Origin of the sequence: Prauserella sp. PE36 (assembly GCF_003311655.1) — a bacterium.
Taxonomy (GTDB): domain Bacteria; phylum Actinomycetota; class Actinomycetes; order Mycobacteriales; family Pseudonocardiaceae; genus Prauserella_A; species Prauserella_A endophytica.
The window spans coordinates 1-57,671 of record NZ_QEQT01000049.1 but is presented as its reverse complement, the minus strand read 5'-3'; the positions used below and the strand labels follow the sequence as shown (position 1 = coordinate 57,671).

Sequence of the window (57,671 nt, the reverse complement as noted above, 5' to 3'; positions counted from 1 at the left end):
GCCTGCCCACCCTGGAAAGGCCGGCGCGCGCGAGCACCACGGCGTCCAGCTCGCCGGAGGTCACCTTGCCGATCCGGGTGTCGATGTTGCCGCGGATCGGCACGACCTCCAGGCCGAGGCCGAGCGCACGCAGCTGTGCGGTACGGCGCGGCGAGCCGGTGCCGATGACCGAGCCGGGCGGCAGCTCCCCGAGGGTGAGGCCGTCGCGGGCGATCAGCGCGTCCCTCGGGTCCTCGCGCGGCGGCACGGCCGCGAGCGAGATCCCGTGCTCGGGTGCGGTCGGCAGGTCCTTGTACGAGTGAACGGCCACGTCGACCTGCTTGGCCAGCAGCGCCTCCCGCAACGCGGAGGTGAACACGCCCACGCCGATCTCGGCGATCGGGGCGCTCGACCGGTCGCCCGGCGTCGACACCGTGACGATCTCGACGCGCTGGCCCGCGTCCTCGAGCTTCTTCGCGATAGTTCCGGTCTGCGCCACGGCGAGCTTGCTGCTGCGGGTGCCGATCCGGATAACACTGCGCCGCGCAGCGGCTCCGCCAGGGGAGGCGGTCGGGCGGCGGGAGGGACTGTCAGCCACGCTTGTCACCGTCGATCTGATCGTGCTTGGAGCCTGCCGAGGGGCTGGACACGATGCTCGGCGCCTGCGGGTCGAGCTCGAACAGCTCGCGCAGCGCGTTGGCGTAGTCGGTGTCCTGCGTCTCGGCGGCGAGTTGCTTCACGCGCACCGTGGGTGCGTGCAGGAGTTTGTCCACGACCCGGCGGACCGTGCGGCCCAGCTCGTCGCGGACGGCCGCGTCGAGCTCGGGCAGCCGGTTGTCGAGACGCAGCAGTTCGGCGTCCACCACCTCGGCGGCGCGCTTGCGCAGCGCGGTCACGGTGGGCGTGACGGCGGAGCTGCGCTGACCGGCCAGGTAAGCGCGCACCTCGTCGAGCACGATGCCGGCTGCCTTCGCGGTCTGCCGCTCGGTGGTGCCCCCGCCGGACTCACTCATCCGGCGGCGGACGGTCTCGAGGTCGACGACGCTGACACCGGCCACGTCGGCGACGGCGGGCTCGACGTCCCGCGGCAGGCCGAGGTCGCAGATCACCACGGGGGCGTCCGCGCGAGGCACGACGTGCTCGACACCGAGCACGGCACCCTTGGCTCCGGTGCACGCCACCACGACGTCGGCCTGCGCGAGCGCGTCGGCGAGCCCGGCCATCGGCACGGCGCGTGCGGGCACGCCCTGCTCGGCGACCGACGCGGCGAGGCGCTCGGCGTTGGCGAGTGTGCGGTTGGCCACGGCGATGTCGCCGATGCCGGCCTTGCGCAGCTGCGAGGCCGCGAGCGCGCCCATGGAACCGGCTCCGACGATCAGCGCGCGCTGCCCGGCCAGCTCACCGGCGGCGGCGAGCGCCTCGGAGACCACCGAAGCGCCGAGCGCGTCGAGGCCCGTCTCGGTGTGCACGCGCTTGCCGACGCGCAGCGTCGTCTGCACCAGCTCGTGCAGGACGCGGCCGACCGTGCCCGCCTCGCGGGCCGTGGCGTAGGCGGAGCGGACCTGGCCGAGGATCTGGGTCTCGCCGACGACCATCGAGTCGAGCCCGGATGCGACGGAGAACACGTGCTCCACCGCGGCCCCCGCGTAGTGCACGTAGAAGTTGTCGTAGAGCTCCTGCGCCTCCATGCCGGCCTGGCGGGCGAGGACCTCGGAGATGTCGGCGAGGCCGCCGTGGAACGTCTCGACGACGGCGTAGACCTCGATGCGGTTGCAGGTCGACAGCAGCATGACCTCGGACACGTGGTCGGTCTGCTGGAGTTCGTGCAGCACCTTGCCCAGCTCGGCGGCGGGCACGGCGGCGCGCTCGAGCGTGGTGAGGTCAGCGGTCCGGTGGGACAGCCCGATCGCCAGGATGCTCACGACGACACCACCGCCCCGTTGCCGGCTGCGCTGTTGACGGCCGAGTCGGCCACCTTGCCGTTCGGCTCGTTGTCCGCCCTCCGAGCGACGTGGAAGGACAGGATCTGCAGTTCCACAGCCAGGTCGACCTTTCGCACCTCGACATGTTCCGGCACTTGCAGCACCACCGGAGCGAAGTTCAGGATGCACTGCACCCCGCCGGCGACGAGCCGGTCGCACACCGTCTGAGCTGCGGCTGGCGGCGTCGCGATGACCCCGATGGAGATCTGGCGATCGGCGCACACCTGCGGGATGTCGTCGAGGTGTGTCACCGGAATGCCGCCCACCGGCACCCCGATCAGGTCCGGGTCGATGTCGAAGAGCGCCTCGACCGGGAAACCCCTTCCGGGGAAGCCACCGTAGTTGGCCAACGCATGTCCGAGGTTACCGATTCCCACGACGGCGACCTTGTGCTGGCGTGTGAGACCCAGCACGCGCTCGATCTGGCCGACGAGGACGGCGACCTCGTAACCAACGCCACGTGTGCCGTAGGAGCCGAGGTAGGAGAGGTCCTTGCGGAGCTTGGCGGAGTTGACCCCGGCGGCGGTGGAGAGCTCCTCGCTGGAGACGGTGGTAGCGCCCTGCTCGGCCATCGCGGAGAGGATCCGCAGGTAGACGGCGAGGCGGGCGACGGCGGCCTCGGGAATCGACTTGGCGCGGACCTCGGGGTCGGCGCCGTTCTCCGCGACGGCGGGGATCTCGGCGGTGGGGGCGTTGTCGGCGTCGGGAGTCGCTCCACCTCGGGTGCGCTTGTGCGCGGCGGCTCCGTTGCGCCGGCCCCGCTGTGCCACCACGCTGGCTCTCCTGTCGCCGAGTTCGAGAGATCAACCCTTGACCGAGCGCGCGCGACGGTGTTCGATACCCGGCGCAGCGCTTGGTGGCAATACGGTAGTTCATTTGTGAACGCAGGCACAAAGCGGCTGGTTAACCCCCTGAAATCGCCGCGCGAAGCCCTTTTCTGACGCGCTGTCACCATTTTCGGGCGAACGCAGTGAAGGCCACCCTCACTGCGTTCAACGCAGTGAGGGTGGCCTTCACTGCGGGTGGGGCAGGTCACATCCCGGAGCCGCCCGCGGAGGGTTTGGTGCTAACGCGTGGTGAAGGTGACCGTGTGCCAACCGGTCGCGCCGTCGGGCAGCACGGGAGCGCGTCGCTCGGTCTGCGTGTACCCGGACTTGTCGGTGGCACGGCAGGCGAGCTGGTGGCTGCCCGGCTCGGTGACGTCGAGCGCGACCTGCCACATCCGCCACGCGTCGTCGGTGACCACTGTGGACAGTTCGGCCTCCCGCCACGGCCCACGGTCCAGCCGCACCTCGACCTTCTCGATGCCCGTGTGCTGTGCCCACGCGATCCCGGCGACCACGACGCGGCCGGGCGGCAACGTCGCGAAGCCCTTGGGCGAGTCGATGCGCGACTGCGTCTTCACGGGAGCCTCCCGGGCCCAGCCGCGCTCCAGCCAGTAGGCCCGCCGCGCCTCCCACGTGGTCACCTCGAGGTCGGTGACCCACTTGGTGCCCGACACGTACCCGTAGAGCCCGGGAACCACCATGCGAGCGGGGAAACCGTGCTCCACCGGCAGCGGTTCGCCGTTCATGCCGATCGCGAGCAACGCGCCCCTTCCTGGTTCGAGGACAACGTCCAGTGGCGTACCGCACGTCCAGCCGTCGGTGCTCGTGGAGTACAGCTGCTGCGCGCCGCGCTGGACACCGGCCTCACGCAACAGCTCCGCGAGGTCGACACCGATGAAGTTCGCGGTGGAGATCAGCGGCCCACCGACCTCATTGGACACACAACACATCGTGATCGTGCGCTCGACGAGGCGGCGGCCGCGGATGTCGTCGTAGATGAACGTCAGCTCGCGCTCCACCAGCCCGTGGACGCGCAGGCTCCAGTCCTCGGCGCGGACCTGCGGCACGATCAGCGCGGTGTCGATGCGGTAGAAGCTCTCGTTCGGCGTGAGGAACGACGGCGTGCCGAGCTTGGTGAAGTCGGCGTCGGCGGGCACGGGCGGCACGCGCCGAGCCGGTTCGAGCTCGCCGACCGCCGCGCGCGAGCTGTCCGCGCTGCGGCTGGAGCCGAGCAGCTGACCGCCGAGGCCGACCAAACCGGCTCCGGCCGCGACCGCACCGGCGCCGAGCAGGAACCGCCGCCGGTCGGGCGAGCCGATCTCCTCGTCCTCGGCCGCCCGCGCGTGCAGCCAGCGGAACGTCCACAGGCCCGCGAGGAGGCTCGCCGCGGGGGCGGCCAGCGCCAGCTGGCCGAGGTCGGGCCGGGTGAACACCGCGATGCCGCCGAGCACGCCGAAAACCCCGATGACCACCGTCCCGGCCAGCGGGCTCCGCCGCGACAGCAGCCCCGCGCCCGCGGCCACCGCCACGAGCACCACGGCCATGCCGCTGAGCAGCACGAGCTTGTCGGCGGTGCCGAAGGTGCGCACCGCCCAGTCCTTCAGCCAGGTGGGCGTGAGGTCGATCGCCGAGTTGCCGACCGAGAGGTACGGCGAGGCGTTGCGGCCGACGAACGCCGCCACGAGATGCCCCGCGGCCAATGCCGCGGCGAGGCCGAGCAGGCCGCAGAGCACGGCGTGCGACGCCCGCAGGCGACCGTCGGTGCGTCCGGAGACGGCGATTTCGCTCATGTCCCCATGTTCGGCGCCGAACGGCTTCCGGACTGCCTTCCGGCGCTTACGAGTGGCTTACGACCCTGACGAGCGCAGCGCAGCCCGCAACCGCTCCTCCTCGACCTTCCAGTACCCGTGCTCCTCGCCGTCCACGAGGATCACCGGTACGCGGTCGCCGTACTCGGCCCGCCACTCCGGGTCGGTGTCGACGTCGGCCGTGGTCCACTCGACACCGAGCTCGCCGCAGATCCGCGCCACGTCCTCCTCCGCGTGCTCGCACGCGTGGCAGCCGACCCTCGTCATCACGGTCACCCGATGCATGGCTCCATCATCCCCGCAACCGGAACCGGCGCAGCTTGCCGACCGACGAATGAGGCAGCGCCTCCGCGAACTCGACCGTGCGCGGCACCTTGTACGCCGCGAGCGTGGCCGTGCACGCGTCCACCACCTGCTGCTCCGACAGCGCCGCACCCGGCTTCGGCACGACCACGGCCTTCACCGCCTCGCCGCTGCGCTCGTCCAGCACCCCGACCACCGCGACCTCGGCGACCTCTGGCAGGGCGCCGATCACGTCCTCCACCTCGTGCGGGAAAACGTTGAAGCCGTTGACGATGATCAGGTCGTTGGCGCGGTCGACCAGGTGCAGGTCGCCGTCCACGTCGATGTAGCCGACGTCGCCGGTGCGGAACCAGCCCTCGTCGTCCGGTCCGTGCGCGCCGTCGGGCCAGTACCCGCTGAACAGGTTCCGCCCGCGCACCGCGACCAGTCCGGTGCCGCCGGTGTCGTCGGCGAACGCGTCGGCCGGGTCCTCGGGGTCGAGCGGCACCGGGCCCGGGGTGCCGTCGCTGTCCACGAGCCGCAGCTCGACGCCGGGCAGCGGGCGGCCGACCGATCCCGGCTTGGCGTAGCCGGTGACCAGCGTGGACGTCACCACGGGCGCGGCCTCGGTGAGCCCGTAGCCCTCGAACACGGCCAGCCCCGTCGCGCCCCGGATGGCGGCGAGCACCTTCGGGTGCAGCGGCGCGGCACCCGACACGAGCAGTCGGACGGTCGAGAGCGACTCGCCGACCTCGTCGGCCGGCAGCGCGGCGAGCTCGGTGTACATCGCGGGCACACCGACGATCACGGTCACGCGGTGGGCGGCGCACGCGGCGAGCGCCTTCTGCGCGTCGAACCGCTGCGCGAGCACGGTGGTCGCCCCGGCGGCGACGGCGTTGAGCAGGCCCGGACCGAGCCCGTAGATGTGGTGCAACGGGATGGCCACGAACACGCGGTCGCCATGGTCGGCCAAGGGCGGTTGCAGCTGTCCGAGCTGGGCGACGTTGGCGAGCAGCGCGCGATGCGACAGCATCACGCCTCGCGGCGGTCCGGTGGTGCCCGAGGTGTAGAACAGCGCGGCGACGTCCTCGCCCGCCCTGGTGGGCGCTACCGGCTCGCCGGCCGAGGGGTCGATCGCCGGTTCCAGCACCCGCACGTCGGCGTGCTCCCCGGGGGCGGCGCCGACGAGCAACCGGGTCCCGCTGTCGGCGAGCACGGGCCGCCACTCGCCCTCCGGCGCCTGCGGCGACAGGGGCACGGCGATGCCGCCTGCCCTGGCCACCGCGAAGAAGGACACCGCGAACTCCGAGGAGGTCGGCAGGCGTAGCGCGACGCGGTCGCCGGGGCTCAGCCCGGCCTCGAGCAGGCGGCGTGCCTGCGTGTCCACGGCGGCGTCGAGTTCCGCCCAGGTCAGTGTGGTCTCGGCCACGGTGTCGACGAGCGCGGTCGCTCCCGGCCGCTCGCGCGAGTTCGCGGCGACGAGGTCCGCGACGTTGGCGACTTCGGCGACACTGCCTGCCCCAGCAGCCACAACCAGCCCCTTTCGATCACCGGCCAGTGTGCCAGCCGAGAGCGACGTCACAAGGTGGTTTTGACCTCGTCTCCTTTTCGCAATGGAGACACCACTACCTACTTCGCGGTAACAACGCGTATGCTCCGTCAGGCGACGTAGTGGCGATGATCACGCGGAGTCCGGGAACGGGCCCGGAGGAGGTGCAACACGATGAGCATGCCGATCGCTGTTGCGGCAGGTCCCGGGCCTGCGAGGCTCCGTGCGGTGGAGAGCGCCGCCCCCGTCGACGCGAGCGTCGACGAGAACTGGGACCTGGTGCGCGCGGCGCAGAGCGGCGACACCGCTGCCTTCGGCAAGCTCTACGACCGCTACGTCGACTGGGTGTACCGCTACGTCCTGCTGCGGGTCGGCGACCGTCACCTCGCGGAGGACGTCACCAGCGAGACGTTCCTGCGCGCACTGCGCCGGATCACGTCGATCTCGTACCAGGGCCGAGACGTCGGCGCGTGGTTCACGACGATCGCCCGCAACCTGGTGCTCGACCACGTGAAGTCGAGCCGGTTCCGCCTGGAGATCGTCACCGACGAGGTGACCGAATCCGGCACGCAGCCCTTCGGCTCCTCCGCGCAGCACTCGCCGGGCCCCGAGCAGCAGGTGATCAGCAAGACCACCAACGACGAACTGCTGCGCTGCATCGCCGGACTCGGCGACGACCAGCGGGAATGCATCATCCTGCGGTTCATCCAGGGCTTCTCGGTGTCCGAGACCGCGCAGATCATGCAGCGCAACGAAGGCGCCGTGAAGGCGCTGCAGCACCGCGCCGTCCGCAGGCTCGCGAAACTCCTGCCCACCGGCCTGCGCTGATTCCGCGTAACCCCGCACCCCGCCGATCGTTGCCAGTGCGAAGGATTCGGCGGAGCAGGCCGGGAGGCGCGCGACATGTGGAGGCCTCCGTGGCCGCGCCAGGGGCGCGGGGAACACGAGCGCTTCGCTCGCGCGGTCGAGCACGGGCACGGGCACGAGTTCAGCGACGAGCTGGCCGTGGTGGCGGCCCTGCGCAGACTCGGCGCCGACACCGCACTGGACGACGAGGCCCGCACACGCATCGCGGGCCGGATCGAGGCGTCCGGACGGCGGCCAGGGCGCCGGCCGCGCACGGTGCCCGTCGTCGCGGCACTGATGGCGCTGCTCTTCGCCGTGTCCGGGCTCGCCCTGCTGCTCTCCGACGACGCCCTGCCCGGCGAGACGCTCTACGACCTCAAGCGCCTGCGCGAGACGGCCGTGCTGGAGCTGACCTTCGACGACGAGGCCAGGGGGCTCAAACATCTCGAGTACGCCGAGCGCCGCATCGACGAGCTGACCGTGCTCGTCGAGCAAGGACGGTTCGACGAGCAGGCGTACGCGATCGGCATGGCCGACTTCACCGGTGACACACGGGCCGGGGTCGTCCAGCTCACCGCGCTGGCGACCAGCTCGGACGGACGGCAGCTCGCGCCGCTGGGCGGCTGGGCGGCGCGGCAGTCGAGCAGGCTTGCGGCGCTGCACGCCGTGCTCCCTGCGGATATCACCGATGCCGCCGAACCGGCGGAGCTGCTGACCAGGGTCCGCCAGCGCGTCACAGCACTGAGCGACCGGATGGGCTGCTACGAGATCACCTCGGGCAGCTTCGACGAGCTGGGCGCGCTGCCCGCCACGGGGACGTGTGGCCTGCCGGAGAGTCTGCGCGCCGGGGAGTACCGGCGACCGGGCACCGTCCCCGCGCCCGCCTACGAGCCACCCGAGTCACCCGCGATGCAACCGCTGAGGAGCGCCGGAACCTCCACGACCGAGCCCGTGGTCACGCCGTCCCCGACGCCGCCGCCGACGACGCCCACGCCCACGCCGAGCGAGACCGCCGTCCCCGCGCCCATCCCCGCGCCGACGGGGCCGCGGCTGCCCGACTCGACCGTCCCGCCGGCCCCGGTCGTGTCCATTCCGCCGCTACTGCCGGGACTGCCGGGGGTGAGCATCGGATAGCGCTCCGCCGTCAGTTGTATCCTCGCTACTCTGTGCACAGCACCGGAGTGCAACTCGAACGTGGAGGCGGTGTGCGTGGCACTGTGGCGGGCCCGCGGTAAGGGGCACGAACGCGAGCGGCTCGCCGCACTGGCAGGCGAAGCCTCGGCTGACGCTGCCGTGGCCATGGAAGCCGCGCAGTTGGCGACCCTCGAGGTCCCGGCGCCCGAGGGCGGTGAACTCGCTCCCCCACCGGCTCCGCCCGACCTCACCGCGGCGGCGTTCTTCGACGTCGACAACACGATGATGATGGGCGCGTCGATCTTCCACTTCGCGCGAGGACTCGCCGCGCGCAAGTACTTCACCACCTCCGACCTCGCCGGATTCGCCTGGCAGCAGGTGAAGTTCCGCGTCGGAGGGCGCGAGGACAAGCAGGGCATGCAGTCCAGCCGCGAGCAGGCACTGTCCTTTGTGGCGGGACGAACCGTCGACGAGATGGTGGCCGTGGGCGAGGAGATCTACGACGAGCTGATGTCCGACAAGATCTGGTCCGGCACGCGTGCACTCGCCCAGATGCACCTCGACGCGGGCCAGCGCGTGTGGCTCGTGACGGCGACGCCCGTCGAGCTGGCCGCGATCATCGCGCGGCGGCTCGGGCTCACCGGCGCGCTGGGCACCGTCGCGGAGAGCGTGGACGGCGTGTACACCGGGCGGCTCGTGGGGGACCTGCTGCACGGCAGGGCGAAGGCACACGCCGTGCGCGCGCTGGCCGCCCGCGAGGGGTTGAACCTGCGCCGCTGCACGGCGTACTCGGACTCGCAGAACGACGTGCCGATGCTCTCGGTCGTCGGCACCGCCGTGGCGGTCAACCCGGACTCCGGGCTGCGCGAGGTCGCGCGCGGCCGGGGCTGGGAGATCCGCGACTTCCGCACTGGTCGCAAGGCCGCGAAGATCGGAGTGCCGTCGGTGCTCGGAGCCGGCGCGGTCGCCGGAGCCGTCGCCGCGGGAATCGCCTACCGCCGCCGCGTCGCCTGACCGGAGCAGTGCCGACGGCCCCCAAGGCCACCTTTGTTGCGTTGAACGCAGCAAAGGTGGCCTTGGGGGGCGGTAGCGGAAGGCTCAGTCGCGGAAGACGCCGCGGCGTTGGGAGAGGCGGCGGTACAGCATCTGCTGGATGGCCTCACGGACCTGGTCGTTGAGGTTGAAGATCAGCAGCGGGTCTTCGTCCGCCTCGGCCGCCAAGCCGTCAGTGGCGATCGGCTCGCCGAACTCGATGTGCCACTTCGTCGGCAGCGGGATCGCGCCCAGCGGACCGAGCAGCGGGAAGAACGGCGTCACCGGGAAGTAGGGCAGCCCGAGCAGGCGTGCCAGCGGCTTCAGGTCGGCGAGCTTCGGGTAGATCTCCTCGGCACCCACGATCGACACCGGGATGATCGGCACACCCGTGCGCAGCGCCGCCGACACGAACCCGCCGCGACCGAACCGCTGCAGCTTGTACCGCTCCGAGAACGGCTTGCCGACGCCCTTGAAGCCCTCCGGCCACACGCCGACCAGCTCACCCGCGCGCAGCAGCCGCTCCGCGTCGGGTCCGCACGCGAGCGTCTGCCCGGACCTGCGGGCGAGCGTGCCCAGCAGCGGCGTCTTGAACACCAGGTCGGCGCCCAGCATGCGCAGATGCCGCCCACGCTGCTCGTGCACGGCGAACGCGGTCATCACCGAGTCGATCGGCAGTACGCCGGAGTGGTTGGCCACGAGCAGGGCACCGCCCTCGGCGGGCAGGTTCCGCACGCCATGGGTGCTCACCCGGAACCACTTCTCGTACAGCACGCGCACGGGCGGCAGCACGAGCGTGTCGGTGAGCTCGGGGTCGAAGCCGAATTCGTCGACGGTGTAGTCGCCGGTGAACCGGTGACACAGGAACGTCAGGAAGCGCGTCAGCGGGTCGCCCTGGCCAGGCTGCTCCGGGGCCGCGGTGGCGCCGGGGAAGGCCACCACCGGGGCGTCGTGCTCCCTCGGGGAGACCGGCCGCGGCTCGTCGTCTCTGGTTCGGTGCAGCGGGATGACCTGCGCCGAAGAGCCGGTTGTCACTGCTTCACCCTCCAACCGTCGACCGTGGTGGCCAGCTCCGCGAGACGGTCACCGTCGATCACCGGCCGCAGTCCGCGGCCGAGGACGTAGTCGTCGTAGGCCTCTCGCGTGCTCCACCGGGGTGTGTACCCGAATTCGTTCTTGAGTCGCGTGTTGTCGACGACCCGGCCGAAGTTGAGCAGCCGCACCTGGTCGGAGGAGAAGTCGACCACGCGGGCGCCCCGCAGCAGCCTGCTGACCGAGGGCATCACCTGACGCGGCATCGGCAGCTCGACCCTCCCGGCCCGGCGGATCGCCTGCGAGAGCGTCAGGACGCCGTCGGCAGCGACGTTGAAGACGCCGGGCTTGTCCTGCAGCGTCGCGCACTCCAGAACGTTCAGCGCGTCGGTGGAGTGCAACAGCTGGAGGCGAGCGTCGTAGCCGAGCACCGTGGGGACCACCGGCAGCGCGAAGTAGCGCGCGAGCACGGTGTCGACCTCCGGCCCGATGATGTTGACGAAGCGGCCCATGGTCACCGTGATGTCGGGGCGGCGGCGCGAGAGACCGCGTACGTAGCCCTCCATCTCGACGGCGTCCTTGGCGTAGCCGTTCGACGAGGCCGGGATGAGCTCGGAGCCCTCGGTGAACACCGCGGGCGAGCGCGAGCTGGCGCCGTACACGGCGGCGGTGGACTTGACGACGAGCTTGCGCACGAGCGGGGAACGCTGACACGCGGCGAGCAGCCGCATCGTGCCGATGACGTTCACTTCCTTGATCGCCATCCGCCTGCCGGGGCCCGCGGGGTGGCACGTCGTCGAGGCGTGCACAACCGTGTCGACCCTCGCGGAGCTGATGATCTTCGCGATGAGCGGGTTTCGGATGTCGGCTCGGACGAACTCCGCGTTGCCGATGCGGCGGAGGATGTCCGGGTGCGGCGCCGACGTGTCGACGCCGATCACCCGTTCCAGCTCCGGGTTGTTGCCCAACCTGGCCAGGAGCCTTCCGCCCAGCTCGCCGGCGACCCCGGTGACGAGGACGACGTTGGACGGCATCAGACCCCCTGGCCGGAAGGCGACGGTTTCTAGAGAGGCGAGGCGATTCCGGATGGTACTCCGTGGCAGGAGCCGCGGAACCGCCTCTTACATGCTGTTAACCGGGGTTACGCCTACCGGCCACCAGGGCTCACCCGAGTGCGTGAAGCAGTTGTTTCCAGGCGCGCTTACTTGCCCTGCTTGCGACGCTGGACCCGCGTGCGGCGAAGCAGCTTGCGGTGCTTCTTCTTGGACATACGCTTGCGGCGCTTCTTGATCACCGAGCCCACAGGTGCTCCTTAACGTTCGGAACGTTCGGTCGTGAAAATCGCGTGGGGCAAGCACACGAACGGCCTATCAGGTTACCTGGGGCTTCTTTCGCGCTCGTCTCCGGCTACCACTAGAGCCTGTTCGGAAGCGGCGGAGCCGCTTGCGTGGGCCGTCACCCGGCTACGCAGCGAGGAGGCGGCTGAGGTTCCGCCACCCGCACCGCCACGCACGGCTCCTGCGAGAAACCCGTCAGCCGACGTCGAAGTAGGCGTTGTCGAGGTAGTCGTGAACGGCCTTCTCGGGCACCCGGAAGGACTTGCCGACGCGTACGGCCGGCAGCTCACCCGAGTGGACGAGACGGTAGACGGTCATCTTGGAGACCCGCATCAGCGTCGCCACCTCGGCGACCGTCAAGAACTGGACCTGCCGGGGGCCCGGCACGTCGTCTTTCCTGTTCGGCGGCATAGGTCATTCACCGTGTCCTTTACACGTGTCGCGCCGCTCGGCTTCCCCACCGAACGGTATCGACACGCACGTGCTACCACCGAGGGTAGCGGGACGCGTGGGACTATTGCGACGGCTGTCGAGGGCAATACGTACCGTGCTCGCGAGCACACATCGTGATGTACGCACGTCGGACGCGGGTCAGTCCTCCTCGTGCGCCTTGCCGAGTTCAACCGAACGGTCGCGGGCGGCCTCGATCGCGGCGAGCAACGCGGCCCGGACGCCGTGCTTCTCCAGCTCCCGGATCGCGTTGATCGTGGTACCGGCCGGCGAGGTGACCGCCTCGCGCAGGATCACCGGATGCTCGGCGCTCTCCGCGAGCATCTTGGCGGCGCCGACCGCCGACTGGACGATGAGCTGCTCGGCGACCGCGCGCGGGAGCCCGAGCAGTATCCCGGCGTCGATCATGGCCTCGACCAGGAAGAAGAAGTACGCCGGGCCCGAGCCGGACAGCGCGGTGACGGCGTCCTGCTGCGACTCCGGCACCTCCAGCACCTTGCCGACGCTGGAGAGCAGGTCCTCGACCACGCGGATGTGCTCGGGGGTGGCGTGCCGGCCCGGGGAGACGGCGCTCATCGCCTCGTTGACGAGCATCGGGGTGTTCGGCATGACGCGGACGACCGGCGTGCCCTCGGGGAGCCTGCGCTCGTACAGCGCCGTCGGCAGGCCTGCGCACAGCGAGACCACCAGCGAGCCGGGGCCCACCAGCGGGGCCAGGTCGTCCAGCACGGGCTCGATGTCCTGCGGCTTCACGGCGACGATCAGCACGTCCGCGCGTTTGGCCGCCTCGGACACCTCGACCCCGGCGATGCCGTAGCGCTCGGTCAGCTCGGCGGAGCGTTCCGGATGCCGCTCGGTGAACAGCAGGTCCTCCGGCTTGCGGCCCGCGTGCAGCAGGCCAGAGAGCAGCGCCTCACCGATCTTGCCGGCACCCAGTACAGCGATAGTTGCCATGCGTCTGACTCTAGGGCGATGGTGAAAGGGCGAGTTGTCGCGCCTGGCACACGATGCGGCCCTGGGCGTCGATCACGAGCGCGTCGGAGTCGAACCAGCCCTCCTGCACCGATCTGCTCTCCGCCAGCACCCGCAGCCAGCCTGCCGACGGCCGCGTGCGCACGAACGCCGTGAGCTGCGCGGTCGGCGCCCAGCCGAAGCGCCCGAGGTTGAACACCACGGGCGGGTTGATGTCGCCCGCCAGCAGCGCGAAGTACGGGTCGGGCTCGCCGTCGCGCGGCCGGACCCACAGCCGGATCCTCGGCGGATCGCCGGTGCGACCGCTGAGATAGCCGGCCGTGGCCGGGTCGACACGCACGTCGCAGCCCTTCGCGAGGTGGAAGACCCCTTCGGAGGTCTCCCCCGACAGCGTGTGCGCACCGGCCGGCGGCTCCGCCGGCAGCGCAGGCACGTCGCTCCACACCGGCCTGCGCACCGGCAGCCTGCCCGCGGTCACGCGGGCCTCGACGCAGCTGCGGCCACGCTGCTCCAGCACGACCGCGACCACGGTGGCGCGGCGGCCGATCTTGCGGATGTCGGCCCGCAGCAGCACCGGGCCGATCGCGGGCGGCCGGAGGAACTCGGCGCTCACCACCATGGGGTCGATCGGCGGCTCTCCCCGCTCGGCGAGCACGGTGACGGCGGCCTTGGCGAGCAGGGCCACGAGGAACCCGCCGTGCGGGTGGCCGCCGATGGACCATTCGTGCCGCAGGTCCGCCGTGAACGTGCCGTCGCCGAGGGACCTGGTGTCGCAGGCGGACCCGAACGACGTCGGGTCGTAGTCGATGGTGCTCACGAACGGCTGGCCAGCGCTCGCAGGAAGAACGCGGTGTTGGCGGGCCGTTCGGCCAGCCTCCGCATCAGGTATCCGTACCACTGCTCGCCGAACGGCACGTACACGCGCACGGTCTCCCCTTCCGCCGCCAGCCTGCGCTGCTCGTCAGGCCGGACCCCGAACAGCAGCTGGTACTCGTAGGTGCCCTCGCGGCACCCGTACCAGCGCACCCGTTCCCCCAGCACCTCGATGAGCCGGGGGTCGTGAGTGGCGAACATCGGATACCCGCCCCCAGCGAGCAGGATGTTCGCGCAGCGAACGTAACTCAGGTCCACTTCGCCCGCCGTCGCGAAGGCCACAGTCGACGGCGCGGCGTAGGCGCCCTTGCACAACCGCACTCGGGAGCCGTCGACGGCGAGCTCCGCGGCGTCGGCCTCGGTCCGGCGCAGGTACGACTGCAGGACGGCGCCGACAGAGGGCCACGTCCGACGCAGCTCCCGCACCACGCGCAGCGTGGCTTCGACGGTGTCGTGCTCCTCCATGTCGATGGTCACGGTCGTGCCGCCTTCGTGGGCCGCGGCGCAGATGCGCGCGGCGCGGTCGAGGGCTGCGCCCTCGTCGGCACGCAGGCCCAGCGCTGAGAGCTTGACGCTCACCTCGGCGTGGTCGGTCAGTGCCTTGACTCGCAGCGCTTCGAGGAGCCTGAGGTAGGCGGAGACGGCCGACTCCGCCGACGCGGGATCGCCCGCGTTCTCGCCGAGGTGGTCCAGCGTCGCTCGGCGCCCGTCGGCGGCGAGCGCCGTGACGGCGGCCAGGGCGTCGTCGACGGTCTCCCCGGCCACGAACCGCGCGACGACACTCCTGGCGCCGGGTGCGGTGGCCACCAGGCGCCGGATCGTGTCGTTGCCTGCGGCTGCGAGGATCAACGAACGCAACGGCTCCACGGTCAAGACCATACGTGCCGATACGCGGAAACGAGGTCTCGGCAGGGCACGAGTTGATCTTGGGTTTCAGCCGAGGTGGAGCCGGGTGAACAGCAGCGCCTCGCCGAGCATGCGGGCACGCTCGGCCAGGTTGCGCGCACCGCGTGTGTTCACCTCGAGCACGACCTGCCCGTCGAAACCGGTCGCGGCGAGGTGTTCGAGCAGCTCAGCGCAGGGTTGGTTGCCCCGGCCCGGCATGAGGTGCTCGTCCTTCGGCACCCCGGTGCCGTCGGCGAGGTGCACATGGGTCAAGCCCTCGCCCATGCGCTCGGCCAGCTCCAGCGCGTCCATGCCCGCGGCGGCGCTGTGGGACAGGTCGAGGGTGTAGTGCGAGTACCCGACGTCGGTCGGGTCGATCGAGGGGCGGAACGCCGACACCCTCGCGTTGCGGCTGCCCCCGGGTGGGCGGACCTTGAACATGTTCTCCACCGCGATGTCGACGCCGCTGCTCTCCTCCAGCTCGGCGACGAGGTCGGCGAAGGCGTCACCGTAGCGGCGCTGCCAGCGAAACGGGGGGTGCACCACGACGGTGCGGGCCTCCAGCTCCATCGCGGCCTCCACCGAGCGGCGAAGGCGCACCACGGGGTCGGGCGACCACACGCGCTGCGTGATCAACAGCGACGGCGAGTGGATCGACAGCACCGGCACGCCGGTCTCGTCGCGGAGTCTGCGCAGCGCGGGCACGCTCTGGCTCTCCGGGTCGGCCCACACCATCACCTCGACGCCGTCGTAGCCGAGTGCGGCGGCCAGCTCGAACCCGGTGCGGGCGCGCAGCGGCCACACCGACGCCGTCGACAGCCCGACGGGAATCGCTGCGGCCACGCGCTACCTGGAGACGAGCAGCAACGCGGCGGGCGACACGGTGACGACGAGCCCGACGAGCAGTGCCAGCACCGTGGTCTGCAGGTCCTCGGCGCGGCGCACCTTGCGCACGATCCACACCAGCCCGACCGTGACCACCAGCGCGGCGATCAGCGCGGCCGCGGGGAGCTGGCCCCACAGCCAGTTGAAGCCGAGCCACACGGCGGCACCGCCCGCGACGCCGAGGGCGAGCTGACCGGCCAGCGCAAGCCACTGCTTGGCGGGCGACGCGGCCTCCTCGTCCTCATCGAGGTCGCTGCCCGCCAGCTCGTCGCGGTCGTCGAGCTCTTCGTCGTAGGCGTAGTCGTCCTCGTAGTCCGCCGCGTACGGGTCGTGCGGGCGCTGCTCGCCCAGCGGGTCGTCCTCGAGGAGTCCGGCGTGGTAGCGGCCGTCCGGGCCGTCGGCCTCGTCGTCGTCATCGAAGTTCGGCGTGTAGAACCCGGTCGGCGGGCCCTCGTCGTCGTCCTCTTCAGGCCCTGCTGGCGCCGGGGGCACCACGGGCATCACGCCGACCTCGGTGTCCTCGTTCTGCGTGTCCTGCCTGCGGCGGCGCCAGCCCGCCAGCCCCGCTGGGGGCTCGTCCGGGTGCGGGACGTCGGTGTCCGGCGCGCCCCCGACGGCGGGGAACTGCTCCGTGCTCGGCTCGGGGGGCGGCGGCGGGGTGCCGCGCGGCGGCCTGCGCCTGCGCGGTGGCAGCGGGAACCTGCCCGTGCCGGGGCGCGACGGGGCGGGTGGTTCCATTCCGCCCTGGTCCGCCGCGGTCCCTTCGAGGCCGTCGAGCCGTGCGGAGAGCGTGCCCTCCGAGCCCGGGGGCTCCGGCGAAGGTCCACGCCTGCCGGGCGGCGCCTCGGCGGGGGGAACGGGTATGCCGTTGCGAGTTCCGTTGAGGGGTCGCGGCGGCAGCGGCCTGCCCCCCTCCTCGGGTGCCTGCGGAGGAGGAACCGGATAGCCGCCGGTGCCGCCCTGAGGGGGCGGGGGCACCCTCGGTGGTCTGCCGCCCCGCGCCGGGGGTGCCTCGTCGGTCTGCTCCGCCGGGGGTGGCGGGGCCGGCGCGGCGCCGTTGCGCCTGCCGACACCGGGAGGTGGCGGGCCCTCGGCCCGCACTCGGTCGATGATCGCCTGGGGCGCCGTGTCGCTGATGCTCGGCGCGTCGTCATCGTCGGCAGCGCGACGTCGCCGACGGCGCGGTGCGCCGCCGACCTGTCCGCCATGTTGGGCGAGTAGTTCGGCCACCGTCTTCTGGGGCCGCTCGCCCTCGCTGTCTCGAGTCATCCTTTCCACCGTGCCCGTCGCCTGTTGTCTACGTCCAGTGTGAACCCAGGCGTCATGCGTGCCGACCCTGGCCGGTCATCAATGCAGTCTGGTCCGCGCCGTTCGAGTGGTCCAGCCGTCGCAGAATCACACCCTCACGCAGTGCCCAAGGGCATATTTCCAAAGTTTCGAGTGACAGGGCTCGCATCGTGGCCTGCGCCACGAGAGCCCCCGCCACGAGCTGGTGTGCTCTTCCCGCGCTGACGCCCTCCAGCTCGGCGAGGTCGTCGGAGGACATGCGGGAGATGAACGAGATGAGCTGCCGCAGTGCCGTGTCGGTGAGCACCCGCCGCACGCGGGGGCCCGCCGCGGACGGAGCCGCACCGGCGAGCCGCGCGAGCGAACGGAACGTCTTCGACGTTGCCACCACCCGGTCCGGCTCGCCGAGCTTGGAGATCCTCTTCGCGAGGTCGCCGAGCTGGTCCTCCAGCCAGGCCGATGTCGCGACCAGCTCCGAGCGCGTCGGCGGATCCTTGCTGAACCGGGTCCGCGTGAGCCTGCCCGCCCCGAGCGGCAGCGACTCGGCCAGCTCCGGCTCCTCGTCGATGCCCATCGCGACCTCGAGCGAGCCGCCACCGATGTCGAGCACCAGCAGCTGTCCCGCCGACCAGCCGTACCAGCGGCGCACGGCGAGGAAGGTCAGCCGGGCCTCCTGCTCGCCGGTGAGAACCCGCAGCTCGACGCCGGTCTCATCGGCCACCTTCCGCAGGACCTTGCCCGCGTTGCTCGCCTCACGCACCGCCGAGGTCGCGAAGGCCATGACCTCCTCGCACCCCAGCCGCTTCGCCGCCTCCTTCGCGGACTCGACAGCCTCGACCAGGTCGTCGATGCCCTTCTTGCTCAGCTCACCGTTCTTGTTGATCTGCTCCGCGAGCCGCAGCACGGTCTTCTCGGAATGCATCGGCGTGGGGTGGGCACCACGATGGGCGTCCACCACCAGCAGGTGGACGGTGTTCGACCCGACGTCGAGTACCCCTAGGCGCACGAGGTTCTACGGTACCCGGCCTCGGGACCGTGCGGCGCCTCGCTGGTCACGTCTCGAACTTGTAGCCGAGCCCGCGCACGGTGACGAGGTGCCGGGGAGAGCCCGGATCGGGCTCGATCTTGGAACGCAGCCGCTTGACGTGAACGTCGAGCGTCTTGGTGTCACCGACGTAGTCGGCGCCCCACACGCGATCGATGAGCTGCCCTCGCGTGAGCACCCGGCCGACGTTGCGGAGCAGGTACTCGAGCAGGTCGAACTCCTTGAGCGGCAGCGAGACCTCCTCGCCGTCCACGGTCACGACGTGCCGCTCTACATCCATCCGCACCGGGCCGGCCGCGAGCACCAGCGGTGCCAGCTCGCCTTCGGTGCCGCCGGTCTCGCCGCCGCGCCTCAGCACGGCCCGGACCCTGGCGATCAGCTCGCGCGCCGAGTACGGCTTCGTCACGTAGTCGTCGGCGCCCAGCTCGAGGCCGACCACCTTGTCGATCTCGCTGTCGCGCGCGGTCACCATGATCACCGGCACGGCCGAGCGCTGGCGCAGCTGCTTGCACACGTCGGTGCCGCTCATCCCGGGCAGCATGAGGTCGAGCAGCACGATGTCGGCACCGTTGCGGTCGAACTCGTCGAGCGCCTGCTGGCCGTTGGTGGCCACGGCGGCGGTGAAGCCCTCCTTCCTCAGCAGGAAGGCGAGCGGGTCGGCGAACGACTCCTCGTCCTCGACGATCAGCACCCTCGTCACGGCGTGGTTCCTCCCTGTTCGGCGCTTTCCGGTCCGGTCGCCACCAGAGGCCCGGGTTCGCGTTCCTGCCTGGGGGCAGGCGCGGACGCGTTCTCGGCGCTGGCGTGCGCGGGTATGCGCAGCGTGAAGGTGGAGCCGACCCCCTGGCTGCTCCACAGGCGCACCTCGCCGCCGTGGTTGGCGGCGACGTGCTTGACGATCGCGAGACCGAGGCCGGTGCCGCCGGTGGCCCGCGAGCGCGCCTTGTCGGCGCGGTAGAACCGCTCGAAGACGCGCTGCTGCTCCTCCTCGGCGATGCCGATGCCACGGTCGGTGACGGCGATCTCGATGAAGGAGTCGACGAGCCGCCTGCTGATCGAGACGGGGCTGCCCTGCGGCGAGTAGGCGACGGCGTTCTCCAGCAGGTTCGACAGCGCGGTGACCAGCAGAGTGCGGTCACCCTCGACGAGCAGCCCGCTGGGGCCGTCGGTGGTCACGGTGATCTCGGCCGACTCGGCGGCCAGCTTGGTGCGGCCGAGCGCCTCACGCACGACGGCGTCGACCTCCACGACGTTCAGTTCGGGCAGCCGCTCGGCGCCCTGCAGCCGCGACAGCGCGATCAGCTCGGTGACGAGCTTGCCGAGCCGGGTGGACTCGCGCAGGATCTTCTCCCCGAAGCGGCGCACCTCGTCGGTGTCGTCCACGGCGTCGAGCACGGCTTCGGCCAGCAGCGCGATGGCCCCGACCGGGGTCTTGAGCTCGTGACTGACGTTCGCGACGAAGTCGCGCCGGGTGGCCTCCAGCCGCACGGCCTCGGAGTGGTCGACGGCCTCGACCACCGTGAACCCGTCGTCCAGCGGCCGGACCTCGGCAACCACGGCCTCGGGCTGGCGCCCGCGCACCGCGAGCGGCGAGAGGTCGATCTCCAGCGGGTCGCCGGTCTCGATCACCTGCTCGGCGGCTTTGCGGGCGCGGGCGTCGGCCTGGTTGAGCCGGATGAGGCCGAGGGCCTCGGCGCGCTTGTTGTGCAGCACCAGGTCGCCGAAGCGGTTGAGGATCAGGACGCCGTTGTTCGAGGAGCGGACGAACCGTTCGAGCAACTCAGCCGCGGTCGGACCGGTCGGCCTCCGCTCGGAGCCGCCGGAGCGGGTCCGGCCGAGAAGGAAACCGACGACAAGGCCGACCACCAGCGCGGCGGTGGCCAGCGCAAACCATGCAGGCGCCGTCACGGTGGCATCGTAAGCACCCGAGTGGGTAGTCGGCCTAGTGTTGGCTGCCTTCTCGTGACGGCCGTGACACCTGCGGGGCACTTGTTCGCCCCCACGTCAGCCGTGGTTCACCTGGCGGTCGCACTCCGTCGATCTCGGCGCCCAATTCGGATCATTCGATCGAGTTCAACGTCAACAGCTCGTGTTCGGAGAGTCGTAACGCCCCGGCGGCCACGTCCCGCTCCAGGTGCGCCGGGCCGCAGAGTGACCGAGCTGATGGCGGCCCTGAGAGGCGACCCCCGAACGCAGTGAAGGCCACCTTCACTGCGTTGATCAGACACAGCGGCGCGCAGCGCCTCCGTTTGGGTGGCGGGGGGAGACGGGTGGGCGCAGGCATGGTGGCCTTCACTGCGGTTGGGGCGTGGGTCAGCGGCCCTGGTTGGCGACCGCGGCGGCGGCCTCCTTGGCGGCCTCGGGGTCGAGGTAGGCGCCGCCGGGGTTGGTCGGCTTGAGGTCGGCGTCGAGGTCGTAGCGCAGCGGGATGCCGGTGGGGATGTTGAGGCCGGCGATGTCGCTGTCGGAGATGCCGTCGAGGTGCTTCACCAGCGCACGCAGCGAGTTGCCGTGCGCGGCGACCAGCACGTTCTTGCCTGCGCGCAGGTCGGGCACGATCGCGGAGTCCCAGTAGGGCAGCATCCGCGCGACCACATCCTTGAGGCACTCGGTCAGCGGCATCTCACCGCCGAGGCCCGCGTAGCGCGCGTCGCCGTCCTGGCTGTACTCGCTGCCGGGCTCGATCGGCGGGGGCGGGGTGTCGTAGGAGCGGCGCCAGAGCATGAACTGCTCCTCGCCGTACTCGTCGAGGGTCTGCTTCTTGTTCTTGCCCTGCAGCGCGCCGTAGTGCCGCTCGTTGAGCCGCCAGTCGCGCTTCACCTCGATCCAGTGCCGGTCGGCCACGTCGAGCGCGATGTTGGCGGTCGAGATGGCCCTCCGCAGCAGAGACGTGTGGACGATGTCGGGCAGCAGACCCGTCTCCGCGAGCAGCTCACCGCCGCGGCGAGCCTCGCCCTCGCCCAGCTCGGACAGCGGCACGTCGACCCAGCCCGTGAACAGGTTTTCCGCGTTCCACGTGCTCTGCCCGTGTCGCAGCAGCACCAGTGTCCCAAGTTCGGCCATGATGCCAAGCCTGCCAGAATGCCGACCGCGCCAGACGGCCTGGCCAGCGCTCTACCGAGAGTGGCACGGGTGAGGGCGGGCTGTTCACTCGTTCGCTAGGCGGATCGCCAACAAGATTTCGGCTGAGTTAACAGTGTCGCGTTGCGTTAACGATACGTCGAAAATTCACCCGATCGGGGTAACCAGTAGTCTTGTGATTACAGTCCCGAGTCTGACAAGTTGACTACCAACCCGCGCGGCCGGAATCCACGCACTCCCCGGCCGTATGCGGGCACAGACGCAGCTCGTCTCCCCCCTGCCGAGCTGCGCCCGCCGGCCCCGTTGGCATCCCCCTCGCCACCGGGTCCACGCGGCGGGAACGTCAGCGGGGCGGCTCGAGTTCGCGACTCCCCCCTCCCTCGAGCCGCTCCGCGACGGGGAGCCCTGCTCGCCGCTTCGCGGCTTCGCTTCTCGCTTCGCCGTTGTACCCGGGGGGCCGAGCCCCCCGGACCCCCACGGTGCGAGCTCCTCACCTTTGGCGCGCGCTGGGCACGGCTTGCTTGGACCAGCAGCGGTTCGTCGGTGAGGGAGCCTGGTCCGCCCGCTGGGCACGGCTTGCTTGGACCAGCGGCGGTCCCCGGTGAGGGAAACCTGGCGCGCCCTGGGCACGGCTGGACCGGCGGCAGTCCGTCGGTGAGGGAGCAGCGGCTGTCAGTCTGTTAGCGAGCCGGGGTGGTGCGGGGTTTCCGGTTCGATGAGGTGTTTGAAGGCCTGGAGGTTGGCCAGCGACTCTCCTCGGGAGACTCGCCAGTCCCACTCGCGCCGGATCGAGCTTGCGAAGCCCATCTCCAGGAGGGTGTTGAAGTCGCCGTCCGCGGCCTCGAGGACCTGGCCCAGCAGCTTGTCCAGCTCGGTTTCGGTGACCGTGTCCAGGCCGAACCTGCCCACCAGGTAGATGTCGCCAACGGCGTCGATCGTGTAATGGACGCCGTAAAGCTTGGCGTTGCGGCGCAGCAGGAAGCGGTAGACCTCCTCGTGCGCCTCGTCGGGCCGCCTGCACACGAACGCCTCGATGGCGAACGAGTGCTCGCGTGCGACGAGCCAGCAGTTGGTCTGCAGCTTCTTCGTGCCGGGCAGGGTGACGAAGTAGACGCCGTCGCCCCTGCGGTCGTAGGTGAGCTCAGCGTTGTCGAGCGTGGCCTTGATGGTGTCGTCCACGGTCATACGGCCACTCCGAGCGCGGCCTGCTGGAAGGCGCTCGTCGCCTCGGCGTAGGCGTCGAGCAGCGCGTCGGTCGAGCGCTGCCAGGCGAACCGGCTCGCGTGGCTCAGCGCGCCCCTCGACAGCTCCGCGTGCCTGCGTGGGTTCAATGCGACCTCCTGCAGCGCGCCGGCCCAGTCCTGCGCCCGGTGCGAGGGCACCAGCAGCCCGGACACGCCGTGGCTCACGGCCACCGGCAACCCGCCCACCTCGGCGGCCACCACCGGTGTTCCGCACGCCTGCGCCTCCAGCGCGACGAGCCCGAACGACTCGTTGTAGCTCGGCACCGCCACCACGTCGGCGGCCCGGTAGACGTCCACGAGCGCGTCGCCGGCCTGTGGCGGCAGGAAGCGGGTCAGGTCGGCGATGCCGAGGGTGTCCGCCAGCTCCTTGAGCGCCTGCGGCTGCTCCAGCCCCGTGCCCGAAGGGCCTCCCGCGACCAGCACGACGAGCCGGTCGCGCAGGGCGGGGTCGCGGTCCAGCAGTTCGGCGGCGGCACGTAGCAGCACGTCCGGCGCCTTCAGCGGCTGGATGCGGCCTGCGAAGGCCAGCACCACGGCATCGCGGGGCAGGCCGAGCGCGTCGCGGGCCCGCGCTCGCGAGCCCGGCCGGAACCGCTCCAGGTCCACGCCCGGCGAGACGGTGCTCACCGTTCCCGGATCGGCGTCGTAGAGCTCGATGAGCTGGCTGGCCTCGACGTCGGTGTTGACCACGAGCCGGTCGGCCTCGGCCACCACCTGCTCCTCGCCGATCACCCGCGTGCGCGGCTCCGGCGAGTCACCGTCGGCGAGCGCCGCGTTCTTGACCTTCGCCCACGTGTGGGCGGTGTGCACGAGCGGCACGCCCCAGCGGTCCCGCGCGAGCCAGCCGACCTGTCCGGACAGCCAGTAATGCGAGTGGATCAGGTCGTAGTAGCCGGGCTCGTGGAAGGCCTCGGTGCGCAGCACGCCCGACGTGAACGCGCACAGCTGCGCGGGCAGCTCACCGCGTTCGAGCGGCTCGAACGGCCCCGCCGGGATGTGCCGCACGAGCACGCCGGGAGCCAGTTCGGCGATCGGTGGCTGGTCGGAGGAGGTGGCGCGGGTGAAGACCTCGACGCTCACCCCTCTGCGGGCCATCTCCACGGCCGTCTGCGTGATGTAGACGTTCATCCCACCCGCGTCGCCGGTTCCCGGCTGCTCCAACGGCGAGGTGTGCACGGACAGCACCGCGACCCGGCGCGGCAGCGATGCCGTCCGGTACCAGGAGATCGTCACCGAATCACCTTTCTGTCCGGGCGTCGGCGGACGCCCGCTGCTCGGCGAAGGAGAGCAGGCTCGTGTTGAACTCCTCCGCGGCCTCGACGAACGGTAAATGGCCTACACCATGAAAAGAACGCGAATCGGCCCCCGGTATCTTCCCCGCCGCGTACTCACCGGCGCGCGGGTCCACCACGGCGTCGTCGGTGCCGTGCACCACCAGCGTCGGGACGTCGACCGACGACAGCACGTCCGCGCTGTCGACGTCGCGCCGGAACAGCGCGCCGCGCACGGCGGGCGGCACGGCGAGTGCCGTGCCGAGCAGCGCCTGGGCCAGCGGACCCGGCACCTCCCTCGCGGCCATGCCCTCGCTGAAGGCGGTCAGCGCGGGTAGCGCGACGGCGAGGTCGTCGGACAGTGCGGCCGGCAGCGCGGCCCGCATGGCGGGCCCGACGAGGCCGCCGGGGTGGTTCCTGCCGATCTCGGTGATCGCGCCGACGAGCACGATGCCCGACAGGCCGCGAGTGCCGTGGACGCGCAGATAGTCGGTGATCACCAGCCCGCCGTAGGACCAGCCGACCACCACAGCGGGCTCGCCCGCGAAACGCAGCACCGAAGCGAGGTCGCCCGCCCACGTCGCCGGGTCGTCGAAGCCGCCGTGCGGCACGTCTGACGAGCCGTGTCCGCGCAGGTCCATGGCGACGAGCCGGAAGCGTCTGCGCAGCTCGGGGTCGGCGAACTGCAGGTCCCACGCACTGGCCGACTGCGCCCAGCCGTGCACGAACAGGATGGCGGGCGCGCTCTCGTTGCCCTCGACACGCACGCCGATGCGGACGCCACTGGCGCCGACGACCTCGGTTCTCATGCGTACTTGTCTACATGGGTGGCCCCAGCGCTGGTCTGGCAACCCACTGCCGTCGCGAGCGGGGCGCAGCAGGCACCGGGGCTGCCAGGCCAGCCCTCAGAGGGCCGACATGGACTTCCAGGTCTCCCAGTCGAGCAGCCAGTCCATCACGTCCGACGTGGTGGGGAAGTTCGCCTTCGAGCCGGTGACCTCCACCGGGTCGCCGATCAGGGCCGAGTCGAAGTAGGCCTTGGCGTCGGCCTCCAGCAGGTTGATGCAGCCGTGCGAGGTGTTGGCCCTGCCGATGTTGGCGCGGTTCTCCTCGTTCTCGTGGATGTACTCGCCGTGGTTGGAGATCCGGCAGCACCACTTCTTCTCGAGGTCGGTGTAGCCGTAGCGCTCGTTGTCGAAGATCGACGTCGGCTCCCTGGTCATGACGATCACGGTGCCGTTGGGGGTGTTGAGGTTCGGGTCGGCGTCCCTGCCGTTGCTGCACGGGTAGTTGGCGACCTCGTTGCCGTCGCGGTAGACGCGCATGCGGTGCTCGGGGGTGTGGACCTTCACCACCTGGTTGCGGCCGATGGTGAACGTGGTGGTGACGTCGGCCTTGCCGTAGGCGCCGTTGCCGTAGTGCACGCCGTAGAGCTTCGCGCTGACGTTGACCTGAGTGTTGGCAGGCCAGTACTCCCTCGGCCGCCAGTCCACCTGTCGGTCGGACAGCCACGCCCACGCGCCCTCGACGTCGGTGGACGTCTCCACCGTGAGCGCGCGCTGCGCGGCGGCGCGGTCGGTGATGGCCTCGGCGAACTTGACGCTGATCGGCATGGCGACGCCGACCTCGGCGTGGTCGACGGGGTTCAGCGTGGCCCGCACCTCCTTGGCGGGGGTGACGGTGGCGAAGCTGCCGGTGAGCTCGGCGGTCTTGTTGTCGCTGCCCCTGGCCTTGGCCGAGTAGGTGTAGGTCTTGCCGTAGCCGAGCGGCTCCGCGCTCGTCCACGTGGTCTTCTCGGGGTTCAGCTCGCCCTTCACCTCGGCGCCTTCGGCGTTGGTCAGCTTCACCTCCGTGAGCGTGCCCTCCTTCACGGTGACCGTGACCGGTTTCACGACGGAAACGTCCTTGGCGTCGACGGCCGGATCGGCGGTCAGCCGAGCCTTGGGCGGCACGTGCGCCTGGTTGACCTCAGCCGTCCCGCCTGTCTGCCCCGAGCAGGCCGCGAGCAGTCCGGCCGAGCCCGCTGCCATCGCGGCTCTGAAGACCGTGCGCCGTTCGATCACCTGTCATCCTCCTGTTGCACCCGCTGGAGAAACCGCGCGTGAGCTGTCCAACGTTACCTGGCAGCATGCACCCCATGAGCACGCGAACCGCTGTCATCACCGGAGCCAGCGCCGGCATTGGCGCGGCGACCGCAAGGGCACTGGCCAAGGCCGGTTTCCACGTCGTACTCGGCGCGCGGCGGCTCGACCGGCTGCGGTCGCTGGCCGCGGAACTCTCCGGGACCGCACATCAACTGGACGTCACAGACGCGGAGTCCGTTGCCTCGTTCGTCGCCCAGATCCCAGAGTGCCACGTGCTCGTCAACAACGCCGGTGGCGCGCGTGGGCTCGAACGCGTCGAAGCCGCCGACGAGGAGCACTGGCGCTGGATGTGGGAGACCAACGTGCTCGGCACTCTGCGCCTGACGAAGGCGCTGCTGCCGAAACTGGTGGCCTCCGGCGACGGGCACGTGCTCACGGTGACCTCGGTCGCCGGGCACGAGGTCTACGACGGCGGCGCTGGCTACACCTCGGCCAAGCACGCGCAGTCGGCGCTGCACCGGACGCTGCGCTCCGAGCACTTCGGCGAGCCGGTCCGGATCACCGAGATCGTGCCCGGCATGGTGGAAACGGACTTCTCGCTCAACCGCTTCGACGGCGACGCCGAGCGGGCCGGGAAGGTCTACCGGGGCCTGCAGCCGCTGACCGCGGAGGACGTGGCCGACGTGATCGCCTTCGCCGCGACCCGGCCCTCGCACGTCAACCTCGACCAGATCGTCATCAAGCCGAGGGCCCAGCTCGACGGCTCCCGCTTCCACCGCACCTGAGCCGCGCCGAGCTCAGAGAGAGCAGTTGATCAGCAGGGGTTCCGGGTGCAGGGTCACGCCGAAGCGGTCACGCACTCCGTCGCGGACCTCGCGTGCCAGTGTGAGCAGGTCGCCGGTGCTCGCGGTGCCCCTGTTGGTGAGCGCGAGCGTGTGCTTCGTCGACAGCGACACCCTGCCGCCGGGGCCCTGGTGCCCCTTGCCGAAGCCGGCCCGCTCGATGAGCCACGCCGCCGACAGCTTCACCCCACCCTGCGCGGGGTACTGCGGCACGGCGGTGTCGGCGCCGACGACCTCGGCGATCCGCGCGAGCACCGCGGAGACGTCGGCGTCGGGGACGATCGGGTTGGTGAAGAACGAGCCCGCGCTCCACGTGTCGTGGTCGGCGGCGTCGAGCACCATGCCCTTGCCCCTGCGCAGCGCGAGTACGGCGTCGCGGGCCGATTCGACGGGCACGCGCGCGCCGATGTCGACGCCGAGCGTGCGGGCCAGCTCGGCGTAGCGAACCGGGGCCGAGAGGCCGTCGGCACGCAGGGCGAACCGGACGCCGAGGACGATCCCGGCATCGGTGCCCTTGAGCACGCTGGTGCGGTAGGCGAAGCCCAGCTCGGCGGCCGGGATGGTGCTGACCTCGCCGGTGCGCCGGTCGTAGAAGTCGATCGAGTGCAGCACCTCGCTGATCTCGCAGCCGTAGGCGCCGACGTTCTGGATCGGCGTCGCCCCCGCCGAGCCGGGGATGCCGGAGAGGCACTCCAGCCCACCTATGCCGTCGGCGACCGTGGCCGCGACGTAGTCGTCCCAGTTCTGCCCCGCTGCCACGCGCTCGCCGTCCCAGCCGGTGGTGGCGATGCGCACCACGGTGCCGTCGAAGCCCTCGTCGGCGATCACCAGGTTCGACCCGCCGCCGAGCAGCAGCAGCGGCTCACCGGCGGCGTCCAGTTCGCGCACTGTGGACACGAGCTCGTCGTCGGTGGTCGCGACCACGAACCGCCGCGCTGGGCCACCGAGCCGCAGCGTCGTGTACCCGCGCAAAGCCTCCTGGGTGACCGTTTCAGCAGCACTCACAACCCGCAACGGTACTGTCCCTGCCATGGCCTCCCGTATCGAGCACCGCGCGACGTTCCCGCACGGCGTCGCCGACGTGCTTGCCGCTCAGTCCGGTGAGGACGCTCTGCGCGCCCGCCTCGCGGAGATCGGCGGCAAGAACGCCACGCTGAAGGATCACACCGTGACCGGCGACGGTGTCCGGTACACCCTGCTGCAGGGCGTCCCCGCCGAGAAGCTGCCGCAGGCCGTGCGCACGATCCACAAGGGCGACCTCGTCGTGCAGCGCGAGCACACGTGGTCGGGCTCGGGCGAGCACTACACCGGCACGATCAAGGCCCACGTCAGCGGGATCCCCGGGGAGATCACCGCGCGCACCGAGCTGACCGCCGACGGCGATGGCGGCAGCGCGCAGCGCACCACCGGCGAGGTCAAGGTCCGCATCCCGTTCGTCGGGGGCAAGCTCGAGGGCTTCATCGCCGAGCAGGTGACGAGCCTGCTCGACAGTGAGGCCAAGTTCACGGCGAAGTGGCTCGCGCGCGAACGCTGATCGGCGCACCGACGCGCGGCACCACCAACCCCAACCGACTTCGCAGGATCGACCGCTGGCTCACCGCCGACGCGGGAGTCGCGCGGGCGCTGGCGGGTGCTGCCGCGCCGTTGGTGGTCGATCTCGGTTACGGAGCCTCGCCGGTGACCACGGTGGAGCTCGCCAAGCGGCTCGGCGCCGCGTTCCCCGGCGTGCGGGTGCTGGGGCTGGAGCTGGATCCCGAACGCGTCGCCGCCGCCGTGCACGCGGCCGATCCGCCCCGGCTGGACTTCCGCCGGGGTGGTTTCGAGCTGGCCGGCACGCGGCCGGTGCTCGTCCGCGCGTTCAACGTGCTGCGCCAGTACGCCGAGCACGATGTGGCGCCGTCGTGGGAGGCCATGCTCACCGGCATCGCCCCCGGCGGGCTGCTGGTGGAGGGCACGTGCGACGAGGTGGGCAGGCTGTGCTCCTGGGTCACCGTCGCGCACGAGGGGCCTCGCTCGCTGACGTTGTCCTGCAAGGTGGACACGCTCGACCGACCGTCCACTGTGGCCGAGCGGCTCCCGAAGGCGCTCATCCACCGGAACGTGCCCGGTGAGCGCGTGCACGACTTCCTGTCCACACTGGACGCCTGCTGGGACACCGCGGCACCCTTCGGCGCGTTCGGCGCGCGGGCGCGCTGGACCGAGTCGGTGCGGCTGCTGCGGGAACGCGGCTGGCCCGTGCTCGGCCGCCGGGACCGCTGGCGGCTCGGCGAGCTGACCGTGCCCTGGTCTTCCGTCGCACCGGGCGGCCACACGGAAGTAGGTAGGGCCAGCAGGTAGGGGCTGCCCTGAGTTGTCCCTGAGATTGCTCTCAGGCTCTGTTCACCCGCGATCACGGGTGCCAGTCTCGATCACCTGGAGGGGGTCGCCGAGCGGCCACTCGGCGACCCCCGAAGACATGAGCACCCCGTGCGGCTGAGCGCTGTCCACGCGCCGAACGGGGTCCCTTCGCGACGAACGGAGACACCCATGCCCTCGCTCTCCACGGTACCGAGAACGGCCTACGCGGCCTCGATCGCGCACACGCCGGAGCAGATCCGTGCCGCGCAGCGCCTGCGCACCACCGTGTTCGGCGGTGAGCTGGGAGCGACGCTGCCGTGCGGGCTCGACACCGACTCCTTCGACGACGTCTGCGACCACCTGATCGTCGAGCACGAGCCGACCGGCGAGGTCGTGGGCACCTACCGGCTGCTGCCGCCCGGACGCACCGACCGGCTCTACTCGGCCGGCGAGTTCGACGTCGAGAACCTCGACCCGCTGCGTGGCTCGCTGGTCGAGGCGGGGCGCTCGTGCGTGCACCCGGACCACCGCGGCGGAGCAGTGATCAACCTGATGTGGTCGGCGCTCGCGCGGTACACGCTGCTGTCGGGGCACCGCTACCTCGCGGGCTGCGCGTCGGTGCCGCTCGCCGACGGCGGCCGCGCCGCGTCGGCGACCTGGCGAATCGCCGAGGAAAGGCACGCCGCGCCCGCCGAGTACCGCGTGCAGCCGCACCGGCCGTGGATGCCCGCCGAAGGCGTCGACCGGCCGACCTACGCCCTGCTGCCGCCACTGCTGCGCGGCTACCTGCGGCTCGGGGCGTGGGTGTGCGGGCCGCCCGCCCACGACCCGGAGTTCGGGGTCGCCGACTTCTTCGTGCTGCTGCCGCTGGACCGGGTGGACGAGCGCTACCTGCGTTACTTCCTGGGAGACGGCCGGTGAACCCGTGGCGCGCGAATTCACCATGCTCTCCACACTGCGTCACCCACCAACGTCCGCCGGTGACCACGATGGAAGCCGTGGGCAGGAGTGTGGCGCTGGCGGGCTCGCTGGCGAGGGGCGGGGAACTCCGCGGACGGGCCAGAGCGGTGCTGAACGCGCTCGACGTCACGCTCGACGCCGACGAAGGGCCGCTGCACGTTCCCGGCCCCGTCGGCACGCTGATCGTCGCCAACCACGTGTCGTGGCTCGACATCGTGGGCCTGCTGGCCGTCGAGCCCGCCGCTTTTCTCGCCAAGCGCGAGGTGGCGGGCTGGCCGCTGGTCGGCGGGCTGGCCCGGCGCCTGGACACGCTGTTCGTGGATCGCTGGGCCCTGCGCGGCCTGCCGGAGAGCGTCGACGCCGTGGCGGCGCGGCTGCGGGAGGGCCGCTCGGTGGCGGTGTTCCCCGAGGCCACCACGTACTGCTCCGAGCCGGGCGGGCCGTTCCGGCGTGCGGTGTTCCAGGCCGCACTCGACGCGGGCGCGCCCGTGCGGCCGGTGACGCTGACCTACCTCCAGGGCGGGGAGCCCAGCACGGTCGCGGCGTTCGTTGGCGACGACACGCTCGCCCGCTCCATCGGCCGGGTCGTGAAGGCGAGCGAGTTGACCCTGCGGGTGCGGGCACATCCCGCGCTGGCTCCTGAGGGCGACCGGCGGGAACTCGCGGCGCGGGCGCGGCGGGCGGTGCTCGCCGCGGAGCCCGCCCATGTTTGAGCTGCTCGACCGCCTCACGGCGATGCTGCAGGCGCAGCTCGACTCGCCGTGGCTCTGGCTGATCATCTTCGTGGTGGCGGGGCTGGACGCGCTCCTGCCGTTCATGCCGAGCGAGACCACGGTGATGACGGTCGCGGTGCTGCTGGGCCCCGACCTTCCCGGGCTTGCCGTGCTCACCGTGGTCGCCGCGACGGGAGCGTGGGCGGGCGACCTGCTCGGCCACGGCATCGCCCGGCGCGCGGGACCGGGGACGCTGCGCCGGCTGCAACGCAACGAGCAGGGGCGACGGCGCTACGAGTGGGCGAAGGAGAAGGTGCACCGCCACGGCACGGTGCTCATCGTCGCGGGGCGCTACCTGCCGGGCGGCCGGGTCGCCTCCGCGCTGGCCACGGGCAGCCTGCGCTACCCGCTCGGCCGCTTCGCGGTGCTCGACGCCATCGGCGTCACGGTGTGGGCGGTCTACAGCGTGCTGGTCGGCTACCTCGGCTCCGCGCGGTTCGCGGACGAGCCGGTGAAGGGCCTGCTGTTCGCCTTCGGTATCGGACTGCTCGCGGTCGGGTGCGTCGAGCTCGGGCGACGGCTAGTCTCTCGCCGTGGAGTACGCGGAGTACCTCGCGGCGATCGAGACCCACAGCGACGGCCTGCGGGCCGCCGCGGTCGAGGCCGGACCGGACGCCCCGGTGCCGTCCTGTCCGAAGTGGACGGTGAGGCGGCTGGTGCGACACATCGCCAGGGTGCATTCCTGGGTGGTCGCCGCGATGGCGGATCCGAGCGGTGAGCACGTCCGCGCCGGGACCCCGCCCGACGGGTGGGAGCCGCTGCTGGCCTGGTGGGACGAGCGGCGAGCCGAGCTGAGGGCCGCGTTCGACACGCCCGCGGACACCCCCGCGTGGCAGCCGTTCCCCTCCTATGACCCGGTGGTGGCGTCGTGGGCACGGCGGCAGGCCCACGAGGCCGCGATGCACCGCGTGGACGCCGAGCTGGCACTCGGCAGGCAGACGGTGCCGTTCCCGCCCGGGTTCGCCGCCGACGGCGTTGACGAGCTGCTGACCATGCTCGTGTACCGACGGGCAGACTGGAGCGAGTTCACCGCCAAGGGCTCGGTGCTGGTGCACGCCGAGGACGCGGGCAGGCTGTGGTCGGTCCGGCTGGCGCCCGGCGAGGCGCCGCAGTACAGCGCTGGTGCCGAGCAGCCGTTCGAGCCCGCCCTGACGGTCGAGGGCACCGCCGACGAGGTGTACCGGGCACTGTGGCGCAGGCCGAGTGCGGCGAAGGTCACCGGCGAGACCGCTCTACTGGAGCCGCTCACGCCGCCGTGAGGGCGAGGGGCGACAATGGGAAGCCGTGCCTGACTCCCGCCAGTATGTGATCACCTTCGGCTGCCCCGACCGCACGGGGATCGTCGCCCGCATCTCGTCGTTCCTCGCCGAGGCAGGCGGTTGGATCGTCGAGGCCGCCTACCACACCGACCCGGACACGGGCTGGTTCTTCACCCGCCAGGTCGTGCGGGCCGACTCGCTGCCGTTCGACGTCGACGAGCTGCGCGCCCGGTTCGCCGGCGTCGCGCGCTCGCTGGGAGCGGAGTCCGACTGGCGCGTGGACGACACCGGGGAGCGCCGCCGGATCGTGGTGCTGGTGTCGAAGGAGGGGCACTGCCTCTACGACCTGCTCGGCCGCGTCGCCTCCGGCGAGCTGGACGTGGACGTGCGCGCGGTGATCGGCAACCACGAGGTGCTCGCCGACATCACCAGGGCACACGGCATCCCGTTCCACCACGTGTCGTTCGCCGAGGACAAGGCGCCGGCCTTCGCGGAGGTGGCCAAGCTCGTCGACGAGCACGACCCGCACGCGGTGGTGCTCGCGCGGTTCATGCAGATCCTGCCGCCGGAGCTGTGCGAGGCGTGGGCGGGCAGGGCGATCAACATCCACCACAGCTTCCTGCCCTCGTTCATCGGCGCGCGCCCGTACCACCAGGCATACCAGCGGGGCGTGAAGCTGGTGGGCGCGACGTGCCACTACGTGACCGCGGACCTGGACGCTGGGCCGATCATCGAGCAGGACGTGATCCGCGTCGACCACGGCGACTCCGTGGCCGACATGGTGCGCAAGGGCCGCGACATCGAGAAGGTGACCCTCGCGCGCGGCCTGCGCTGGCACCTAGAGGGTCGCGTGCTCGTGCACGGCAACCGGACCGTGGTCCTCTGACCGCTTCTTCCGCGCGTTGGGCACGATCAGCGGGGTACCGGTCTCCGGGTCGTCGATGACGCGGCAGGGCAGGCCGAAGACGTCCTCCACCAGCTCGGCGGTGATGATCTCCGAGGGGTTGCCCTGCGCGGCGATCTCGCCGCCTGGCCGCATGACGATCAGGTGCGTGCCGTAGCGGCACGCCTGGTTGAGGTCGTGCAGCACGGCGACGAGCGTGTGCCGCTTGTCCTCGTGCAGGTCGGCGCACAGGTCGAGCACCTCGACCTGGTGGGCGATGTCGAGGAACGTGGTCGGCTCGTCGAGCAGCAGGATCGAGGTCTGCTGCGCGAGCACCATGGCCAGCCACACGCGCTGCCGCTGCCCGCCCGACAGCTCGTCGACGAGCCTGCCGGACAGCTCGAGCACGCCCGTCAGCTTCATCGACTCGGTGACCACGGCCTCGTCCTCGGACGACCACTGTTTCAACAGCTTCTGGTGCGGATAGCGCCCACGGGCCACGAGGTCGCCGACCGTGATGCCACTCGGCGCGATCGACGTCTGCGGCAGCAACCCGAGGCGCCGCGCGACCTCGCGGGAGCGGTAGGAGGAGATGAGCTTGCCGTCGAGATGCACACCGCCGGTCTTGGGCTTGAGCATCCTGGCGAGCGCCTTGAGCAGGGTCGACTTGCCACACGCGTTGGGGCCGATGATGACCGTGAACGAGCCGTCGGGGATCTCGACCGACAGGTCGGTCGCCACGACGGCCTGCTCGTAAGCGAGCGTCAGGTCTTCGGCGTACAACCGGGTCATGCGTACCTAGCCTTCCCGCGCCATTCCGACGCCAACAACCAGATCAAGTACAGCCCGCCGAGACAACCGGTCGCCGTGCCGACCGGGAGCTGCGCTGTGGGAAACACCCGTTGGATGAGCAGGTCGCCCGCCGCCAGCAGCAGCGCGCCCATGAGCGCCGAGGAGACCAGCCCCGGTGACGACGAGCGCGTGAGCCTGCGGGCGAGCTGCGGTGCCGCGAGCGCGACGAACGCGATGGGCCCGGCCGCCGCCGTCGCGAACGCGGCGAGCAGCACGCTCGTCACGATCAGGACGGCCCGGCTGCGCTGCACACCGACGCCGAGCGCCTTCGCCGAGTCGTCCCCGAGCTCCATCATCGCGAGCGCCCGCGAGTGGTACAGCGCGAGCGGCAGCAGCACGGCGAGCGCGAGCGCCGCGGCGGTGACGTGTTCCCACCCGCGCCCGTTGACACTGCCGAGCAGCCACGCCTGCGCCGAGAGCGCGTCGTAGAGGTTCGCGCGCGTGATGAGGTAGGAGTTCACCGCCAGCGCGAGCGCGTTGATGCCGATTCCGATGAGGACGAACCGGAACCCCTGCACGCCACGGGTGAACGAGAACAGGTAGATCAGCAGCGCGGTGATCACGGCGCCGAGCAGTGCGCCGATCGCGACCTGGTAGATGCTGCCGCCGACGACGATGATCACGACCAGCGCGCCGGTGGCGGCACCGTTGTTGAAACCGATGATGTCGGGGCTGCCGAGCGAGTTGCGGGTGAGCCCCTGCAGGATCGCCCCGCTCGCCGCGAGGGCCGCGCCGACGAGCAGCGCGGTCAGCAGCCTCGGCATGCGCAGGGTGTTCACGATGAAGTCGGCCGCGCCCTCGCCGGTGCCCGTGACGGCGCCGAGCACCTCGCCGACCGAAAGCGGGTACTCGCCGGTCGTCAGCGTCGCCGTCATCACGGCGAGCAGGGCGAGCACCGTCACGACGCAGACGGTGAAGGTCCTGGCATCCACGCGCACCGACAGCGTCTCGCGCCGGGTCCGCACGACGCGGCCGGTGATCACGGGGCTCACAGGCTCGCCAGCTTTCGTTTGCGGCACAGGGCGATGAACACGGGCACGCCGATCGCGGCGGTCACGATGCCCACCTGCACCTCCGAGGGCGGCGCGACGACGCGGCCGACGATGTCGGAGCCGACGAGCAGGATCGGCGCCAGCACCAGCGAGTAGGGCAGCACCCAGCGCTGGTCGGGTCCGGCGATCAGGCGGGCCATGTGCGGCACGGCGAGTCCGACGAACGCGATCGGGCCCACCGCCGCGGTCGCGGCCCCGCAGAGCAAGGTGATCGCGACGGCTCCCAGCACGCGGATGCGGTCGGGGTGCGCGCCGAGCGCGCGGCCCAACTCCTCCCCCATCGCGAGCGCGTTCAGCGGCCGGATCAGCAACAGCGCCACGATCACGCCGACGACGATGAACGGCAGCACGGGCACGAGCACGTCGTAGTAGCGGCCCGCCAGCGAGCCCACCTGCCAGTAGCGGTACTCGTCGAACGCCTCGGGGTCCATGAGCAGCACCGCGCTGTTGAAGGCGTAGAGCACCGCCGTCACCGCGGCGCCCGCGAGCACGAGCCGCTCGGGCGAGGCGCTGCCGCGGCCGGACGAGCCGATCACGTACACCACGAGCGAGGCGATGGCCGCGCCCGCGAAGGCGAACCAGACGTAGCCAAGCACCGAGGCGATGCCCAGGAAGCCGAGCGAGATCACGACCCCGGTCGAGGCGCCCATCGTGACACCGAGCAGGCCGGGGTCGGCGAGCGGATTGCGGGTGAGCGCCTGCATGAGCGCACCGGCGAGACCGAGTGCGGCACCCACGAGCAGGCCGAGCAGCGTTCTCGGGATCCGGTACTCGTGGATGATCACGGCGTCGTTGGAGCCGTCGTTGTTCCAGAGCACGTCCCACGTCGCCGTGAACGGGATGCTCTTGGAGCCGAGCCAGATGCTGAGCAGCCCGAGGACGACCAGCGCGACGAGCGCGATCAGCAGGCCCGCGCCCTTGAGCGCGTTCGGTGCACGCCGAGGAGCCACCACGTCAGGTGACTGTGGCCGTGACGGCGTGACAACGGACATAAGGTGAGGCTAACCGAACGAGTGAGGGTGGTCCATCGTGACGAAGTTCGCGCGCACCGGCCTGGACCGAGCGTGAACTTAAGCTAGCCTAACCTCCGCAGCCGACGCGGAGGTGGTCCAGTGTTGCCAACCGGCAGGAGCATCCTGCGGGACGCGGTGTCCGGGCAACGGCGCCTGCTCGCCCGCGCCGCCTTCCTTGGCTCGGTGCACCAGGGCGGTGAGGCGCTCGTGCCCGTGATCGTCGGCCTCGTGATCGACCAGGCCGTCTCCACGGGATCGGTCGGCGCGCTCCTGCGCTGGATCGTGGTGCTCGCCGTGGTGTTCGGCGCGCTGTCGATGAGCTACCGGTTCGCCGCGAGGGCAGCCGAACGGGCGTCGGAACAGGCCGCGCACGGCCTGCGCATGCGGCTTGCGCAGCGCGTGCTGGATCCGCGCGGCGGGGCCGAGGCCGGCAGGCTCCCCGGCGCGCTCGTCAACATCGCGACCGGCGACGCCAAACGCGTCGGTGTCGTCAACACGGTGCTGCCGTTCGCCGTCGCCGGGTTCGTCGGCCTGCTCGTGAGCGCCGTGTCCCTGCTGCGGATCTCGGTGCCGCTCGGACTGCTGGTCCTGCTCGGCACGCCGCCGCTGCTGTGGCTCACCCACCTCGTCGGCAAGCCACTGGAGCGGCGCAGCAGCGTCGAGCAGGAACGCGCTGCGCACGCCTCCGGCGTCGCCGCCGACCTGGTCTCCGGCCTGCGGGTGCTCAAGGGCATCGGCGCAGAGGCCGCCGCCGTGGCCCGCTACCGGCGCACGAGCCAGGACTCTCTCGCCGCGACCCTGCGCGCCGCGAGGGCCCACGCAGGCCACGACGGCGCGATCCTCGCACTCACCGGCATCTTCATCGCCGTGGTCGCCCTCGTCGGCGCGCACCTCGCCGCGAACGGCTCGATCACGGTCGGCGAGCTCGTCGCCGCCGTGGGCCTCGCGCAGTTCCTGCTCGGCCCGTTCCAGATCTTCGCGTGGGTGAACGGCCAGCTCGCGCAGGGCAGGGCGTCGGCGGAGCGCGTCGCGTCGGTGCTCGCCGCCCCGCCCGCGGTGACCTCCGGCTCCGGCGCGCCCTCCGGCAACTGCCCGGGCCGGCTGAGCCTGCGCGGTGTGACCCACGGCAGCCTCGACTCGCTGGACCTCGACGTCGAGCCGGGCGAGTTGCTCGGCGTCGTGGCGCCCGATCCCGCGGCCGCCTCGCACCTGCTCGACTGCCTCGGCCGCGAGGCCGACCCGGCGGCGGGCACGGTGGAGCTGGACGGCGTGGCCTACACCGAGCTCGACCCGCACGAGCTGCGTGGCGCCGTGCTGGTCGCGGCCCACGACGCGGACCTGTTCGAGGGCAGCCTGCTCGACAACGTCGTGACCGCCGGCCGCGATGTCGATCGCGCGCTCACGGCGTCCGCGGCCGACGAGGTCGCGCGCACCCTGCCCGACGGTGTGCACACGCTCGTCGCCGAGCGCGGGCGGTCGCTGTCCGGTGGACAGCGGCAGCGCGTCGCGCTCGCGAGGGCGCTCGCCGCCGACCCGCCCGTGCTCGTGGTGCACGACCCGACGACCGCGGTCGACGCGGTGACCGAGGCCCGCATCGCCGGTGAGCTGCGGGAGATCCGGCAGGGGCGCACCACGGTGCTGGTGACAACGAGCCCGGCGCTGCTCGCCGTGACGGACCGCGTCGTCGTGCTCGACGGTGGCGCGGTTGGCGCGCAGGGCACGCACGCCGAACTCGTCCACGCCAACCCCGGCTACCGATCGGCGGTGCTGTCATGAGCGATCGCGAGTTGCTGCCGACCGCGACGGGCAGGCGCACGGCCGCCGCAGTCGGCGAGCTGCTTCGGCCCCGGCGCCTGCTGGCCTTCTCCGCGTTCGGCGTGCTGACCGCGGCGACGGGCGTCGGGCTGCTTACGGCCCCGCTGCTCGGCCACATCGTCGACCTGGTGGACGAGGGCAGCACGGACTTCACGGTGCCCGTCGTCCTGCTGGTGGTCGTCGCGCTGGCCAGGGGCGCTGGCAACGCGTGGGGGCTCGCGCTGGTCTCGCGGCTCGGCGAGAGCATGCTCGCGAGCCTGCGGGAACGTTTCATCGAGCGGGCGCTGAGCCAGCCGCTGGAACGCGTCGAGCTGGCCGGGTCGGGCGATCTGACCTCGCGGGTCACCAACGACGTCGCCGTGATCGCCAAGTCGGTGCGCGAGGCCCTGCCCGAGCTGGGTCGTTCCGCGCTGACGATCGTGCTCACGCTCGGCGGGCTCGCACTGCTGGACTGGCGGTTCCTGCTCGCCGCGCTGCTCGCGGCGCCGATCCAGCTCTACACGGTGCGCTGGTACGTGCGGCGCGCGATTCCGCTGTACGCCCACCAGCGCGTGCGCGACGGGGCCCAGCAACAGCAGCTGCTCGACACGGTCGGCGGCGCGCGCACGGTTCGGGCGTTCCGGCTCACCGACGAGCACGTCGAGCGCGTGCGAGGCCGGTCCCAGACGGTCGTGGACGTGACGATGCGCGCGGTCCGGTTGATGACCCGGTTCTTCTCGCGGCTCAACCTCGCCGAGTTCGTCGGTCTGTCGGCCATCCTCGTGGCCGGTTTCGTGCTGGTGGGCAACGGCACCGCCACGATCGGCACGGCGACGGCGGCCGCGCTGTACTTCCACAGCCTCTTCAACCCCATCAACGCGGCGCTGGCGCTCGTGGACGACGCCCAGTCGGCGGCGGCGAGCCTCGCCCGCCTGGTCGGCGTCGCGGACCTGCCGACCGAACGGGAGCCCGAGCAGGCGGGCGTGCCGGTGGACGCGTCGGTGAAGGCCGCCGCGGTGAGCCACGCCTACGTCGCGGGCCACGACGTACTGCGCGACGTGGACCTCGACATCGCCCCCGAGGAGCGGGTCGCCCTCGTGGGTGCGAGCGGGGCCGGGAAGACGACGCTCGCGAAGCTGATCGCCGGCATCCACCGGCCGACATCGGGCTCGCTCGCACTGGGCGGTGTCGCCCTCGACGACCTCGGCCACGCGGGCACGCGCCGCACGGTGGCGCTCATCAGCCAGGAGGTGCACGTCTTCGCGGGCACGCTCGCCGAGGACCTGCGCCTCGCCAAGCCCGACGCGACGGATGAGGAGCTGCGGGCGGCGCTGGCGAAGGTCGGCGCTCTGCCCTGGGTCGACGCACTCCCGGATGGACTGTCCACAATGGTGGGTGAGGGCGCGCACCGGCTGACGGTCACCCAGTCGCAGCAGCTGGCTCTGGTGCGCCTGGTGCTGGCAGACCCGCCGATCGCCATCCTCGACGAGGCGACCGCGGAGGCGGGTAGCGCGGGCGCGAAGGTGTTGGAGAAGGCGGCGGCGAAGGCACTAGAGGGCCGCACGGGCCTCGTGGTCGCCCACCGCCTGACACAGGCCGCGGCGGCGGACCGGATCGTGGTGCTCGACGCCGGCAAGGTGGTGGAAACCGGCACGCACGACGACCTGGTGGCGGCGAACGGCCGCTACGCGGCCCTGTGGGCCGCCTGGTCCGACCAGCGAACCCGCTGACGCGCGAGTCCCCCGCTCCCGACCGCGAGTCCCCCGCTCAGGACGCCGAGTTCTGCGCTCAGGACGCCGAGTTCTGCGCTCAGGACCGCGAGTGGCGCGTTCCCGACCAGCCGGTCAAAGGCGCGACACGGCGGAGTTCAGCAGCTCCATCACGAGGTCGACATCGTCCAGCGTGATGTCTCTACCGCCCGCGCCGCGAATCCGCTGCAACGACTCCTGTTCGGTGTTCGGTCAATACCGAACACCGAACACCCCCTCGATAACCGGTTGCTCCACCCCACGTCCGGCCCGCATCATCGGCCGCATGACCACCACCGGACATCGCCCGCTGCCCTCCACCGCCGCCACCTGTGCGACGGCGAAGCAGCAGGCCGTCAACCGGAGGAGCTCGACAGCCACGCGACCGTGACCGCCGCGCTACTCGCGGGCCTGGTCGCCGGTTACGGCATCGCCATTCCCGTTGGCGCTGTCGGCGCGTACCTCGTCGCGCTCACCGCGCGCACCTCGCTGCGCGTCGGCGTGAGCGCCGCGCTCGGCATCGCGACCGCGGACGGTGTCTACGCGCTCGCCGCCGTGCTCGGCGGGTCCGCCCTCGCGGAGCTGATCGAGCCCATCACGGTGCCGCTGCGCTGGGCTTCGGCGATCGTGCTCGTCGCCATCGCGGCGGCCGTCGCCGTCTCGGCGATCCGGCGGCACCGGGAGCTCGGCGAGCCCGCCGAGGTCCGGGCGACATCGGCGGCGCGGGCCTACGCGAGCCTGCTCGGCATCACCGTGCTCAACCCGGCGACGATCGTCTACTTCGCCGCGCTCGTGCTCGGTGACGTCACGACCATCGCGGCGGACCCGGCCACCGCGACCGCGTTCGTGCTCGCCGCCTTCGCCGCCTCCGCGAGCTGGCAGCTGCTCCTCGCGTGCGGTGGCGCCGTGCTGGGCCGCGCCGTCACGAGCCCTCGCGGGCGCCTCGGCACGGCCCTGTTGTCGAGCGCGGTGGTGACGGCGCTCGCACTGAACCTCGTCGTCTAGCGAATGCTCGCCGGACGCAGGTCGGTCCAGTTCTCCTCGACGTAGGCGAGGCACGCGTCGCGGGTGTCCTCCCCGAACACGATCCGCCAGCCCGCCGGAACGTCCACGAACGACGGCCACAGCGAATGCTGCTCCTCGTCGTTCACGAGCACGTAGTAGCGGCCGTCCGGGTCCTCGAACGGGTTGGTCACGATTGCCTCCTTGTGAACTCTTCCAGAACGGTGCGCAGCTCGCCGGCGAGCCGTTCGACGGTCGCCGCGGTCAGCACACCGGTCGCGTAACCGAGATAGCAGTGCACCTCACCCTCGCCCTGCGGCTCGTAGAAACTCAGGGTGAGGTCCGCCTTCGCGACGCCCGTCGGCACAGCCACCAGCTCGCCGTGCCCGCCCTCCAGTTCGGAGAGCCGGGCCTGCTCGTGGTGCACCATGAGCACCCTCGGCCGCCAGCCGAGCGCGTTCGCGACGTCGTCGAAGGGCACGTCCTGGCGATCGAGCGCGGCGAGGTTGGTCCGCCGCACGCGCGCCAGCAGTTCGGGGACGCTCGGCGAGCCCGACACGTCCGTGCGGAGCACCACCGTGTTGAAGAAGCACCCGACGAGATCGGTGAGCGCCTCCTCGGTGCGGCCCGCGACGATCGTGCCGATCGGCAGGTCCGTTCCGGCTCCGTTCGCGGCGAGCACCGTGGTGAACGCCGCCTGCAGCACCATGAACATGCTGGCGCCATTGGCCCTCGCGGTCCGGTCGATCGCGGCGTGCAGTTCGGCGTCGAGCACGAACGGCACCACCCCCGCGCCACCGTCACCGCGTCCGCCTTCGCCGGGCAGCACCAGAGGCGGGGCGTCGCGCAGCGTCTCCCGCCAGTAGTCGAGCTGGGCCCGCCCCACCTCGGCTCGCAGCTGTCCGGACCACCGCGTGTAATCGGCGTAGGTCACCGGGAGCGGCTCCCACGCCGGTTCCTCCCCCGCCGATCGGGTCGCGTACGCGGTGCTGAGGTCCCGCATGAGCGGCACCACGGACCACTCGTCGACGGCGAGGTAGTGCATGGTCAGCAACAGGGCCTGTTCGGACTCGGCCTTCAGCAGGTGGATCCGCACGCCGGGCTCGTCGGGCCGCTGCGCCGCCAGCTCTGCCAGCCGTGCCTCGACGTCCACAACGGACTCCGCCATCAGCTCCGGCGGCTCACCGAGCCGCTGGCACCCGCCTTCGAACCGCGTGCGGAGCGGCTCGTGCCGCAAGGCCACGTCCTTCCACGCCGCCGCGAGCGCTCCGGCGTCGAAGCCGTCGCGCGAGCGCAGGGCGAGCGCGTGGTCGAAGCCGGGGTGCTCGCGGTGCAGGTTCCACTGCCATCGCTGCACTGGCGCGAGCGGAACCGTCGCGGGACGTTCCCGGTGCACCAGTGCCGGCCGGTGCCGCGATCCCCCGGCCAGCTTGCCCGCGATCCCGGCGACGGTCGGCGCGTCGAAAACGTCCCTGATCGTCAGGTCGACCCCGAACGCCGAGCGGATACGGCCCAGCAGCCGCATCGACGACATCGAATGCCCGCCCAGCTCGAAGAAGTCGTCGTGCACGCCGACGTCGTCCAGCCCGAGGATCTCGCCGAACAGCCCCGCGAGCACGCGCTGTTCCTCCGTCGCCGGGCGCGCGTCGCCCGTGAGCGACGCCCAGTCCGGCGCGGGCAGCGCGCGCCGGTCGAGCTTTCCGTTGGGCGTCAACGGAAGCGGGCCGTCGAGTCGCATCACGAGCGCCGGGATCATGTACTCCGGCAGCCGCGCACGCAGGTGCTCGCGCCAGTCGATGTCCTCGTCCGCCACGACGTAGCCGGCCAGCCGCACGATGTCGCCCTTGCGGTCGGCGACAACGGCCGCCTGGCTGACGCCGGGGTGCGCGGTGAGCGCTGCCTCGATCTCGCCGAGCTCGATGCGGAAGCCGCGGATCTTCACCTGGCCGTCCACGCGGCCGAGGAAGTCCAGGTTCCCATCGGACCGCCAGCGCGCCCGGTCACCGGTGCGGTACATCTGGGAACCCGGAGCCCCGAACGGGTTCGCCACGAACCGTTCCGCCGTGAGCCCGTGCCTGCCGAGGTACCCGCGGGCGAGTCCCCGGCCCGCCACGTACAGCTCGCCGACCACGCCCGGCGGCACCGGGCGCAGGTGCGCGTCGAGCACGTAGCAGACGGTGTTGGGGTCGGGGACGCCGATCGGCACCGGCCCCCGCCAGCCCTGCTTCGCGGGCCACAGCGTGGAGTTGACGGTCGCCTCGGTCAGCCCGTACGCCGCGATCAGGTTCAGCTTGCCCGCCCAGCGGTCGATCAGGTCCGGCGGCACGGTCTCGGTGCCGACCAGGATCGTCGACCCGCGCGGCAGCTCGGCCTCCGGCGGCAGCGCCGACACCAGCGACGGCGGCAGGATCAGGTGCGTCACCGCCTGCTCGCGCAGGAAGTCGGTGAGCGCCGTGCCCGCGACGCGCGCCTCCTCCGGGATCAGCACGAGCCGCCCGCCGTGACACAGCGCCATCGCCAGCTCGAACACGAACACGTCGAAGCCGATCGAGGCGAACTGCAGCACGTGCGAGGTCGGTTCGAGGCCCATGCGGTCGACAGCGGTCGCGACGAGGCTAGCGATGCCGTCGTGCGGCACGACGGTGCCCTTCGGCTTGCCGGTGGAGCCGGACGTGTAGATCACGTACGCCGCCTGATCCAGCGAAGGCGCCGGAACGTCCACATCGGAGCCGTCGCGGTCTATCTCGCCATCCAGCAACAACATCGGTGCGACGTCTGGGATCCGGTCCGCCACCGCCGGCGTGCCGACCACGAGCCGCGCGCCCGAGTCACCGATCAGGTAGGCGAGCCGCTCGGTCGGGTGTGTGAGGTCCAGCGGGAGGAACGCCGCGCCGAGCTTCACCGTCGCGAGCACCGTGGCGATCGTGTCGACCGACCGCGGCACGGCGACACCGACCACGCTCTCCTCGGCGACGCCGTGCTCGGCGAGCAGCCGCGCGATGCGGTTCGCCCGCTCGTTGAGCTGCGCGTACGTCACCTGGCGGTCGCGCTCCACCACGGCGACGGCCTCCGGCTGCTCGGCGACGCGCCGGGCGAACAGCTCCGGCAGCGACGCCTCGTCGACCACGCGCCCGGTGGCGTTGAAGCCCTCCAGAACCAGGTGCCGCTCGTCGTCGGTGAGCACGTCGACCTCAGCGATCCGCGACCGCGGTCGCTCCGCGACGGCGTCGACGAGCCTGCCGAGCCGCTCGCCGAGCCGCTCCACGGTCTCAGCGTCGAACAGTTCGGTGCTGTACTCGATGCGGCAGCTGACGCGCCCGGTGTCGAACCGCTCGGTGAAGCTGAACACGAGGTCGAACTTCGCCGTCTCGGTCGCGTACGGCACGAACTCCGCGCGCAGGCCGGGCAGCGTTAGCTCCCCGCCCGTGCGGCCGTGGTAGCCGACCATCACCTGGAACAGCGGGTTGCGCGAGAGCGAGCGGGCCGGGTTGAGCCGCTCCACGACGGCCTCGAAGGGCACGTCCGCGTGGGAGAACGCGGCGAGGTCGGTCTCCCGCACCCGCCGCACCAGCTCGGCGAAGCTCGGTGAGCCGGAAAGGTCGGTGCGCAGCACGAGCGTGTTGACGAAGAAGCCAACGAGGTCGTCGAGCGCCTCGTCGGCCCGGCCCGCGATGGGCGCGCCGAGCGGGATGTCCTCCCCCGCGCCGAGGCGGTGCAACAGCGCCGCGACGGCCGCGTGCAGCACCATGAACATGCTCGCGCCGGTGTCCTGCCCGAGCGCGCGCAGCCGCTCGCACGTCGCAGGGTCCAGCTCGATCTCGAGGTCCGCGCCGCTGAACGTCGGTCGGGCGGGTCGTGACCGGTCGGTGGGCAGCTCCAGTTCCTCGGGGGATCCGTCCAAGGTGGACTGCCAGTAGGCGAGCTGCTCCTCGCCGACCACGTCGAGCAGTCTCCGCTGCCACAGCGCGTAGTCGGCGTACTGCACCGGCAGGGGGCTCCACTCCGGTGCGGTTCCCGCGGTGCGTGCGGCGTAGGCGGCGGAGAGATCGCGCAGGAACGGACGGTCGGACCACTCGTCGGTGGTGATGTGGTGCAGCAGAAGCACCACCACGTGGTCGTCGGCGGCGAGCCGCGCGATCGTGCACCGGATCGGCAGCTCCGTGGCCAGGTCGAACGGCCGAGCCACGGCCTCGCGCACGAACTCGCTCAGCGCCTGCTCGGTGGTTTCGCGAACCTCCACCGCCGGCTGGGCGTCCTCGACCACACGTTGGAAGGGCACGCCGTCGCGCTCGGTGAACACGGTGCGTAGTGCCTCGTGCCGGGTGACGACGTCCTCGAGCGCCGCCCGCCACGCGTCGAGGTCCAGCGCCCCGCGCAGGCGGACCACGAGCGGGAAGTTGTAGGCGGCGGAGGTCTCCGCCATGTTCTGGATGACCCACAGCCGTCGCTGCGCGGCGGAAGCAGGCAGCTCGGCGGGCCGGTCCTCGGCGGCGGTGAGCGCGGGCCGCGCGGGCCCACCGATCCGGCTCACCAGCTCGGCCACGGTCGGAGCCTCGAAAAGGTCGCGAATGGACAGTTCCGCGTCCAGTGCCGTGCGGGCCTTGCTCACCAGGCGCGTCGCGAGCAGCGAGTGCCCGCCGAGGTCGAAGAAGCTGTCGTCGATGCCGACGCCCTCGGCGCCGAGCAACTCGGCGAACAGCTCGCACAGCACCTCTTCTTCGTGGTTGCGCGGTGGCCTGCTCTCCCGCCCGGCATCGAGTGATGGGGCGGGCAGTGCCTTGACGTCGAGCTTGCCGTTGACGGTCAACGGCAGGTGGTCGACAGTCACGACCGCGGCCGGAACCATGTAGTCCGGCAGGCGTGCCTTGAGGTGCTCGCGCCAGTCGAACTCGCCATCGGCCACGACGTAGCCGACGAGGCGCTGTCCGTTGACGACCACGGCGGCGTGGGTGACGGCCGGGTGGTCGGCGAGCGCGGCCTCGACCTCGCCCAGCTCCACACGGTAGCCACGGATCTTCACCTGGTCGTCGGTGCGGCCGAGGAAGTCGATGATCCCGCTGCCCGGCCGCTGCCGCACGAGGTCCCCGGTGCGGTACATGCGGCCCGGTGCATAGGGGTTCGCCACGAACCGCTCCGCTGTGAGCCCCGGCCGGTTGTGGTAGCCGCGGGCGAGGCCCACGCCCGCGATGTAGAGCTCACCCGGGGTGCCGGGCGGTACGGGCCGCAGGAACGGGTCGAGGATGTAGGCGCGCGTGTTCCAGATGGGCTTGCCGACTGCGGGTGTCGGGCTGTCCGCTGTGGACGCGCCGAGGGTGTTGATCGTGTACTCGGTTGGCCCGTAGAGGTTGTAGCCGTAGGTGCCTTCGGTGTGCGCGAGCGTGTTCCACACGGCATCGGAAACGGCCTCGCCGCCGAGCAACACAAGCGGCGGCACGTGGCCCTCGAGCAGGCCCTCCTCCAGCAGCAGCTGGGCGTACGTGGGTGTCACGTTGACGACGTCGATGCGGTGCTCATCGCAGTAGGAGACCAGCGCCTCGGCGTCGCGGCGCAGCTCCTCGTCGCAGACGTGCACCTCATGGCCCTCCACGAGCCACAGCAGCTCCTCCCACGACATGTCGAAGGCGAACGACACCGTGTGCGCGATGCGCAGCCGCCGCCCGCCCGCCGATTCGATGGCGGGCGCGAAGATCGCCTCCCGGTGGTTGAGCTGCATGTTCGTGAGCCCGCGATACGGCGTGACCACGCCCTTGGGCCGCCCGGTGGAGCCGGACGTGTAGATGACGTATGCGGGGTACTCCAGCCGTCCGGCGGCACCCTTGGCGAACCGAGGCGAAAGCTCGTGGTCCCCGATCGGCTCCCCGGACACCCTCCGCAACTCCTCAACCACGTCCACGTGATCCAGCAGCACGTGGCGATGACTGCAGTGAAGGCCACCATGCCTGCGTTCAACGCAGTGAAGGTGGCCTTCACTGCAGTCGGTCGTGGTGACCACGCAGAGGGGGTTCGTGTCCTCAAGCATGTGGGTGAGGCGCTCTGCGGGGTGGTCGAGGTCGAGCGGCAGGTACGCCGCGCCGGTGCGCAGCACCGCGAAGAGGGCCACCACCATGTCGATCGAGCGCGGCAGCGCGAGCGCCACCACCTGCTCCGGACCCGCGCCGCGCGCCAGCAGCAGCCGGGCCAGGCGGTTGATCCGCTCGTCCAGCTCGGCGTAGGTCAGCCGCTCGTCGCCGAACACCAGGGCCGTCTCGCCCGGCGTGCGCGCGGCCTGCGCGGCGAGCAGATCCGCGATCGTGTCGTCGCCGATCGGCCGCTCCGGCTGCCCGCGCAGCTCGGCGCGCTCGGCCTCGGTCAGCAGGTCGAGCGACGCGACCGGGGCCGTCACGTCGGCGGCGAGCCGTTCCAGCACGGTCGTGAACCGCTCCAGCACGCGACCCGCCTCGGCGGCGTCGAAGATGTCCGGTCGCGCGGCGAGGGTGACCCGCAGCCGTTCCTCCGGCGTCACGATCAGCGTCAGCGGGAAGTGTGTGCCATCCACATTGGACACCGACGTGATGCCATGCAGGTCGTGCAGCTGGGCCAGCCGCTCCTCGCCATCGGCCGTGCGCAGCACGAACAGCGTGTCGAACAGCCGCCGGTGCCCGGCCTCACGCTGCAGCTCACCGAGCCCGACGTACTCGTACGGCATGAGCGCCGCCCGTTCCGACTGCAGCCGCCGCAACAGCTCCAGCACCGACTCGCGCGGCTCGAACCGCACCCGCGAAGGCACGGTGTTGAGGAACATGCCGATCACGCTCGTCACGTTCGGCACCTCGGCCGGCCGACCCGCCACGACGGCGCCGAACACCACGTCCGACCGCCCGACCATGCCCGACAGCACGAGTCCCCACGCCGCGCTGAGCAGCGTGTGCAGCGTCAGCCCGTGCCGGCGGGCCTCCTCGCGCAACCGGTCGCTGGTCTCCCTCGGCAACAGGGCGTCGTAGTCGGCCGGGATCACCGGGTCGCCGCCGCGGTCGGCCGAGGCGACGAGCGTGGGCTCCGCCAGCCCGCGCAGCGCCTGCCGCCAGGCCAGGAGCGCCTGCCCGGAGTCCTGCTGCCCGAGCCACGCGAGGTAGTCGCGGTACGAGCCCGGCGCGGGGAGCCCGGTGTCGTCGCCGGCCCGCTCGTAGAGGGCGAACAGCTGCTCCAGGAACAGCCACGCCGACCAGCCGTCCCACAGCACGAGGTGGTGTGTCACGACGAGCCGGTCGCGCCCGCCGGGCAACCGGACCAGCAGCAGACGGCACAGCGGCGGGCTGGTGAGGTCGAACCGCCGCCGCCGGTCCTCGGCGAGCAGCCCGTCGAGGTCCTCCGGCCGCTCGGTGAGGTCCACCTCGGTCAGCGGCACTTCGGCACCGGTCACGATGAACTGCACCGGCCTCGGCAGCCCGTCACTGGCGAACCCGGCGCGCAGGCTCGGGTTGCGCGCCAGCAGCGACGCGCACGCGGCCCGCAGCCGGTCGGCGTCGAGCCGGTGGTCGAAGTCGAGCGACTCCTGCGACTGGTAGACGTCCACACCCTCGGCGTCGTACGTCGCGTGGAAGTACAGGCCCTCCTGCAACGGCGAGAGCGGCCACACGTCCTCGACGTCGGGCGCGGGCAGGCTCCTCCGCTCCGGCTCGGTGAGCTCAACGCTGCCCAGCTCGGCGGGGATCTCCCGCACGCCGTCCCCGGCGTGTGCCGCGAGCGCGGCGGGGGTCCGGTGCTCGAAGACATCCCTCGGCGAGACGTCGAGCCCGCGTTCCCGCGCCTGCGCCGACACCGCGATCGAGGTGATGCTGTCGCCGCCGAGCACGAAGAAGTCGTCGTCGACGCCCACCTCGGGCAGGCCGAGCACCGCCGCGACGATGTCGCACACGATCCGTTCCCGTTCGGTCCGGGGCCGCCGCGACGGCAGGGAGGACACAGTCACCAGGTCCGGTGCGGGCAGGGCGTTCTGGTCCAGCTTGCCGCTCGGCGTCAGCGGCAGGTCGTCGAGCACCACGAGCCCGCTCGGCACCATGCTCGCGGGCAGCTCCGCCTCGAGTGCCTCGCGCCACGCCTCGACAGCGGGCTCCTCCCCGGACGGCACGACGTAGCCGACGAGCGCGCCGTCGCGGGCGACCACCGCGGCCCGCGCGATTCCGGGCAGCCGCGAGAGCGCGGACTCGATCTCGCCCAGCTCCACGCGGTTGCCGCGGATCTTCACCTGCCGGTCGGTGCGCCCTAGGTACTCGATCGCCCCGTCGGCGCGCCGACGTCGGACCAGGTCGCCGGTGCGATAAAGGCGGCCGTCACCATACGGATTCGCCACGAACCGCGTCGCCGTGAGACCCGGCCGGTCGTGGTAGCCGCGCGCGAGCTGCACGCCCGCGAGGTACAGCTCACCGGGCACGCCGTCTGGCACGGGGCGCAGGAACTCGTCGAGCACGTACAGCCGCGTGTTCCACACCGGCCACCCGATGGGCACCGAGGCCCCGTCCGCGTCACCCTCGAACGGGAACCACGTGACGTCCACGGCGGCCTCGGTGGGCCCGTAGAGGTTGTGCAACGGCACCCCGGTCAGCTCCCGCCAGCGCGTCGCCGACTCGACCGGCAGCGCCTCCCCGCTGGAGAACACCCGCCGCAGGCTCGCTGCCCATCCGGCGTCCTTCACCACCTGCAGGAACGCGGCGAGCATCGACGGCACGAAGTGCAGCGTGGTGATGCGCTCGTTCTCGATCAACGAGGCGAGGTAGGCGGGGTCACGGTGACCGTCCGGGCGCGCGAGGACCACGGCCGCGCCCTCGAGCAGCGGCCAGAAGAACTCCCACACCGACACGTCGAAGCTCGACGGCGTTTTCTGCAGCACGCGGTCGTCGGCCGCGAGCCCGTAGTGCCCCTGCATCCACGCGAGCCGGTTGACGATCGCGCGGTGGGTCACCACCACGCCCTTGGGCCGCCCGGTGGAGCCGGACGTGTAGATCAGGTACGCGGGCTCGTCGGGCTTCGCGGTGACAACGGGTGAGTCGGCGACCGTCTCGTCCTCGCCGAGCACCACCCGCTCGATGTCGCCCGGCAGCTCCGTGCCCGGCAGGGTCACGGCGAGCCGCGCGCCGGAGTCGGCGAGCATGAAGGCGATGCGCTCGGCGGGGTAGTCGAGGTCCACCGGCAGGTACGCGGCGCCGGACTTGAGCACGCCCAGCAACGCGACCATCAGCTCGGCCGAACGCGGGACGGCCACGGCGACCAGCGACTCCGGAGCCGCTCCTCTGGCCCGCAACCTGCGGGCGAGCGCCTCGGCGCGGGCATCCAGGTCCGCATAGGACAGTCGCGTGTCCTCGAAGACCACGGCCGTGGCGTCCGGGGTGCGGGCCACCTGGTCCGCGAACAGCGACGCGAGCGTGCCATCGGGCACCGGATGGTCGGTCCGATCGGTGGTGGAGCGTTCAGCCTCCGTGCGAAGGTCGAGGTCGGCGACCCGCCGGTCCGGCTCGGTGAGCGCGGCGAGCACGCCGAGGTAGCGGTCGGCGATCTCGCGCGCACCGGACTCACCGATGCGGTGCTTGAGCTCCAGTCGCAGCCGCTTCCCGGGGTGCGCTACGAGCGCGAGCGGGTAGTGCACGGCGTCGCGCACCTCCACGCCGGTGAACAGGCCCGGTTCCGAGTGCGCGGGCTGGTTCTCCACCACCACGAGCGTGTCGAACAGCTCGCCGGTGCCGCGCTGGAGGTCGGCGAGGGCGACGTGCTGGTGGTCGAGCAGCGCGGCCTGCTCCTGCTGCCAGCGCTCCAGTGCCGTGCCGAGCGAGTCACCGCCTCGCAGGCGCAGCCGCGCGGGCACGGTGTTGATGAACAGGCCCACCGCCGACTCGATGCCCTCGAGGTCGATACCCCGGCCGGAGACGGTGCTGCCGAACACCACGTCGGACCGGCCGGTGAGCCCGCTCAGCAGCAGGCCCCACGCGCCGTGCACCAGCGTGCTCAGCGTCAGCCCGCGGGAACGGGCCACCTCGGTCAGCGCGTTCGTGAGGTCCTCGGGGACGTCCACGACGACGCTGCCCGGCTCCTCAGCCGCGTGCTCCACAAGGCGGGTCGGTTCCACATCGGACAGGGCGGAACGCCAGGCGACCAGCGCCGCGTCGTGGTCGCGGTTCGCCAGCCACGCGAGGTACGGCCGGTGATCGGGCGCGGGCGGGAGATCGTCGGCGGCGACCTCGCGGAGCATGACCGACACCGACCACCCATCGGCGACGATGTGGTGCAGCGTGAGCACCAGTCGCGTGCCGCCCACCAGGGTGGCGCGCAGCAGCGGCGGCTCGGCGAGGTCGAAACCGTCGGCGCGGTCCGCTTCGAGCGCCGCCTCCAGTTCGGGCGCCTCTCGCCACGGCAGTTCCACGTGCTCGGGGATCCGCTGAACCACGCGGCCGTCGGGCAGCTGACGGAACCCGGCCCGCAGCAGCGGATGCCGGTCGAGCAGCCGCTGCAGCCTCGCCCGGAGCACCGAGGGGTCGACGCCCTCGGCGAGGTCGAGCACCTCCTGCACCACGTAGGAGTCGGTCTCGTCGAACCGCGAGTGGAAGTAGAACCCGCTCTGCAACGACGACACGGGCAACGCTGTGTCGTCCATGCCGTCCAGCTGCACCTCGCCCACCCGCGATGGGGCTCCCGCGACCCCGGCGAGCGCGGCGACCGTGCGGTGGGCGAACACGTCGCGGGGCGTCAGGGCCAGGCCGGCCTTGCGGGCCTCGGCGACGAGTCGGATCGCGACGATCGAGTCGCCGCCCAGCTCGAAGAAGCTGTCGTGCACGCCGACGCTCGGCAGGTCGAGAATCTCCGCGAACAGCGTGGCGAGCGTGCGTTCCCTCGGCGTCGTGGGTGCGGTGCCGCCCGCTAGGCCCGTCCAGTCGGGTGCGGGCAGCGCGGCCCGGTCGACCTTGCCGTTGGGCGTCAAAGGCAGCTCGTCGAGGCGCAACACCACCGTGGGCACCATGTACTCGGGCAGGCTCTCCGCGACGAACGCCTTCGCCGCCTCGGACTCCGCGTCGCCGACGACGTAGCCGACGAGGCGCCGGACCCCGCGATGGTCCTCACGTGCGACGACGGCGGCCTGCGCCACCTCGGGATGGCTCAGCAGCGCCGACTCCACCTCGCCGGGTTCGATGCGGTAGCCGCGGATCTTGACCTGGTTGTCCGAGCGCCCCAGGAAGTCGAGGTTCCCATCGGCACGCCACCGCACCCGGTCACCGGTGCGGTACATCCGGGCGCCCGGCGGGCCGAACGGGTCGGCCACGAACCGCTCCGCCGTCAGCGCGTGCCTGCCCCGGTAGCCGCGGGCGAGGCCCCGGCCGCCGACGTACAGCTCGCCGATCACGCCCACGCCCACGGGCCTCAGCGACGAGTCGAGCACGTAGGCCCTCGTGTTCGGGTCCGGTACACCGATCGGCACCGCGCCGAGCCAGTCCTGCTCCGCCTGCCACAGCGTCGAGTTGACGGTCGCCTCGGTCAGGCCGTACGCCGCGACCACACGCATCCGCTTGGCCCAGCGCGTGATCAGCTCCGGCGGCACGGTCTCGGTGCCCACCACGAGCACGCCGCCCTCGGGCAGCTCGCACTCGGCCGGCAGCGCGGCGACCAGCGACGGCGGCAGGATCATGTGCGTGGCGCCCTGCGCGGTCAGGTATTCCGTGAGCTCGGGGCCCGCGACGCGCCGCTCGGTTGGCACGACGATGCTCCGCCCGCCGACGCACAGCGACATCGTGAGGTCCCACACGGCGACGTCGAAGCCGACGGAGGCGAACTGCGCGACGCGGCTCGTGGCGTCCACGCCGAGCCGCGCGATCGCGGTCTGGACGAGACTGCCGACGCCCTCGTGGGACACGACGACGCCCTTCGGCCTGCCCGTCGAGCCGGACGTGTAGATCACATAGGCGGCCTGGTGCAGCGCGATCGGCAGGCCCAGGTCACTGTCGTCGTACGCGGCCAGCCGTTCGTGATCCACAGTGGACAGTACGAGCTTGGCTCCCGCGTCGGCCACCATGTAGTCGAGCCGCTCGCGCGGGTGGTCGGTGTCCAGCGGCAGGTATGCCGCTCCCGCCTTGAGCACGCCGAGCAGTGCGACCACCAGATCCGCCGAGCGGGGCAGCGCGACGCCGACCACGTCCTCCGCGCCGACACCCCTGGCGTGCAGCGAGCGGGCGAGCCGGTTGGCCGCGGCGTTCAGCTCGGCGTAGGTGAGCCGCTCGTCCTCGCACACCACCGCGACCGCGTCCGGTGTGCGACGCACCTGCCGCTCGAAGGCATCGGGCCAGGTCAGCTCGTCGACCTCGCACTCGTCGGCGCCGAGGCCCTCGAGCAGGCGGGTGCGTTCCTCCGAGGGCAGCAGCTCGATCGCGCCGAGCGGGCGCCCCGGACCCGCGACCATCGCGTCGAGCACGGCGAGGAACCGGCGCTCGTGCTCGGCGAGCTCGGCGTCGTCACACGCGCCGTCCAGCTCGATCAGCAGGCCGTAGTCGGCCCAGCGCTCGCAACACGTGATGGAGAGGTCGGTGACGGGGCCGAGCGCCAGGTCGCGGAAGTCGGCGGCGGCACCGGCGAACGTGAGGTCCCTGCCGAAGCTGATGAAGTTGGCGGTGGGTCCGATGAGCTGCGCGAGCCCGTCGGCGAATCCCAGCTCGCGGGCGAGGTCCTCGCCTCGGTAGCGGCCGTGTGCCGTGAGCGCGGCGATGCCCTCGTCCACGGCGGCGATCAGGTCCGAGGGCGTGGTCCACGGCCGCACGGTGAGCCGCAGCGGCAGCACGTTGGACGCCATGCCGGGCACCACGCGCGTCTCCGGCTCGGGCCGCGCCGCCACCGGTACGCCGAGCACGACGTCGGAGGCGCCCGTGGCGCGGTGGGTGTAGGCGGCGACGGCCGCGAGCGCGACGCGAGACAGCCGCTGTCCACACCGGACGCCCAGCTCGCGCAGGGCGTCGGTGCGCTCGCGGGACAGCTCGACCGTCCGGCGGCGCACCTCGGCGCCGGGCGCGCGGTCCAGCAGCCGTGCTGGCTCCGGCCGGTCTGCGAACCGCTCGTGCCAGAAGGACCGGTCCACTGTGTACCGCTCGGATCCGCGGTACGCGGCGTCCGCGTCGGCGAGCGCCGACAGCGGGCCGAACCGGTGCCCCTCGGCCCCCGCGTAGAGGTCACCCGCCCGCTGCGTGACGAGCAGACAGCCGTAGGCGTCCATCACCAGGTGGTGGTAGCGCTGGTACCACCAGACCCGCTCGCGGAGCAGCAGCAGCGCGTGGGCGAACACCGGGCCGTGTTCGAGATCGGTGACGGCCCGCCGCTCGCGGCGCATCCACTCGGTCGCCGCGGCGGCGGGATCGGCCTCACCGCGGAAGTCGAGCACGCGCGGCGCCGGGTCCGCCGGCGCCGGAAGCTGCCGGGGCGTTCCCCCGACGTCGGCGAAGCGCACGTGCACGCTCTCGGTCTCCGCGATCGCCTTGGCCACGGACGCGGAGAGCCGGTCGAGGTCCACCTCGCCCGTGATCTCCAGATACCAGGCGATGTTGTAGACCGGATCGTCCGGCGCGATCTGCTGGGCAAGCCAGATTCCGGACTGAGCACTGGTGAGCGGAACACCCGACATCGGGGGGAACGCCTTTCGACTACGAGTCGGCGGTCAGCCGAGGCACCATCTGATCGATGGCGTACGGGATCGACAACACGGTGTTGAACGAGAACGCGGCGCCGATGTCCGGGTTCTCGTACGGCACGAACAGGTCGCGGCCCTCCTGGTGCACCTTCAGCTTCTGGTACAGCGGCTCCGCCTTGATGCGGTTGTTCGCGTCCTCGCTGGAGGTGACCCACACGAGCCGGTCGACGTCGAGCACGGTGAGCCGCTCGGAGCTGAACTCAGCGGCGTTCATACCCTGCTCGGCCATCCGGTCGATCTCGTCCTTCAGCTTGAAGCCCATCTCCCTGAAGAAGATCGCCTTCGGGTCGGTGCTCGTGAAGGCGGCGTAGGTACCGGCCTGGAAGCTGTCGGCGACGGCGATGGTCTGCTGCGCGAATTCGGGGTGGTTGCGGCGCACCTCCGCGTAACGCTGGTCCATCTGCTCGATGAGCTGGTTCATCTTGTCTTCCTGGCCGAGCGCCTTGCCGATCGGGCGCGCCATGTCCTGCCACGGCGCCGCGTAGTCCGGGTACTTCTTCGGCTGCGCGACCACGGGGGCCAGCTTGGACAGCGTGTCGTACTGCTGTTTGGTCATGCCCGAGTACTGCGCGATGATCACGTCGGGGTTGAGGTTCGCGACCGCTTCCATGTTGTAGCTGTCGCGCTCGCCGACGATCGTGGGCTTCGTGTCGCCCCACAGGTCCTTCGTCCACGGCCACTTGCCGTAGGGGCGCTCCTTGAACCAGTCGACCACGCCGACCGGCTTGACGCCCAGTGCCAGCACGGCGTCCTGATCGGACAGTCCGAGCGTCACCACCCGCTCGGGCTTCTCGGTGATCTCCGTCTTGCCGTACTTGTGCTCGATGGTCACCGGGAACGCGCCGCTCTGGGCCGCGGGCGACGAGTCACCGGCGTTGCCGGAGCCGTCACCGGAGCTGCCACAACCGGCCAGCACCACACCCAGCACCAGCGCCAGCAACGCCGCCGGCAGGCGCACCCGCGCCTTCGCGGGCCTGAGGGAAATGGGGGACATCGGGGCTACCTTCCTGTTTTCTTCCTCATGCGGACCGTGGTCCGCTCACCGCGTACTCCGCGGCAGGCTTGTCGGTTCCCCCAGTGGCGCGCCTGCCGACGATCGAGCGAAGGATGTCGCCCGACCGCACGGCGTTGTTGGACAGCAGCGACGACGTGATGCCGTGCGTGTGCTCGGTTCCGCCGCCCTGCAGGTAGATCCCGCCCCTGATCTCGGGCGCGGTGCCGAGCCGGTAGTCACGCTCGACCCTCGGCCTGCCCTCCTCGTCACGGAGGCAGTGCGTGGCGAGGTCGCCGAGCAACGCCGAGACGTCACCGCAGCGGTAGCCCGTCGAGTAGACGACGATGTCCGCGTCCAGCACGGTCTTCTCGCCCGAGGTGAGCGACTCGATCGTCGCGCGCACGCCGTGCTCGTTCTCCACGATCTCGACGGGGCGCGACACGTTGAAGATGCGCAGCCGCTCGTTGCCGAGCACCTTCTCCCGGTACAGCCGCCGGTAGAGGTCGTCGATGAGGTCGAGGTCGACCACGGAGTAGTTGGTGTTGGCGTGGTAGCCCATGATCCGCTGCTTGACCTCGTCCGGCGCCGCGTAGAACTCGTCGACCGACTCGGGGTCGAAGATGCGGTTCGCGAAGGCGCTGTCGTCGGACGGGCTGTAGCCGAAGCGGGAGAACACCGAGCAGACCTCGGCCTTCGGGAACCGCTCGTGCAGGAACGCCGTCACCTCGGCCGCGCTCTGTCCCGCACCCACCACGACGAACCGGGACGCCTCGTCGACCTCGTCGATCCGGTGCAGCAACTGGCTGTTGTGCCAGACGCGGTCCGACACCTCGACCCCTTCGGGAAGGTACGGCCGAAGTCCCGTCGCCAGCACGAGGTTGCGCGCGCGGTAGACCTCACCGTCGCCTGCCACCACGTCGAAGTAGGCCACGTCGCCGCCGTCGTACACCGGTCGCACCGCGACCACCTCGTGGGCGTACGAGACCATGTCGTCGACCCGCGCGGCGGCCCACTCGAAGTAGTCGTGGAACTCGACGCGCAGCGGGAAGAGGTTCTTGTGGTTGACGAAATCGATCAGCCTGCCCTGTGCGTGCAGGTAGGACAGGAAGCTGAAGTCGCTGGCCGGGTTGCGCAGGGTGACGAGGTCCTTGAGGAACGACACCTGCATGGTGGCGTCCTCGATGAGCATTCCGCGGTGCCAGCCGAATCGTTCCTGCCGTTCCAGGAAATGAGCGGTCACCGTGTCGGAAGTGCCCGAATTGTGCTCGGCCACCGCGATCGCCAGCGCCAGGTTGGACGGTCCGAAACCCACTCCTACCAGGTCGTAGACCGGTGTTCCCTCCTGCAGCTCTGCCTGTGACATACCTGTCCCATCGCCGATTTCCAGCCAGACGCAGGCAACCCTAACCTAACTTAGGCGTGCCTCAGTTAGTCTTTTCGAGGGTGATCCTCATCCCCCGCTCAGCCCTTGCTTTGTTAGGCAAGCCTTGCTTCACTAAGGCCGTTTGCCGTCGAGGACACGGAGGGGCCGATGCGGGTCGTCATGTTCGGTTACCAGACGTGGGGCCACCGGACCCTGCGGGCGTTGCTGGACTCGGAGCACGAGGTGGCACTCGTCGTCACCCATCCGAAGTCCGACCACGCCTACGAACGGATCTGGGCCGACTCCGTCGCCGAGCTGGCCACCGAGCACGGGGTGGAGGTGGTGCTGGCGAACCGGCCCGACGACGCGCTCACCGCCAGGCTGCGCGAGGTCCAGCCCGACCTCATCGTGGCCAACAACTGGCGCACGTGGATTCCACCGGAGATCTTCACGCTGCCCACGCACGGCACGCTGAACGTGCACGACTCGCTGTTGCCCGCCTACGCGGGTTTCTCGCCGCTCATCTGGGCGCTCGTCAACGGCGAGCGGGAGGTCGGCGTCACCGCCCACATGATGGACGGGGAGCTGGACGCGGGCCCGATCGTGCTCCAGAAGGCCGTCGAGGTCGGGCCGCGCGACACCGCGACGGACCTGTTCCACAAGACCGTCGACCTCATCGAGCCCGTTGTGTCCGAATCGCTCGCGTTCATCGCGGCGGGTCGCACCGACTGGACCCCGCAGGACCGGACGAAGGCGAGCTTCTTCCACAAACGGTCCCTCGAGGACAGTCGCATCGACTGGACGTGGCCCGCCGCCGACATCGAGCGGCTCGTCCGCGCGCAGTCGGACCCCTACCCCAATGCGTTCACCTTCTACAAGGGCGAGCGCATCCGGGTGCTGGAGGCGTCAGTGTCGCAGGGCCGCTACGGCGGCACGCCGGGCCGCGTGTTCATCCCGGAGGGCAAGGGCGTGGTGATCGTCGCCGGCGCCGATGCGCGGTTCGGGCGGAACCACGGTCTCGCGATCGAACGCGTGCGGACCGACGACGGCACCGAGTACGCGGCCACGGACTTCTTCACGAGGATGGGCGGCTACCTCACGTCGCACTGAAGGCCTTCCCAGCCTCGGGCTCGCGTGGGCAGCCCAGCCGCAGTGAAGGCCACCATGCCTGCGTGGAATCAAACGCAGCGGCGCGGAGCGCCTCCGGTTGGGTGGTGGTGGGAG

Annotated in this window: 45 protein-coding genes and 1 pseudogene (1 of these 46 running past the window's edge); 15 read left to right on the top strand and 31 right to left on the bottom strand. The window is 71.4% G+C overall.

Annotated elements, in window-relative coordinates; translation table 11 throughout:
- From hemC to DI005_RS10410, 6 genes are all read right to left on the bottom strand, one after another.
- Nucleotides 1–511, bottom strand: partial view of a hydroxymethylbilane synthase gene (hemC, locus tag DI005_RS10435; RefSeq protein WP_113642043.1) — the 5' portion only. Its footprint begins 416 nt before the window's first position; only the first 511 of its 927 coding nucleotides appear in the window; its start codon is at nucleotides 509–511; the stop codon falls past the left edge of the window.
- Nucleotides 512–569: 58 nt separating this feature from the next.
- Nucleotides 570–1,901, bottom strand: coding sequence for a glutamyl-tRNA reductase (locus DI005_RS10430; protein WP_113641990.1), 1,332 nt, complete (start codon nucleotides 1,899–1,901; stop codon nucleotides 570–572).
- Nucleotides 1,898–2,734, bottom strand: coding sequence for a redox-sensing transcriptional repressor Rex (locus DI005_RS10425; protein WP_112266453.1), 837 nt, complete (start codon nucleotides 2,732–2,734; stop codon nucleotides 1,898–1,900). The genes DI005_RS10430 and DI005_RS10425 overlap by 4 nt, the downstream gene beginning before the upstream one ends.
- Before the next feature lie 293 nt (nucleotides 2,735–3,027).
- On the bottom strand, nucleotides 3,028–4,578 hold the full coding sequence (locus DI005_RS10420) for a molybdopterin-dependent oxidoreductase (RefSeq protein ID WP_113641989.1): 1,551 nt from the start codon (nucleotides 4,576–4,578) through the stop codon (nucleotides 3,028–3,030).
- 57 nt (nucleotides 4,579–4,635) lie between these two features.
- Complete coding sequence (locus DI005_RS10415; protein ID WP_113641988.1) at nucleotides 4,636–4,881, bottom strand: glutaredoxin family protein; 246 nt, start codon at nucleotides 4,879–4,881, stop codon at nucleotides 4,636–4,638.
- A 7-nt stretch (nucleotides 4,882–4,888) separates the two neighbouring features.
- Nucleotides 4,889–6,409: an AMP-binding protein gene (locus tag DI005_RS10410; protein ID WP_113642042.1), complete on the bottom strand. Its 1,521-nt coding sequence runs from the start codon at nucleotides 6,407–6,409 to the stop codon at nucleotides 4,889–4,891.
- Nucleotides 6,410–6,601: 192 nt separating this feature from the next.
- Here DI005_RS10410 and DI005_RS10405 point away from each other — a divergent pair, with 192 nt between their 5' ends.
- The 3 genes from DI005_RS10405 to DI005_RS10395 all read left to right on the top strand — a co-directional run bounded on the left by DI005_RS10405 (nucleotide 6,602) and on the right by DI005_RS10395 (nucleotide 9,421).
- On the top strand, nucleotides 6,602–7,255 hold the full coding sequence (locus tag DI005_RS10405) for a sigma-70 family RNA polymerase sigma factor (protein WP_112266449.1): 654 nt from the start codon (nucleotides 6,602–6,604) through the stop codon (nucleotides 7,253–7,255).
- Between the two features lie 75 nt (nucleotides 7,256–7,330).
- The gene (locus tag DI005_RS38165) at nucleotides 7,331–8,407 is read left to right on the top strand and encodes a DUF5667 domain-containing protein (protein WP_158559801.1); all 1,077 of its coding nucleotides are present in this window, start codon (nucleotides 7,331–7,333) and stop codon (nucleotides 8,405–8,407) included.
- A 60-nt stretch (nucleotides 8,408–8,467) separates the two neighbouring features.
- Nucleotides 8,468–9,421 carry an HAD family phosphatase gene (locus DI005_RS10395; protein WP_112266448.1) on the top strand — a complete coding sequence of 318 codons (954 nt, stop codon included), beginning with the start codon at nucleotides 8,468–8,470 and terminating at the stop codon, nucleotides 9,419–9,421.
- Between the two features lie 84 nt (nucleotides 9,422–9,505).
- Here DI005_RS10395 and DI005_RS10390 read toward each other — a convergent pair whose 3' ends face one another.
- The 17 genes from DI005_RS10390 to DI005_RS10310 all read right to left on the bottom strand — a co-directional run bounded on the left by DI005_RS10390 (nucleotide 9,506) and on the right by DI005_RS10310 (nucleotide 25,864).
- Entirely contained in the window at nucleotides 9,506–10,474 is a 969-nt protein-coding gene (locus tag DI005_RS10390) for a lysophospholipid acyltransferase family protein (protein ID WP_113641987.1), read from the bottom strand.
- Entirely contained in the window at nucleotides 10,471–11,505 is a 1,035-nt protein-coding gene (locus DI005_RS10385) for an NAD-dependent epimerase/dehydratase family protein (protein ID WP_113641986.1), read from the bottom strand. The genes DI005_RS10390 and DI005_RS10385 overlap by 4 nt, the downstream gene beginning before the upstream one ends.
- A 167-nt stretch (nucleotides 11,506–11,672) precedes the next feature.
- Nucleotides 11,673–11,774: a 30S ribosomal protein bS22 gene (locus DI005_RS10380; protein WP_005453035.1), complete on the bottom strand. Its 102-nt coding sequence runs from the start codon at nucleotides 11,772–11,774 to the stop codon at nucleotides 11,673–11,675.
- 229 nt (nucleotides 11,775–12,003) lie between these two features.
- Nucleotides 12,004–12,219: a helix-turn-helix domain-containing protein gene (locus DI005_RS10375; RefSeq protein ID WP_110334643.1), complete on the bottom strand. Its 216-nt coding sequence runs from the start codon at nucleotides 12,217–12,219 to the stop codon at nucleotides 12,004–12,006.
- 180 nt (nucleotides 12,220–12,399) lie between these two features.
- Nucleotides 12,400–13,212, bottom strand: a complete 813-nt coding sequence (gene proC / locus DI005_RS10370) for a pyrroline-5-carboxylate reductase (RefSeq protein WP_112266442.1) — start codon at nucleotides 13,210–13,212, stop codon at nucleotides 12,400–12,402.
- A 10-nt stretch (nucleotides 13,213–13,222) separates the two neighbouring features.
- A complete protein-coding gene (locus DI005_RS10365) occupies nucleotides 13,223–14,047 on the bottom strand; it encodes a thioesterase family protein (RefSeq protein WP_113641985.1) in 825 nt (274 codons plus the stop codon).
- Nucleotides 14,044–14,970: a proline dehydrogenase family protein gene (locus DI005_RS10360; protein ID WP_112266816.1), complete on the bottom strand. Its 927-nt coding sequence runs from the start codon at nucleotides 14,968–14,970 to the stop codon at nucleotides 14,044–14,046. The genes DI005_RS10365 and DI005_RS10360 overlap by 4 nt, the downstream gene beginning before the upstream one ends.
- A gap of 66 nt (nucleotides 14,971–15,036) precedes the next feature.
- Nucleotides 15,037–15,831: a sugar phosphate isomerase/epimerase gene (locus DI005_RS10355; protein ID WP_112266439.1), complete on the bottom strand. Its 795-nt coding sequence runs from the start codon at nucleotides 15,829–15,831 to the stop codon at nucleotides 15,037–15,039.
- 3 nt (nucleotides 15,832–15,834) lie between these two features.
- The gene (locus DI005_RS10350) at nucleotides 15,835–17,142 is read right to left on the bottom strand and encodes a hypothetical protein (protein WP_113641984.1); all 1,308 of its coding nucleotides are present in this window, start codon (nucleotides 17,140–17,142) and stop codon (nucleotides 15,835–15,837) included.
- A 52-nt stretch (nucleotides 17,143–17,194) separates the two neighbouring features.
- Complete coding sequence (locus DI005_RS10345; RefSeq protein ID WP_113641983.1) at nucleotides 17,195–18,166, bottom strand: Ppx/GppA phosphatase family protein; 972 nt, start codon at nucleotides 18,164–18,166, stop codon at nucleotides 17,195–17,197.
- Nucleotides 18,167–18,212: 46 nt separating this feature from the next.
- On the bottom strand, nucleotides 18,213–18,905 hold the full coding sequence (locus DI005_RS10340; RefSeq protein WP_112266433.1) for a response regulator transcription factor: 693 nt from the start codon (nucleotides 18,903–18,905) through the stop codon (nucleotides 18,213–18,215).
- A complete protein-coding gene (locus DI005_RS10335; RefSeq protein ID WP_233520078.1) occupies nucleotides 18,902–20,113 on the bottom strand; it encodes a cell wall metabolism sensor histidine kinase WalK in 1,212 nt (403 codons plus the stop codon). The genes DI005_RS10340 and DI005_RS10335 overlap by 4 nt, the downstream gene beginning before the upstream one ends.
- 405 nt (nucleotides 20,114–20,518) lie before the next feature.
- Entirely contained in the window at nucleotides 20,519–21,268 is a 750-nt protein-coding gene (locus tag DI005_RS10330) for a phosphoglyceromutase (protein WP_113641982.1), read from the bottom strand.
- A 690-nt stretch (nucleotides 21,269–21,958) separates the two neighbouring features.
- A complete protein-coding gene (locus DI005_RS10325; RefSeq protein ID WP_112266429.1) occupies nucleotides 21,959–22,471 on the bottom strand; it encodes a YbjN domain-containing protein in 513 nt (170 codons plus the stop codon).
- Entirely contained in the window at nucleotides 22,468–23,763 is a 1,296-nt protein-coding gene (mshA, locus tag DI005_RS10320) for a D-inositol-3-phosphate glycosyltransferase (RefSeq protein ID WP_113641981.1), read from the bottom strand. Before mshA ends, DI005_RS10325 begins: the two co-directional genes overlap by 4 nt.
- Before the next feature lie 4 nt (nucleotides 23,764–23,767).
- Nucleotides 23,768–24,610: an alpha/beta fold hydrolase gene (locus DI005_RS10315; protein WP_113641980.1), complete on the bottom strand. Its 843-nt coding sequence runs from the start codon at nucleotides 24,608–24,610 to the stop codon at nucleotides 23,768–23,770.
- Between the two features lie 96 nt (nucleotides 24,611–24,706).
- Entirely contained in the window at nucleotides 24,707–25,864 is a 1,158-nt protein-coding gene (locus tag DI005_RS10310) for an Ig-like domain-containing protein (protein WP_112266423.1), read from the bottom strand.
- Between the two features lie 74 nt (nucleotides 25,865–25,938).
- On the opposite strand from DI005_RS10310, the gene DI005_RS10305 reads away from it, so the two are divergent.
- A complete protein-coding gene (locus DI005_RS10305) occupies nucleotides 25,939–26,670 on the top strand; it encodes an SDR family oxidoreductase (RefSeq protein ID WP_112266812.1) in 732 nt (243 codons plus the stop codon).
- A gap of 12 nt (nucleotides 26,671–26,682) precedes the next feature.
- Here DI005_RS10305 and DI005_RS10300 read toward each other — a convergent pair whose 3' ends face one another.
- Nucleotides 26,683–27,732: a UDP-N-acetylmuramate dehydrogenase gene (locus DI005_RS10300; RefSeq protein ID WP_199542712.1), complete on the bottom strand. Its 1,050-nt coding sequence runs from the start codon at nucleotides 27,730–27,732 to the stop codon at nucleotides 26,683–26,685.
- 25 nt (nucleotides 27,733–27,757) lie between these two features.
- On the opposite strand from DI005_RS10300, the gene DI005_RS10295 reads away from it, so the two are divergent.
- The 7 genes and pseudogenes from DI005_RS10295 to purU all read left to right on the top strand — a co-directional run bounded on the left by DI005_RS10295 (nucleotide 27,758) and on the right by purU (nucleotide 32,942).
- Nucleotides 27,758–28,261, top strand: a complete 504-nt coding sequence (locus tag DI005_RS10295) for a DUF2505 domain-containing protein (protein WP_113641978.1) — start codon at nucleotides 27,758–27,760, stop codon at nucleotides 28,259–28,261.
- Nucleotides 28,240–29,064 (top strand): class I SAM-dependent methyltransferase, encoded by an 825-nt coding sequence (locus DI005_RS10290; protein ID WP_113641977.1) that lies wholly within the window; start codon nucleotides 28,240–28,242, stop codon nucleotides 29,062–29,064. Before DI005_RS10295 ends, DI005_RS10290 begins: the two co-directional genes overlap by 22 nt.
- Before the next feature lie 189 nt (nucleotides 29,065–29,253).
- Nucleotides 29,254–29,985, top strand: coding sequence for a GNAT family N-acetyltransferase (locus DI005_RS10285; protein WP_112266415.1), 732 nt, complete (start codon nucleotides 29,254–29,256; stop codon nucleotides 29,983–29,985).
- A gap of 68 nt (nucleotides 29,986–30,053) precedes the next feature.
- The gene (locus DI005_RS10280) at nucleotides 30,054–30,737 is read left to right on the top strand and encodes a 1-acyl-sn-glycerol-3-phosphate acyltransferase (protein WP_199542722.1); all 684 of its coding nucleotides are present in this window, start codon (nucleotides 30,054–30,056) and stop codon (nucleotides 30,735–30,737) included.
- Nucleotides 30,730–31,515: a DedA family protein gene (locus DI005_RS10275; protein ID WP_113641976.1), complete on the top strand. Its 786-nt coding sequence runs from the start codon at nucleotides 30,730–30,732 to the stop codon at nucleotides 31,513–31,515. The genes DI005_RS10280 and DI005_RS10275 overlap by 8 nt, the downstream gene beginning before the upstream one ends.
- Nucleotides 31,412–32,056, top strand: a pseudogene (locus DI005_RS10270) (maleylpyruvate isomerase family mycothiol-dependent enzyme); the annotation flags it as partial. The gene DI005_RS10275 and the pseudogene DI005_RS10270, both read left to right, overlap by 104 nt.
- A gap of 46 nt (nucleotides 32,057–32,102) precedes the next feature.
- Nucleotides 32,103–32,942, top strand: coding sequence for a formyltetrahydrofolate deformylase (gene purU / locus DI005_RS10265; RefSeq protein WP_199542719.1), 840 nt, complete (start codon nucleotides 32,103–32,105; stop codon nucleotides 32,940–32,942).
- Here purU and DI005_RS10260 read toward each other — a convergent pair.
- The 3 genes from DI005_RS10260 to DI005_RS10250 are packed head-to-tail and all read right to left on the bottom strand — an operon-like array spanning nucleotide 32,895 to nucleotide 35,835.
- Nucleotides 32,895–33,731, bottom strand: coding sequence for an ABC transporter ATP-binding protein (locus DI005_RS10260; protein WP_112266412.1), 837 nt, complete (start codon nucleotides 33,729–33,731; stop codon nucleotides 32,895–32,897). The genes purU and DI005_RS10260 overlap by 48 nt on opposite strands.
- Nucleotides 33,728–34,783, bottom strand: coding sequence for an iron chelate uptake ABC transporter family permease subunit (locus DI005_RS10255; RefSeq protein WP_233520077.1), 1,056 nt, complete (start codon nucleotides 34,781–34,783; stop codon nucleotides 33,728–33,730). Before DI005_RS10255 ends, DI005_RS10260 begins: the two co-directional genes overlap by 4 nt.
- Nucleotides 34,780–35,835 (bottom strand): iron ABC transporter permease, encoded by a 1,056-nt coding sequence (locus tag DI005_RS10250; protein WP_112266410.1) that lies wholly within the window; start codon nucleotides 35,833–35,835, stop codon nucleotides 34,780–34,782. The genes DI005_RS10255 and DI005_RS10250 overlap by 4 nt, the downstream gene beginning before the upstream one ends.
- 120 nt (nucleotides 35,836–35,955) lie before the next feature.
- On the opposite strand from DI005_RS10250, the gene DI005_RS10245 reads away from it, so the two are divergent.
- The 3 genes from DI005_RS10245 to DI005_RS10235 all read left to right on the top strand — a co-directional run bounded on the left by DI005_RS10245 (nucleotide 35,956) and on the right by DI005_RS10235 (nucleotide 40,403).
- Complete coding sequence (locus DI005_RS10245; RefSeq protein ID WP_112266409.1) at nucleotides 35,956–37,632, top strand: ABC transporter ATP-binding protein; 1,677 nt, start codon at nucleotides 35,956–35,958, stop codon at nucleotides 37,630–37,632.
- A complete protein-coding gene (locus DI005_RS10240) occupies nucleotides 37,629–39,380 on the top strand; it encodes an ABC transporter ATP-binding protein (protein WP_113641973.1) in 1,752 nt (583 codons plus the stop codon). Before DI005_RS10245 ends, DI005_RS10240 begins: the two co-directional genes overlap by 4 nt.
- A 405-nt stretch (nucleotides 39,381–39,785) precedes the next feature.
- Nucleotides 39,786–40,403: a LysE/ArgO family amino acid transporter gene (locus tag DI005_RS10235; RefSeq protein WP_113641972.1), complete on the top strand. Its 618-nt coding sequence runs from the start codon at nucleotides 39,786–39,788 to the stop codon at nucleotides 40,401–40,403.
- Here DI005_RS10235 and DI005_RS10230 read toward each other — a convergent pair.
- Genes DI005_RS10230 through DI005_RS10215 form a run of 4 tightly spaced genes read right to left on the bottom strand, consistent with a single transcriptional unit; the run spans nucleotide 40,400 to nucleotide 56,447 of the window.
- Nucleotides 40,400–40,594, bottom strand: a complete 195-nt coding sequence (locus DI005_RS10230) for an MbtH family protein (protein ID WP_304481731.1) — start codon at nucleotides 40,592–40,594, stop codon at nucleotides 40,400–40,402. The two genes, DI005_RS10235 and DI005_RS10230, sit on opposite strands and share 4 nt — an antisense overlap.
- A complete protein-coding gene (locus DI005_RS10225) occupies nucleotides 40,591–54,024 on the bottom strand; it encodes a non-ribosomal peptide synthetase (protein ID WP_113641970.1) in 13,434 nt (4,477 codons plus the stop codon). The genes DI005_RS10230 and DI005_RS10225 overlap by 4 nt, the downstream gene beginning before the upstream one ends.
- Before the next feature lie 19 nt (nucleotides 54,025–54,043).
- Nucleotides 54,044–55,084 carry an iron-siderophore ABC transporter substrate-binding protein gene (locus tag DI005_RS10220; protein ID WP_113641969.1) on the bottom strand — a complete coding sequence of 347 codons (1,041 nt, stop codon included), beginning with the start codon at nucleotides 55,082–55,084 and terminating at the stop codon, nucleotides 54,044–54,046.
- Between the two features lie 25 nt (nucleotides 55,085–55,109).
- Nucleotides 55,110–56,447, bottom strand: a complete 1,338-nt coding sequence (locus tag DI005_RS10215) for a lysine N(6)-hydroxylase/L-ornithine N(5)-oxygenase family protein (RefSeq protein WP_113641968.1) — start codon at nucleotides 56,445–56,447, stop codon at nucleotides 55,110–55,112.
- Between the two features lie 168 nt (nucleotides 56,448–56,615).
- Here DI005_RS10215 and DI005_RS10210 point away from each other — a divergent pair, with 168 nt between their 5' ends.
- Nucleotides 56,616–57,557 (top strand): methionyl-tRNA formyltransferase, encoded by a 942-nt coding sequence (locus tag DI005_RS10210; protein ID WP_112266397.1) that lies wholly within the window; start codon nucleotides 56,616–56,618, stop codon nucleotides 57,555–57,557.
- Nucleotides 57,558–57,671: the final 114 nt, after the last annotated feature.

What these genes read in the sequence shown, in the direction of transcription:
- DI005_RS10325 (WP_112266429.1), bottom strand. Translation starts at nt 22,471, where the DNA reads ATGACCGTGGACGACACCATCAAGGCCACGCTCGACAACGCTGAGCTC.
- DI005_RS10275 (WP_113641976.1), top strand. Translation starts at nt 30,730, where the DNA reads ATGTTTGAGCTGCTCGACCGCCTCACGGCGATGCTGCAGGCGCAGCTC.
- DI005_RS10305 (WP_112266812.1), top strand. Translation starts at nt 25,939, where the DNA reads ATGAGCACGCGAACCGCTGTCATCACCGGAGCCAGCGCCGGCATTGGC.
- DI005_RS10415 (WP_113641988.1), bottom strand. Translation starts at nt 4,881, where the DNA reads ATGCATCGGGTGACCGTGATGACGAGGGTCGGCTGCCACGCGTGCGAG.
- DI005_RS10315 (WP_113641980.1), bottom strand. Translation starts at nt 24,610, where the DNA reads ATGAGAACCGAGGTCGTCGGCGCCAGTGGCGTCCGCATCGGCGTGCGT.
- DI005_RS10220 (WP_113641969.1), bottom strand. Translation starts at nt 55,084, where the DNA reads ATGTCCCCCATTTCCCTCAGGCCCGCGAAGGCGCGGGTGCGCCTGCCG.
- DI005_RS10295 (WP_113641978.1), top strand. Translation starts at nt 27,758, where the DNA reads ATGGCCTCCCGTATCGAGCACCGCGCGACGTTCCCGCACGGCGTCGCC.
- DI005_RS10225 (WP_113641970.1), bottom strand. Translation starts at nt 54,024, where the DNA reads ATGTCGGGTGTTCCGCTCACCAGTGCTCAGTCCGGAATCTGGCTTGCC.
- proC (WP_112266442.1), bottom strand. Translation starts at nt 13,212, where the DNA reads ATGGCAACTATCGCTGTACTGGGTGCCGGCAAGATCGGTGAGGCGCTG.
- DI005_RS38165 (WP_158559801.1), top strand. Translation starts at nt 7,331, where the DNA reads ATGTGGAGGCCTCCGTGGCCGCGCCAGGGGCGCGGGGAACACGAGCGC.
- DI005_RS10285 (WP_112266415.1), top strand. Translation starts at nt 29,254, where the DNA reads ATGCCCTCGCTCTCCACGGTACCGAGAACGGCCTACGCGGCCTCGATC.
- DI005_RS10240 (WP_113641973.1), top strand. Translation starts at nt 37,629, where the DNA reads ATGAGCGATCGCGAGTTGCTGCCGACCGCGACGGGCAGGCGCACGGCC.
- DI005_RS10350 (WP_113641984.1), bottom strand. Translation starts at nt 17,142, where the DNA reads ATGACTCGAGACAGCGAGGGCGAGCGGCCCCAGAAGACGGTGGCCGAA.
- DI005_RS10385 (WP_113641986.1), bottom strand. Translation starts at nt 11,505, where the DNA reads ATGCCGTCCAACGTCGTCCTCGTCACCGGGGTCGCCGGCGAGCTGGGC.
- DI005_RS10210 (WP_112266397.1), top strand. Translation starts at nt 56,616, where the DNA reads ATGCGGGTCGTCATGTTCGGTTACCAGACGTGGGGCCACCGGACCCTG.
- DI005_RS10405 (WP_112266449.1), top strand. Translation starts at nt 6,602, where the DNA reads ATGAGCATGCCGATCGCTGTTGCGGCAGGTCCCGGGCCTGCGAGGCTC.
- DI005_RS10260 (WP_112266412.1), bottom strand. Translation starts at nt 33,731, where the DNA reads ATGACCCGGTTGTACGCCGAAGACCTGACGCTCGCTTACGAGCAGGCC.
- DI005_RS10215 (WP_113641968.1), bottom strand. Translation starts at nt 56,447, where the DNA reads ATGTCACAGGCAGAGCTGCAGGAGGGAACACCGGTCTACGACCTGGTA.
- DI005_RS10420 (WP_113641989.1), bottom strand. Translation starts at nt 4,578, where the DNA reads ATGAGCGAAATCGCCGTCTCCGGACGCACCGACGGTCGCCTGCGGGCG.
- DI005_RS10280 (WP_199542722.1), top strand. Translation starts at nt 30,054, where the DNA reads ATGGAAGCCGTGGGCAGGAGTGTGGCGCTGGCGGGCTCGCTGGCGAGG.
- DI005_RS10375 (WP_110334643.1), bottom strand. Translation starts at nt 12,219, where the DNA reads ATGCCGCCGAACAGGAAAGACGACGTGCCGGGCCCCCGGCAGGTCCAG.
- DI005_RS10330 (WP_113641982.1), bottom strand. Translation starts at nt 21,268, where the DNA reads ATGGCCGAACTTGGGACACTGGTGCTGCTGCGACACGGGCAGAGCACG.
- DI005_RS10250 (WP_112266410.1), bottom strand. Translation starts at nt 35,835, where the DNA reads ATGTCCGTTGTCACGCCGTCACGGCCACAGTCACCTGACGTGGTGGCT.